Annotated in this window: 41 protein-coding genes and 4 pseudogenes (2 of these 45 cut by a window edge); 20 read left to right on the top strand and 25 right to left on the bottom strand. The window is 65.9% G+C overall.

The window, feature by feature from the left end; genetic code table 11:
• Nucleotides 1–2383, bottom strand: the 5' portion of a protein-coding gene (locus ACPDIX_RS05430; RefSeq protein ID WP_423430759.1) for a GH116 family glycosyl hydrolase. Its footprint begins 239 nt before the window's first position; the window shows 2383 of its 2622 coding nt (coding positions 1–2383); its start codon is at nt 2381–2383; the stop codon falls past the left edge of the window.
• Nucleotides 2384–2772: 389 nt separating this feature from the next.
• On the opposite strand from ACPDIX_RS05430, the gene ACPDIX_RS05425 reads away from it, so the two are divergent.
• From ACPDIX_RS05425 to ACPDIX_RS05395, 7 genes and pseudogenes are all read left to right on the top strand, one after another.
• Nucleotides 2773–2931, top strand: coding sequence for a hypothetical protein (locus tag ACPDIX_RS05425; RefSeq protein ID WP_423430758.1), 159 nt, complete (start codon nt 2773–2775; stop codon nt 2929–2931).
• A 129-nt stretch (nt 2932–3060) separates the two neighbouring features.
• Complete coding sequence (locus tag ACPDIX_RS05420; RefSeq protein ID WP_423430757.1) at nt 3061–3366, top strand: hypothetical protein; 306 nt, start codon at nt 3061–3063, stop codon at nt 3364–3366.
• 119 nt (nt 3367–3485) lie between these two features.
• Nucleotides 3486–3761, top strand: a pseudogene (locus ACPDIX_RS05415) (hypothetical protein); the annotation flags it as partial.
• A 28-nt stretch (nt 3762–3789) separates the two neighbouring features.
• Nucleotides 3790–4062 (top strand): annotated as a pseudogene (locus ACPDIX_RS05410) (alpha-L-arabinofuranosidase); the annotation flags it as partial.
• Entirely contained in the window at nt 4060–4986 is a 927-nt protein-coding gene (locus ACPDIX_RS05405; RefSeq protein ID WP_423430764.1) for an alpha-L-arabinofuranosidase C-terminal domain-containing protein, read from the top strand. The pseudogene ACPDIX_RS05410 and the gene ACPDIX_RS05405, both read left to right, overlap by 3 nt.
• A gap of 33 nt (nt 4987–5019) precedes the next feature.
• Nucleotides 5020–5652 carry a hypothetical protein gene (locus tag ACPDIX_RS05400; RefSeq protein ID WP_423430756.1) on the top strand — a complete coding sequence of 211 codons (633 nt, stop codon included), beginning with the start codon at nt 5020–5022 and terminating at the stop codon, nt 5650–5652.
• 131 nt (nt 5653–5783) lie between these two features.
• On the top strand, nt 5784–8216 hold the full coding sequence (locus ACPDIX_RS05395) for a family 43 glycosylhydrolase (RefSeq protein WP_423430755.1): 2433 nt from the start codon (nt 5784–5786) through the stop codon (nt 8214–8216).
• A gap of 159 nt (nt 8217–8375) precedes the next feature.
• On the opposite strand, the gene ACPDIX_RS05390 is transcribed toward ACPDIX_RS05395, so the two are convergent.
• Complete coding sequence (locus ACPDIX_RS05390) at nt 8376–13013, bottom strand: autotransporter-associated beta strand repeat-containing protein (RefSeq protein ID WP_423430754.1); 4638 nt, start codon at nt 13011–13013, stop codon at nt 8376–8378.
• Between the two features lie 396 nt (nt 13014–13409).
• On the opposite strand from ACPDIX_RS05390, the gene pncA reads away from it, so the two are divergent.
• From pncA to ACPDIX_RS05370, 4 genes are all read left to right on the top strand, one after another.
• Nucleotides 13410–14030 carry a bifunctional nicotinamidase/pyrazinamidase gene (gene pncA / locus ACPDIX_RS05385; RefSeq protein ID WP_423430753.1) on the top strand — a complete coding sequence of 207 codons (621 nt, stop codon included), beginning with the start codon at nt 13410–13412 and terminating at the stop codon, nt 14028–14030.
• Between the two features lie 185 nt (nt 14031–14215).
• Nucleotides 14216–15811 (top strand): glycine--tRNA ligase, encoded by a 1596-nt coding sequence (locus ACPDIX_RS05380; RefSeq protein WP_423430752.1) that lies wholly within the window; start codon nt 14216–14218, stop codon nt 15809–15811.
• Nucleotides 15787–16356: a DUF2127 domain-containing protein gene (locus tag ACPDIX_RS05375; RefSeq protein ID WP_423430751.1), complete on the top strand. Its 570-nt coding sequence runs from the start codon at nt 15787–15789 to the stop codon at nt 16354–16356. The genes ACPDIX_RS05380 and ACPDIX_RS05375 overlap by 25 nt, the downstream gene beginning before the upstream one ends.
• 84 nt (nt 16357–16440) lie before the next feature.
• The gene (locus ACPDIX_RS05370) at nt 16441–17010 is read left to right on the top strand and encodes an O-acetyl-ADP-ribose deacetylase (RefSeq protein WP_423430750.1); all 570 of its coding nucleotides are present in this window, start codon (nt 16441–16443) and stop codon (nt 17008–17010) included.
• Here ACPDIX_RS05370 and ACPDIX_RS05365 read toward each other — a convergent pair.
• The 4 genes from ACPDIX_RS05365 to katG form a co-directional block, all read right to left on the bottom strand.
• Nucleotides 16971–17924 (bottom strand): alpha/beta hydrolase fold domain-containing protein, encoded by a 954-nt coding sequence (locus ACPDIX_RS05365; RefSeq protein ID WP_423430749.1) that lies wholly within the window; start codon nt 17922–17924, stop codon nt 16971–16973. The two genes, ACPDIX_RS05370 and ACPDIX_RS05365, sit on opposite strands and share 40 nt — an antisense overlap.
• 11 nt (nt 17925–17935) lie before the next feature.
• Complete coding sequence (locus ACPDIX_RS05360; protein WP_423430748.1) at nt 17936–19933, bottom strand: hypothetical protein; 1998 nt, start codon at nt 19931–19933, stop codon at nt 17936–17938.
• The gene (gene hisD, locus ACPDIX_RS05355) at nt 19930–21222 is read right to left on the bottom strand and encodes a histidinol dehydrogenase (RefSeq protein WP_423430747.1); all 1293 of its coding nucleotides are present in this window, start codon (nt 21220–21222) and stop codon (nt 19930–19932) included. The genes ACPDIX_RS05360 and hisD overlap by 4 nt, the downstream gene beginning before the upstream one ends.
• A 194-nt stretch (nt 21223–21416) precedes the next feature.
• The gene (gene katG / locus ACPDIX_RS05350; RefSeq protein WP_423430746.1) at nt 21417–23639 is read right to left on the bottom strand and encodes a catalase/peroxidase HPI; all 2223 of its coding nucleotides are present in this window, start codon (nt 23637–23639) and stop codon (nt 21417–21419) included.
• Nucleotides 23640–23903: 264 nt separating this feature from the next.
• Here katG and ACPDIX_RS05345 point away from each other — a divergent pair, with 264 nt between their 5' ends.
• Nucleotides 23904–24866, top strand: coding sequence for a LysM peptidoglycan-binding domain-containing protein (locus ACPDIX_RS05345; protein ID WP_423430745.1), 963 nt, complete (start codon nt 23904–23906; stop codon nt 24864–24866).
• 60 nt (nt 24867–24926) lie between these two features.
• On the opposite strand, the gene ACPDIX_RS05340 is transcribed toward ACPDIX_RS05345, so the two are convergent.
• From ACPDIX_RS05340 to ACPDIX_RS05325, 4 genes and pseudogenes are all read right to left on the bottom strand, one after another.
• Nucleotides 24927–25130 (bottom strand): lipopolysaccharide assembly protein LapA domain-containing protein, encoded by a 204-nt coding sequence (locus tag ACPDIX_RS05340; protein WP_423430744.1) that lies wholly within the window; start codon nt 25128–25130, stop codon nt 24927–24929.
• A 190-nt stretch (nt 25131–25320) separates the two neighbouring features.
• Nucleotides 25321–27138 carry a Gfo/Idh/MocA family oxidoreductase gene (locus ACPDIX_RS05335; RefSeq protein WP_423430743.1) on the bottom strand — a complete coding sequence of 606 codons (1818 nt, stop codon included), beginning with the start codon at nt 27136–27138 and terminating at the stop codon, nt 25321–25323.
• Nucleotides 27135–29443, bottom strand: a pseudogene (locus ACPDIX_RS05330) (glycosyltransferase family 4 protein). The gene ACPDIX_RS05335 and the pseudogene ACPDIX_RS05330 overlap by 4 nt, the downstream one beginning before the upstream one ends.
• Before the next feature lie 22 nt (nt 29444–29465).
• Nucleotides 29466–29597: a hypothetical protein gene (locus ACPDIX_RS05325; protein ID WP_423430742.1), complete on the bottom strand. Its 132-nt coding sequence runs from the start codon at nt 29595–29597 to the stop codon at nt 29466–29468.
• Between the two features lie 200 nt (nt 29598–29797).
• Between ACPDIX_RS05325 and pheA the strand changes: the two genes are divergently transcribed.
• The 3 genes and pseudogenes from pheA to era all read left to right on the top strand — a co-directional run bounded on the left by pheA (nt 29798) and on the right by era (nt 33420).
• Entirely contained in the window at nt 29798–30874 is a 1077-nt protein-coding gene (gene pheA, locus ACPDIX_RS05320; protein WP_423430741.1) for a prephenate dehydratase, read from the top strand.
• A gap of 61 nt (nt 30875–30935) precedes the next feature.
• Nucleotides 30936–32410, top strand: a pseudogene (locus ACPDIX_RS05315) (family 16 glycoside hydrolase).
• A 104-nt stretch (nt 32411–32514) separates the two neighbouring features.
• Nucleotides 32515–33420, top strand: a complete 906-nt coding sequence (era, locus tag ACPDIX_RS05310) for a GTPase Era (protein ID WP_423430740.1) — start codon at nt 32515–32517, stop codon at nt 33418–33420.
• A gap of 66 nt (nt 33421–33486) precedes the next feature.
• Here era and clpX read toward each other — a convergent pair whose 3' ends face one another.
• From clpX to ACPDIX_RS05280, 6 genes are all read right to left on the bottom strand, one after another.
• Entirely contained in the window at nt 33487–34764 is a 1278-nt protein-coding gene (clpX, locus tag ACPDIX_RS05305) for an ATP-dependent Clp protease ATP-binding subunit ClpX (RefSeq protein WP_423430739.1), read from the bottom strand.
• Between the two features lie 35 nt (nt 34765–34799).
• Nucleotides 34800–35429 (bottom strand): ATP-dependent Clp endopeptidase proteolytic subunit ClpP, encoded by a 630-nt coding sequence (gene clpP / locus ACPDIX_RS05300; protein ID WP_423430738.1) that lies wholly within the window; start codon nt 35427–35429, stop codon nt 34800–34802.
• A 418-nt stretch (nt 35430–35847) separates the two neighbouring features.
• Nucleotides 35848–38913 carry a glycosyltransferase family 2 protein gene (locus ACPDIX_RS05295; protein ID WP_423430737.1) on the bottom strand — a complete coding sequence of 1022 codons (3066 nt, stop codon included), beginning with the start codon at nt 38911–38913 and terminating at the stop codon, nt 35848–35850.
• A gap of 202 nt (nt 38914–39115) precedes the next feature.
• Nucleotides 39116–39601 (bottom strand): hypothetical protein, encoded by a 486-nt coding sequence (locus ACPDIX_RS05290; RefSeq protein ID WP_423430736.1) that lies wholly within the window; start codon nt 39599–39601, stop codon nt 39116–39118.
• Nucleotides 39602–40361: 760 nt separating this feature from the next.
• The gene (locus ACPDIX_RS05285) at nt 40362–41480 is read right to left on the bottom strand and encodes a hypothetical protein (RefSeq protein ID WP_423430735.1); all 1119 of its coding nucleotides are present in this window, start codon (nt 41478–41480) and stop codon (nt 40362–40364) included.
• A gap of 545 nt (nt 41481–42025) precedes the next feature.
• Nucleotides 42026–42703 (bottom strand): HAD family hydrolase, encoded by a 678-nt coding sequence (locus ACPDIX_RS05280; RefSeq protein WP_423430734.1) that lies wholly within the window; start codon nt 42701–42703, stop codon nt 42026–42028.
• A 138-nt stretch (nt 42704–42841) separates the two neighbouring features.
• Here ACPDIX_RS05280 and ACPDIX_RS05275 point away from each other — a divergent pair, with 138 nt between their 5' ends.
• Nucleotides 42842–43570 (top strand): DUF554 family protein, encoded by a 729-nt coding sequence (locus ACPDIX_RS05275; protein WP_423430733.1) that lies wholly within the window; start codon nt 42842–42844, stop codon nt 43568–43570.
• 73 nt (nt 43571–43643) lie between these two features.
• Here the strand turns inward: ACPDIX_RS05275 and ACPDIX_RS05270 are convergent, their stop codons facing one another.
• The 3 genes from ACPDIX_RS05270 to ACPDIX_RS05260 are packed head-to-tail and all read right to left on the bottom strand — an operon-like array spanning nt 43644 to nt 47696.
• Nucleotides 43644–45680: a response regulator gene (locus ACPDIX_RS05270; protein ID WP_423430732.1), complete on the bottom strand. Its 2037-nt coding sequence runs from the start codon at nt 45678–45680 to the stop codon at nt 43644–43646.
• Between the two features lie 16 nt (nt 45681–45696).
• Nucleotides 45697–46152 (bottom strand): response regulator, encoded by a 456-nt coding sequence (locus tag ACPDIX_RS05265; protein WP_423430731.1) that lies wholly within the window; start codon nt 46150–46152, stop codon nt 45697–45699.
• Complete coding sequence (locus ACPDIX_RS05260; RefSeq protein ID WP_423430730.1) at nt 46149–47696, bottom strand: sensor histidine kinase; 1548 nt, start codon at nt 47694–47696, stop codon at nt 46149–46151. The genes ACPDIX_RS05265 and ACPDIX_RS05260 overlap by 4 nt, the downstream gene beginning before the upstream one ends.
• Nucleotides 47697–48373: 677 nt before the next feature.
• Between ACPDIX_RS05260 and ACPDIX_RS05255 the strand changes: the two genes are divergently transcribed.
• Nucleotides 48374–49195 (top strand): dienelactone hydrolase family protein, encoded by an 822-nt coding sequence (locus tag ACPDIX_RS05255; RefSeq protein ID WP_423430729.1) that lies wholly within the window; start codon nt 48374–48376, stop codon nt 49193–49195.
• A 116-nt stretch (nt 49196–49311) separates the two neighbouring features.
• Here the strand turns inward: ACPDIX_RS05255 and ACPDIX_RS05250 are convergent, their stop codons facing one another.
• Nucleotides 49312–49845 (bottom strand): nitroreductase family protein, encoded by a 534-nt coding sequence (locus ACPDIX_RS05250; RefSeq protein WP_423430728.1) that lies wholly within the window; start codon nt 49843–49845, stop codon nt 49312–49314.
• 125 nt (nt 49846–49970) lie between these two features.
• Between ACPDIX_RS05250 and ACPDIX_RS05245 the strand changes: the two genes are divergently transcribed.
• Entirely contained in the window at nt 49971–50969 is a 999-nt protein-coding gene (locus ACPDIX_RS05245; protein WP_423430727.1) for a helix-turn-helix domain-containing protein, read from the top strand.
• A 578-nt stretch (nt 50970–51547) separates the two neighbouring features.
• On the opposite strand, the gene ACPDIX_RS05240 is transcribed toward ACPDIX_RS05245, so the two are convergent.
• From ACPDIX_RS05240 to nadA, 5 genes are all read right to left on the bottom strand, one after another.
• On the bottom strand, nt 51548–52420 hold the full coding sequence (locus tag ACPDIX_RS05240; RefSeq protein WP_423430726.1) for an FKBP-type peptidyl-prolyl cis-trans isomerase: 873 nt from the start codon (nt 52418–52420) through the stop codon (nt 51548–51550).
• Between the two features lie 121 nt (nt 52421–52541).
• Nucleotides 52542–53102 (bottom strand): hypothetical protein, encoded by a 561-nt coding sequence (locus tag ACPDIX_RS05235; RefSeq protein WP_423430725.1) that lies wholly within the window; start codon nt 53100–53102, stop codon nt 52542–52544.
• A 188-nt stretch (nt 53103–53290) separates the two neighbouring features.
• Nucleotides 53291–53734, bottom strand: a complete 444-nt coding sequence (locus tag ACPDIX_RS05230) for a YraN family protein (RefSeq protein WP_423430724.1) — start codon at nt 53732–53734, stop codon at nt 53291–53293.
• A complete protein-coding gene (locus ACPDIX_RS05225; RefSeq protein ID WP_423430723.1) occupies nt 53731–54402 on the bottom strand; it encodes a ribonuclease HII in 672 nt (223 codons plus the stop codon). Before ACPDIX_RS05225 ends, ACPDIX_RS05230 begins: the two co-directional genes overlap by 4 nt.
• A 99-nt stretch (nt 54403–54501) precedes the next feature.
• Nucleotides 54502–55524 carry a quinolinate synthase NadA gene (gene nadA, locus ACPDIX_RS05220; protein ID WP_423430722.1) on the bottom strand — a complete coding sequence of 341 codons (1023 nt, stop codon included), beginning with the start codon at nt 55522–55524 and terminating at the stop codon, nt 54502–54504.
• A 320-nt stretch (nt 55525–55844) separates the two neighbouring features.
• Here nadA and ACPDIX_RS05215 point away from each other — a divergent pair, with 320 nt between their 5' ends.
• Together ACPDIX_RS05215 and ACPDIX_RS05210 are read left to right on the top strand one after the other, a co-directional pair.
• Nucleotides 55845–56180, top strand: coding sequence for a DMT family transporter (locus ACPDIX_RS05215; protein ID WP_423430721.1), 336 nt, complete (start codon nt 55845–55847; stop codon nt 56178–56180).
• A gap of 123 nt (nt 56181–56303) precedes the next feature.
• On the top strand, nt 56304–57671 hold the 5' portion of the coding sequence (locus ACPDIX_RS05210; RefSeq protein WP_423430720.1) for an immunoglobulin domain-containing protein. 2517 nt of this gene lie beyond the right edge of the window; the window shows 1368 of its 3885 coding nt (coding positions 1–1368); the start codon lies at nt 56304–56306; the stop codon falls past the right edge of the window.

The raw sequence follows: 57671 nt of genomic DNA, 5'->3' as shown, positions 1-57671 counted from the left end.
GGTCCACCGCGTCGTACCGGGCACCGCTGCAGGCGGCCAGCAGCCCGTAACTGGAGAGTGCGCGGGCGTACCAGTGACCGCACTCGTATTCGTTGAACGGATTGCGGATGCGGCCGTCGTACCGGGAACGCGCCAGGCGCACGATTTCCAGACCTTCTTTCACGTGCCCGAGCAGGATCAGGTGGGACGCCACCTGGTACTCGATGCCGGTCCAGACCTCGTTGGAATAGACAAAGGGGAGGGCCGGCATGCCCCCGTGCGGCCAGGTGCAGAGGAGCAGTCCCCCTTCGGCGCCGCAGGCATAGGCCGGTCGTTGCGGGTTGGCGTGATCGCTCAAGTCCCTTTTCAGGTTGTAACGGTGCACGGCCAGCAGATGGGCGCGGACCTTTTCCTCGTCCAGCACCGGCGGCACTCCGCACATGCGCGCCAGCCAGTCGCCGATCACTCCGTCGGAAAGGCATCCCCGGCCGTACTGGTACTTCGGTCCCTCGCGCCGGATCAACTCGGCCGCCTCGGGCGAATCGGCTCCCGGCAGGGTTGAGTCCGGATCCCACTGGATTTTCTGGACAAAGTACCCGCCGTTCCACAGCTCGGTCTCCATTCTGCGGCGGCCCTCTTCGAGAAGGTGCTCGTAGCGCCGCGTATCCTCGCCCAGGGCCTGTCCCATCACCACTGCGGCCCGGAGGGCGCCCAGGTAGATGCTCGTGCACATCCCGTCGGGACCGTGGAACTCGATGTCGTAGGTGTTGTGGTGGGGTCGTTCCAGCCAGCCGCGATGTTCCGGGTCCCAGGCAGCGATGCAGTAGTCGAGTGACTGTCGGATGCGCGGCCACCAGCGACGGAGCCAGTCGGTGTCCCCGCTGATGCGCCATTCGCGGTGGGCCTTGAGAATGCCGCCGAGCTGGCCATCGGCGGCGGCGTGAAAGTCGTGGACGGTCGGGCGGATGGGCAGGTTGCTGCGGAATTGTTGATGGCCGCGTTCGTCCTGGGAGGGCCCGAACTCGGTCTCGCGCAGGCTGCGTTCGAGATCCGGAAACAGATGCGCCACGGCCTGGGCGTAGTTCCAGACATGGGTGCAACTGCCATGGCAACAGCCGGCGTTGTCGCTGCAACCCTCGAAAGCCCAGAACCGGCCGTCCGCCTGTCGGAGGACCGTGGGTGACTTGAGAATGGTGAGATTGGCCGCAACAGCCTCCATCACCTCCGGCGGGACTGTGGACGCGTGCAGGCAATCGCTGAACCGACGGGATCGTTCGCGCAGGGCCGTGTACTGTTCGCGCCAGTAGGCCGTGACCTCGTGGATGTCCCGGAACCGGCCGGCGTACCAGGGCCGGTAGGGCTCCGCCGGAGGCGCACCCTCGGGATCGCGGCCCAGGCGCAGGTTCGTCCGCCCCACGTACCAGGCCAGTCGGAGGACGATCTCGTGCCGGCCGCGTGGTGGGAGCGTGAAGGGCACGAAGAGGGAGGCGCCGGGTGCGGGTGGCCCTTCCGTCACGGGCGGGCGATCCACGCACCGCCCTTCTGCAATGTCTTTCCAGGCCAGGGTGAGCGGATCCCACCAGCCACCGCGGAACCAGGCGTGGTTCACATGGACGGCCTCGGCATCCACACAGGCGGTGAATGCCCCGGATTCCCAACCCCGTTCTTTGGGGGCGTGCCCTTCGAGGAGAAAGCCGCCGGGGACTGACCGGATCGCGCCGGGGTTGCCACCCACAACCATGAAGTTCTGGGCGTTCCAACTGAAGACGGCCTCGACCGACCGGCCGGTGCGGTTGGTGAAGCAGAACTCGAGGGCGGCCACGGGAAGACTGGACGCGTCTGCGTCGCCCGGTTCGAACGGGCTCCAACCGGTGATCTCGACCTGGACCGGCAGGGCCGGATCCCGGAGCCGGACCGTGGCGAAAGGGAACCGGGCCTCAAACCGTGCGTGTCGGAACCGGGGCAGGCCGTAGGTGGTGCCCGGCGCGCCGTTGCCGGTGCCGGGACGACCAAACTTTTTCCACGCGGGCACCGGTCCTTCCAACACGCGTGCCTCCGGTGAGTCGCCGCGGATGCACAGGGCACCGAACAGGACGGGCTCGTGAAAGATTTCCGGCCGATGCCGCAGGGAGACGTGGGACAGTGCGCCCGTGCCTTCCAGGCAGATCATGCCCGCGCCAATGCCGCCCATGGGGAAGGCGACCCGGTTGAGGCGTTCACCTTCGTAGACCAGCCGGAACCCGTCGCGGCCGCGTCGGGCAGCGGAAACGTAGGGTCGGGCTTCGGTCGGGAACGGGGTGTCGTCTCTCCATGCGGCCGGGGCGCCCAGGCCCGCCGCGGCGAGTTTGAGGAAGTCACGGCGCGGCAGGCCGGCCCGGGGAGGGTCAGGGCTGGACGGGTTCATGGGACCTGGTTCGGTTCAAGGGACTCGGGCGTGCGCGAATCACCGGCCTTTCGCTTAAGCCTGTCGGAAGGTGCGCGCAAGTCTGGAGTCCGGTTGTTGCCTCAGGACATCCGACTCTCTGGTCCCGCGGCCGGCCGGTAAAGAACGGGTGAAAGATGTCTCCACCCCGGGTTGCGGCCGGCTGGGCTGGCGGAGAGGTTGAACCGTGCAACGTCGGTAAGGAGGAGGGAAACCACTTCGGACGCGGAATGAGAATCACAGGACTCTTCTTCACGGGCCCGACTCATCTGCCCGCTCTGCCCGGGTCCGCGTGTGTCCTGCGGGCTGGCGGGCAAACGGGCGGGGGGCTGCGTGGATGGCGGCGGTTTGTGCCTGTGATGGTTGCATGGATGGCGTTGCTGGGACTGGTGAAGGCGGGCTGGGTGAAAGGGCAGACACCGCGTGCCACGGTGGAGGTCCGGGTGGACCAGCCCGGGATGGCCGTGCCGGCCACCTTGTACGGGATCTTTTTTGAGGAGATCAACTGTGCCGGCGACGGCGGGCTGTAAGCGGAGCTGGTTCGGGACCCGTTCGTTCGAAGAACCCGGCGGCACGAATCATCGGATGCCGGTGGTGATCGGTTCGGCGCAGGGGAGCTGGACCCTGGACCAGGGTTCCCTTTCCAGCACGAACAACCGGTGGAGGCTGCGGATGGAACATCGCGGGGGGCGGGTGAGGTGGGCGTGGCCAACGAGGGCTGGTTCGGCATGGCCTTTCACGAGGGGGAGACCTATGTGCTGCGGGTGCGGTTGCGTGCTGCCGCCGGATTTGCGGGGCCGCTGGTCGTGCGACTGGAGCCTGCAACGGGCGGTTCGCCGGTGGCTTCCGGTCTGCTGTACGGGCTGGCGGACGGTTGGCGGGATTACCAGCTGGAACTGACCGCCACCCGCAGCGTGAGCCCGGACCGGCTCTTTCTGGCATTGCCGGCCCCCGGCACGGTCTGAATGGACTTTGTGTCGTTGTTTCCGGAGCAGACCTGGAACGGCCGGACCAACGGTCTGCGGCGCGCTCTCATGGCCCGGCTGGTGGATCTGGCGCCGGCCTTCGTACGGTTTCCCGGCGGGTGCTGGGTGGGAGGGGAGTGGCTGACAATGCCCGGAGGTGGAAGGAAACCATCGGACCGCTGCCGGATCGGGCGACGCGGTGGAATCTGTGGGGGTGCTGGTTGCCCAACGGCCCGGGGCTGCTGGAATACCTGCTGCTCTGTCGCGATCTCGTGGCGGAACCGTTGTTGGTCGTCAACTGCGGCATGTCCCATCGGGAGGTGGTGCCGCTGTCGGGACTGGACGTCTGGATGCAGGACGCGCTGGATGCGGTGGAATTCGCCAACGGACCGGTGACCTCACGATGGAGCGCAGTTCCGCGCTGCGCTCGGTCATCCGGAGCCGTTCGGGTTGAAGTATCTCCAGATCGGCAACGAGAATGGCGGGCCGGCCTACGAAGAGCGGTATGCCCGATTTTACGACGCCCTCAGGTCACGGTATCCGGACCTCACGTTGGTTGCCTGCGACTGGGGTGGCTGGCCCACCTCACGACCGGTGGAGATCAGCGACGAGCATTTTTACAACAACCCGCGGTTTTTTCCGGCGAACGCGCGCCGCTGTGATTCCTACCCGCGAAGCGGTCCCCGGATCTTCGTGGGCGAATACGCCGTCACCAGCGGGGCGGGAAATGGCAATCTGATGGGGGCGTTGGCGGGGGCGGCTTTCCTGACCGGGGTGGAGAGGAACGCCGACCTGGTCGTGATGGCATCGTACGCGCCCCTGTTTGCGCGTCTGGAGAACAAGGCATGGAATCCCGATCTGATCTATTTCAACGCAGCGACGAACGTCCTCACGCCGTCCTATCACGTACAACGGCTGTTTGCGCGCAACCGGCCCGATCGGCAACTGCCGCTGACGTTGACCTGGGAAGGGTTGACACCTCCCGGCACGATATCGAACCGCGGTGCGCCATCGGACTGGGATCTTGGAACACGCAGGTCGAATACCGGGACGTGGTGGTGCGGCAGGGGGGAGGCCGTTCTGTACGCGAGTGCCTTCGACCGGGGCGCCCCGGAATGGAAGGTCTGTCGTGGCGACTGGAGCACCCTCAACGGGGGCTACCGGCAGGACGCACGGATCGTCGATTGCCGTTCCCTCACCGGGGAGACTTGGTGGACGAACTGCACCCTCAGTCTGCGCGCCCGCAAACGGGGCGGCCAGGAGGGCTTTCTCATTCTTTTCCACTGGAAGGATCCCGACAACTGGACCTGGTGGAACCGCGGCGGCTGCAACAACACGCAGCACGCCGTCGAGGTGTGTCGCAACGGAGTCAAGAGCACGCTGGCTCCATCGGTTCCCGGCTCCATCGAGATCGGCCGTTGGTGCGACATCCGCGTGGAACTGGAGGGAACCTGGATCCGATGTTACCTGGACGATCAACTCGTGCACGACGTGCGTTATCTGGAGCCCGGGCCGATCTACGGCGTGGCGGGTTGGGACGAAACCCGGCGGCAGGTGATCGTCAAGCTCGTGAATGTCACCGGCGAAACGGTTCCCGTGGACGTTTCACTGGAGGGTTGAGCCGGCTGGCTCCGGGGGGCCGGCTTCGAGCAATTGAGCCATCCCGATCCGCGAGCCGAGAACAGCCTCGACGCGCCGGCGCGCGTGGCGCCGCTGTCGGGAGCGCTCGATGCGCGGTCGCAGCGATTCCAACAGACGCTGCCAACCTGGTCCCTCACCGTCCGGCGAATCCCCGTCGGATCGGAGGGGGCCCCACGTCTCGACACGGCCCCGGTTCCCTACGGGCAGCTGGTGAGGGTGGATGGGGCCGGGTTGCGCCTGCGCTTGAACGCCTACCCGACGGCGCCGGTTCGGCTGGCCTGGGAATGGGAGGGCTTCGACGGTCGGGCAGGCGGAAGTGGGGAACTGCGGTTCGAGGCCGGACAACTGGAGCAGACGCTCGCGCCGCCGGACGCCGGGCTGTGGCGGCTGCGCCTTCTGCAGCTCGAAGGGGAGCCGGTGATTCTGCCCGGGGCACCGGTGGTGGGCCGGATGATTGAGGGGGACGAGCCTGCCGGACTTTGCTGGTGGCACGGCCACGGGCAACTGTGGCCGTGGTGGACGCAGATGGCTGTGCTGGAAGCTGCCCCCGGGTTGGCAGGATCGTGGACAAATGTCTCGGAGCAGCCCCCGGTGACGGTGACCTGCGCGGCCGGAAAGGCCTTTTACCGCTTGGCCGCGCCTTGAACATCCCAGGTGCCGCGGCGCCTCCGCCACAGGGTCAAAAGGCCCCCATTGGGCGATCCGGCACGAAGCCGGGTGCGCATCGGCCCTTCACCGTTGCGGAGAACACCCGCAGCCGGCAGCATGGCGACGCCATGGAGTTGCAAGTTTGTCTCCCGCCCGGAAGGTCGACGGCTCTCTTGTGGACGTTTGCTCTCGGGCTCGTGTGGAGTTCCGGCCGTTTGCCGGCCCAGGAGCCGCTCACGGGCAACCTCGGCGCGCACGATCCCTCGACCATGATCCTTTGCGAAGGCCGGTACTACGTCTTTACCACCGGGAGGGGAATCCCCATCAAGGTTTCCTCCGACAAGCGACGGTGGTCGTCCGGGGGAACCGTGTTTCCCGTGAACGCCGCCCCGGCCTGGACAACCAACGCCGTGCCGTTGTTCGACGGCACGTTCTGGGCACCGGACATCGTGTACGTGAACGGACGGTATTTGCTCTACTATTCGGTTTCCTCCTGGGGGAGCCAGATCTCTGCCATCGGTCTGGCCAGCACGCCCACGCTGGATCCGACAAGCCCGGACTACGGCTGGACGGATCACGGGCCGGTCATCCAGTCCCGTCTCGGTGACCCTTACAACTGCATTGATCCGGGCGTGCTGCTGGACGATGACGGCCGGTTGTGGCTGGTTTTCGGCTCCTACTGGCAGGGGATTCACATCGTGGAGCTGAATCCCCAAACGGGTCTGCGTCTGCAACCGCAATCCCCGCCGGTGCGGCTGGCGTGGAACGAGCAGATCGAGGCGGCGCATTTGTACAAGCGCGGTGCCTACTACTACCTGTTCGTGAACTGGGGGACATGCTGTTCCGGGGTCGACAGCACCTACCACATTCGCGTGGGCCGCAGCCTGTCGCCCACCGGGCCTTTCCGGGATCGCAATGGAGTGAATTTGATCCAACGCGGGGGCGGGGTGTTTTTGGAAAGCACGGGCCGCTTCGTGGGGCCCGGTCACGCCGGGGTCTATCGCGAAGGGGACCGGTACTGGGTCACGTTTCATTACTACGACGGGCTGGACCGCGGGGCGCCCAAGCTCGGGATGGTGGGACTCGATTGGAGCGACGACGGTTGGCCGGAGGCCACGCTCGACTGGAGCGCGTTTTACAGTTTCGAAACGGACGCACGCGATCAGGGCAGGCTTTACGACGCGACCCTGGTCAACGGCGGCCGTTTGGAGCCGGTACCCAACCGGGGTCGGGCCCTTCGTCTCGACGGCAATCAATCCCATGCAACCCTGCCTGCCGCCGTGGCCAACGCGCGCACGGTGGCCTTCTGGGCACGATGGGACGGCGGCGGTACCTGGCAACGATTCTTCGACTTCGGAGACGGCACGGGCCGGTATTTCCTGCTGACCCCCCGGGCGGACAACGGCCGGATGAGATGCGCGGTGACCACGGACGGCATCCCGGGCGAGATCCGTTTGGATGCCCCCTTTGCGTTTCCGACCGGGAGTTGGGCGCACGTGGCGGTCACGTTCGAGCCGCAGCGGGCCGTGTTGTATTTCAACGCCGTGCCCGTGGCGATCCGCAGCAACGTGACCGTGGTCCCCTGGCAGGTGCAGGCACGGAGCAACTACCTTGGACTGAGCCAGTGGCCCGACCCGCCCTATGCAGGTTGGCTGGACTCGTTCCGCATCTACGGTCGCGCCCTCGCCTCATCGGAAATCCGGCGGTTGGCTCGTGTGCACCCGGCCCTGGCGCACTGGTACGACTTCGGTCTGGACCTTCGCGATCAAATCGGCACGGCCCATCCACGGGGGCTCTCCGGGGTGAGGCATACGTCCGAGGGACTCGAGTTCGGCGATGGCGGCGGATCGTACGTGGAACTGCCCGGCGGCTTGATCAGCGTGTCGCATCCGGTGACGATCGAATGTTTTGCCCGGTTCGGAACCAACCCGCCCGGCGCCCGGTTGTTCGAATTCGGCGATTTGCAGGGCAGCGCGGCTGTGCGGTTCGTGCAGTTCGTGCCACGCACCGCCTCCGGGACGGCGCGGCTGTCGTTCAACTATTCCGGGGCGGGGGCGAACCTGGACGTGGGCCCCGCCTTTGACGGGCAGTGGGTGCACCTGGCCTGTGTGCTGGACCCGGGCAACGGCCGGGTCGTCGTGTACACGAACGGGCAAACGGCGCGCGTGTACCAGGGTGTGGTGCCCTCACTGCTGGGCGTGGGTTCGGGATCGGCCTTCCTGGGACGGTCCCTGGCGGGTGACAGTCCGCCGTTGTACGCGGTGGTCCGTGACTTTCGCATCTACGGCGGCCGGCTGACCGATGCCGATGTGCAAGCCAACGGCCGTGCGGGTGCGGGCGTGGCGGCACTGGCGGTCACGCTCGCGGCCGAGGTGCAGACCGACAGCCTGCGATTTCGTTGGCCGAGTTACGCGCTGGATTATCAGTTGGAGGCGGCCACGAGCCTGGGAGGGGCGGCTCTCTGGGTGCGGCTGCCGTATGCGCCCCTGTTGCGGGACGACGTCTGGGAAATGACGCTTTCGCGTCCCGTGCAACCGCAATTTTACCGGCTGCGCCGGTGACTCCCGGACCGGTGCGGCGTGGCGCCGGACGAAGGCTCGGGATCGGTCTCCCGAAGAATGTCGCGGGGAAAGGGCGGCGCTGATGGTGCACGAACCCTTTCCCCGCCGGGTTGAGGACGCGGGCAGACGCCGGTCCGGGGCGGGACCGGCAGGGCCGGCTCAAGGCCGCGTCAGCCGGTAGAAGACGCTGCCTGCCTGACGATCCACGGGGATGACCACGCGGTTGGTCAGGTCCGAGCCGGGCACGGTCGTCCAGTTTGTGTTCAGGCCGATGCTGAGGCTGTTGGTCTGGACCTGGAGGATCCAGCCGAGTTGGTCCTCAGGCCAGGAGAGGGTGAGCTGCTCCCCGGCGAGGGTCCAATCGAGCGTGACCTCGGCGGCCACGACCGAGGCCACCCGGATGGTGCCATCCACGGTGAGACCCGAGAGATCCCATTGCACGGTTTGTCCCGGTGTATCGGCCGTGACGGTGGGGAACGTGCCGGTGTAGGACGGCGCCTGGAAGAGCTGGAACGTGTCACCCACTTCCAGCGGTGCGCCCACGTTGACCAGGTGCAACGTGCCGGCGTAAGCGAGCGGCTGTTGCACGATCAGGCGGTCGGCATTCGGGTTTGCGTTCCGGTCCAGTTCCATGACCACGGTGCCCTGAAGCTCGGGCGAGCGTGCCAGGGTGAGCGTGCCGAGGCTATCGCCCGGCGCCAGTGTGGCGCCGGGTTCGATGGTCACGGCGCCGGCGAGGGTGCCCGTGCCGCCCAGGGTGGCGCCGGACCGGACCGTGACGGCTGCGGATGCGGAATTGCCGTTGATCCGGAGTGTGCCGTTGCTGACGACGGTGGTGCCGCTGTAATTGTTGTCGGCCAGGAGCGTCAGGGTGCCGCTGCCGAGCTTGACCAGGCCGCCCCCGCCATCCAACAGCGCCTGCGACAGCATGAGCTGGTTGGTGCCGGTATCGATCACGGCTCCGCCGGGCATCACGTACGCGGAGTCCAGTTGGTACATGAGATCCGGCCCGGCACCGGGCAGGGCCTGTAACATCCCGCCGTTGAAGTTGAAGGTGCTGAACCCTTCGCCGCCGGCCACACGCCGGACGCGCAGGACACCGCCGTCGAGGTTGACGATGCCCGAGGCCGTGGCGGTGTGGGCGATGACCAGCCGGTCGCCCAACGTGGTCAACACCCCGGTGCCGCTCAGGTTCAGCGTGCCGTTGCCTTCCTCACCGACGAAGAGCAACCGGCCTGCGTCCGTGTGCGAGAACTCACCTCCGGAGAGGTTCAGTGTGCCGTTGACAGCCGGATACCGTCCGATGCTGACCCAGTGGCGCGGGGCCAGGACTGTTCCGCCGGACTGCTCCCAGATTCCCTGCCCGTTGGCGCCGATTTGGAGCACGTCGCCGGTGGGACGCAGCTCGAGACTTCCGCCGTCCTGTCGCCAAATGCCGGTGCTGCCGGCCCCCTTGCCCACGAACAGGTTGTTGGCCGATACGACGGCGTTGTCGTGCAACTCGAAGATTCCCTGGCCGGTGCCCACGTCGGTCACGTTCAGGTCCCACAGGACCCAGAGATAGCTGTCGTCCTGCAGGCTGGCGGTGCCGTGGCCCCCCTCGTGGCCGAAGGAGAGCCAGGCATCCACAAACATGCGTGCCTGATGGGTGAGGGCAAGGTGGCCGGTGGCGTTGAAATGCCAGCCGATGAAGACCCGGCCGTCGGAGAAGAGCGTGGCCTGGTCGGCCAGCAGGATGTGAGCCTCGGAACCGGTGCTCTCGCCCAGGTTCATGTCGCCCCGGTTGGTGAGGGTGGAGTTGCCTCGGACGGTGAGTTGCTGTTGGGCCAGGTTGTTAAGGAGCCCGGCGTCGAAGCCCATGGCGAAGTTGCCCGACCGGAGGTGCGAGTCGTGAAGCGTCAACGATGACAGGTTGCCGATGCTGCCGTTGCCGCGGCCCACGGCCACCCATCCGTCCACCTGCACGCTCGTGTTGGTGAGGATCAGCGTCGCGCCCTGGTCGGTCTCATTCCCCACCCAGAGATCAGGTCTCACGCGGACGAACTGGTTTCCGGCCGAGCCGTCGAAGACCACGGTTCCCGCGCCGATGGTGTAACCCGGAGCGCCACCGCCGGAGAGGTCCAGGGTGCCCGGATAGGTGTAGGTGAGCCGGGCGGGACCGATCTTGCGCGCGTGGGTGCCTGCCTGGGCGGTGGCCGGACCTCCGAGTACCAGGTCGCCCCGCACGTCCAGCGTGTTGGTGGCACCCTGGAGGGTGTAACCGCGGTCGGTCTGTCCCGGCGCGCCCTCGTAACGGAGTGTGCCGGAGGCCAGTACCAGATTCGTGGCAGCGGCCGGAGCCGCGCCGATGGCGCTGGGTTGACCGGCCGGGGCCACGTTGGTGATGACCAGGGTGCCGCCTTCGATGCGGGTGGGACCGGTGTAATCGTTGGCCGCAAGATGCATCGTGAAGGTCCCGGCTCCGCGTTTGGTGAACCCGGTGGAGCCGCTGATGCGGCCGGAACCGCTCAGGTGATAATTCCGCGTGCTGTTTTCGGCCACGACAGCCGCCGGGTGGACCACGGTGTCCAGTGTGATGGTGGTGGTGCCGGCGGCGTTATCATCGAACAGCACCGGATTGCCCTCCCGATACACGGTTGGTTCACCGGTGCTGATCTCGACCCAGTTGGTGGTTTGGCCGATGTCCCAGACGGGTCCGGCCAGGCCTTCCCAGCGGGGCTGACCGATCGCGGTGACCACGAGGTCCACGGTCCCGCCGGCGGTGTTGTCCACCAGTGCGGCCTGCACGCCCACGGGGAGCTGCCCCAGCGTGAAAGAGCCGCTGCCGGTCCGGGTGGCGTACTGGATGAGCGGATAGCTGCCCACGCGGAGGTTCCGGCCCCCCACGTGGATGACGACCGGGCCGCGCAGTTGGAGTTCCCCCTGTACCCAGACCAGGGGAGAAGTGCTGGTGGAGGCATCGTCGAGGTCGAGTTCCAGTGCCGCGTTTTCTTCGCCACCCACCGCCAGTCCGACCATGGTGAGGGTGGGCACGCCCGCCGTGCGACGGACGGCCAGCACGGCCCCGCCCGAGGCGTCGAACGTGCCGCTGCCGCTGTGCTCGGTGGTGACGCGCAATCGGCCGGCTTCCACGACCGTGGGGCCGGAGTAGGTGTTGGCGCCGGCGAGGGTGAGCGTGCCGGTGCCGCGTTTGATGAGGCCACCGGAACTGACCGGGCCCAGGACCGGCGTGTCCAGCACGGCCGGATCGGCGGTCCCGCCTCCCGACAGGGTGGCCACCGCGTAGGTGTAACCATAACCCGGGCAGGTCACCACGATGTTGGTGAGCCGGCCGCTGAGGGGGTCCACCTGGGCCACCGCCATGGCGCCGTAGCCGTCGCCCTGGATTTGCACGAACGGCGCACCGATGTATCCGCTGCCGGGGCTGAGGATGGGGATGCTCCGGATGCCCTGACCACTCGGGGCCTGCAAGGCCGGCAGGAAAGTGATCTCGTGATCGGCCGTGTCCACCACGGCGCCGCCGGCGAACACACGCACATTGTCCACGCCCGCCGGCAGGAACTCCGGATGATCCGCGCCGGCCCGGAGCACGCCGCCGTCCCATCCGAGGAAGGCCGTGCCGGACCATTTCTCGAAGCCGGGCACAGTCAGGATGCCGCCTTTGAGGACCAACAGGGACTCACCGTTGGCGAATGCCATCGGCCGGAGGGTTTCCACCTGCGCATCGTCCGTGATGGAGACCTCGCCGTGGCCGTTCTCACCGATCATGTAACGGGTGTTGAGCCCGTCGTGGAGGAAGCGGCCACCGGAAAACCAGGCCACACCATGGCTGCCTGCGAAACGGGCCGTGTCGCACCAACCGGACTGGATGTTGGTCCCGCCGCTCTGATAGAACAGGCCGACCCCGTACCGGCCCACCTGAAAGTTGAAGGGGCACACCAACATGCCGTCCTGCAGCGCGTAAAAACCGTAGACACCGGCGGAGGCCGCGTTCTCCCCGCCGATGCACCATTCATTGGCGTTGGCGCCGGTGCCGATGACCGCGCCGCCGCTCTGCCAGAGCGCGCCCGAGACGGTGTCGAACTTGCCGACCCAGAACCGGGAGACGTTCAGGGTCACCTGGTTGGAGATGAAACAGCGGCCGACGGCGCCGCCGTAGTCGCCCACGTTGAAGTCAAAACCGGAGGCGTTGACCACGGCCTGATCCCGCAGCACCAGCAAACCGCGGCTGGCAGCCCCGTTGCCGATGCCCCACCAACCGCCGTTGATGTTCACCGTGGCCGTGCCGCCCACGATCATCTCGCCCGGCGAACTGAGCCCCTGATAGTTGTCGCCCACGATGAGGCCGTCACCGCTCTTGTTGAGCGTGCCGTTCTCGATGATCAAACGGCTGAGGGGTGTCTCCACCGTGGACTGGTACATGCGCGCGATGACCAGCCAGTTGTTCACCGTCAACACACCGTCGTTGGTGATGATGATCGTGCCCGGGCCACCGCCGTTGCCGGCCCAGGCTTCGTTCACCGCCGGAACGGCCGAGCGGACGATCGCCGTGCCGCCATTGTTGACGTTGCCGATGGCCCACCCGCCCGCGGCATCCGGCACACCGGTGTCCCAGTTGGCCGGGTCGTCCCAATACCCCTCGGCGCCCACCCACACCGCAGCCGGGGCTTGGCCGGGCAGCAGAAGGGACATTGCCACCACAAAAGAAGTGATCCAACACCGCCATCCACGGTCCGAACCGCCGAAGGTTCGGATCGTCGGGGCATGATCGGAACAGGAGTCGCCGCGAGGTTTCATGGTCAGGACTACTGGTGACATTGGCTTTTACCCACAGGGTTTGGTTGGACGCGCCTGCATGGCGTCCGCACAATCGTGCCCGATCCTGAGCGAAACGCAGGCGCGTGTCTTGTGGCCCGAATTGGGGACAAGGTCGTCTGGGGACCAGCCGCCGTTTTGCAGCCGGAAGAAGGACGACCTGGACGCGGCGCCGCGAGCCGGACCCTGTCAATCGTTTTTCGACCGGGTGCCGACAAAGACCCGGGATCCGCGCGCTTCCTCGGGGGGGAACGATACCCGGGCGGATGATCACGGGAAGCTCACCGGCCGGTTCGGGTCCTCCATCGGATTCCCCCGGCAAGGCAGGGGTGCAGCTGCGGTTGCAGCGGAGGGTGATCCGGCGCATGTTGCGGGCGTATGCGGTGCCTGTTGCTGGTGGATTTGCAAAACGATTTCCTTCCGGGTGGCGCCCTGCCGGTGCCCGAGGGCGACGCGGTGATTCCCGTGGTGAACCGGCTGCAACCGCATTTCGACCTGGTTGTGGCCACCCAGGACTGGCACCCGCCCGACCACGGCAGTTTCGCAGCCAATCATCCCGGGCGGAAAGTGGGCGAGGTGGTGGACCTGGACGGGCTGCCCCAGATCCTCTGGCCGGTGCATTGTGTCCAGTTCACGCGCGGGGCGGAGTTCGCCCCGGGGCTGGACACCGGCCGGATCGCTCATGTGGTGCGCAAGGGGACCGACCCGCGCATCGACAGCTACAGCGGCTTTTTCGACAACGGCAAACGGCGTTCGACCGGTCTGGCGGATTTCCTGAGGCAACAGGGTGTGAGCGAGCTGTACGTGGCGGGTCTGGCCACGGACTACTGCGTGAGGGCCACGGCACTGGATGCCGTCCAGCTGGGGTTCCCCACCTGGCTGATCGTGGACGGTTGTCGCGGAGTGAACCTGCAGCCCGGCGACGTGGACCGGGCCCTGGACGAAATGGCCCGCGCCGGCGTGCGTTTGGTGCGGAGCCACGAGGTGGTCGGCCGGTAGCCACGGTCTGGCCGGGCGGCTTGCGCGCGGGTTGCCGGGCCACTGTGCGCGATGCGCCGGCCCAACCCGGGCTGTGTGGGCCCGGTCCGGCCGGGTGAAACCGTCGCCGCGGCGACCGCCCGCCGGGGCGGCGGCGGGGTCGCTTCCTTGACAGTGCGGGGAGGTTCCCGAAGACTGCGGCCGCTATGGCGCAGACGGGCACGCAGCAGTTGATGGAGAAAATCGTGGCGCTGTGCAAACGGCGCGGGTTCATCTTTCCTTCCTCCGAGATTTACGGAGGGATCAATGGCTTTTGGGATTACGGTCCGCTGGGCGCCGAGCTGAAACGCAATTTGAAGGAGCAATGGTGGCTGTGGATGACGCGCTTTCGCGACGATGTTGTGGGGCTGGACGCCACCATCATCATGCATCCGCGCATCTGGGAGGCCAGCGGCCATGTCAGCACCTTCAGTGATCCCATGGTGGATTGCAAAACCTGCAAGGGCCGGTTCCGTGCCGATCAACTGCACGAGACCCCCTGCCCGCGCAAACCGAGCAAGATGGTCAGCGAATGCGAGGGGGAAAAGACCGAGCCGCGGCCGTTCAACCTGATGTTCAAAACCATCGTGGGCCCGATCGAATCGGAGGAAAACGTCGCCTATCTCCGGCCCGAGACCGCGCAGGCGATCTTTGCGCAGTTCAAGAACGTGCTGGAGACGTCGCGACAGAAGGTGCCGTTCGGGATTGCCCAGATCGGCAAGGCCTTTCGCAACGAGGTCACGCCCCGCAACTACACCTTCCGCTCCCGCGAGTTCGAGCAGATGGAGCTGGAGTTTTTCATACGGCCGGACGAGGCCGTGGAAGCCATCCACGGCGAAGTGGCGCGTCCGACCGGTCCCGGGCATCCGGGCAAGCCCCAGCCCAACTGGGGCTGGCAGATGTGGCACCAGTACTGGGTGGAGGAACGCATCCGCTTCTACGAAAGCATCGGCCTGCCGCGCCAAACGCTGGAGGAGTACTGGCAGAAGCCGGAGGAACTGGCCCATTACGCCCGTGCCTGCGTGGACATCCAGTTCAAGTTCCCTTTCGGCACACAGGAACTGGAAGGGATCGCCGCCCGCAGCGATTTCGATCTCAGCCAGCACCAGCGCTATTCCGGCCGGCCCATGACGGTCTTCGACGAGGAACTGCGCGCCGCATGGGGCCGGCTGGAACCGTCCAAACAACAGGACCTGCAGGAGCGGTACTACCGGCACCGGCTCGGTTACCTCACACGGATGGGTGAACCGGCCGACCAGGCCGAGGCGGCGGCCCGACAGGACGCCGAGCTGCTGGCCAAAGGTTACTACATCCCCCACGTCATCGAGCCCTCGGCCGGTGTGGATCGTCTGGCGCTGGCCCTCCTGTGCCATGCCTATGACGAGGATCAGGCGCCCAATGAGAAGGGGCAGCCTGAAACCCGCGTGGTCCTGCGGTTCCATCCCAGGATTGCCCCGATCAAGGTGGCGGTGTTCCCCCTGCTCAAGAACCGGCCGGCCCTGGTGGAAAAGGCCGGGACAATCCGCGACCTGCTCCGGCCGCACATGAACGTGTTTTACGACGATGCCGGCGCCATCGGCCGGCGCTACCGGCGTCAGGACGAGATCGGCACGCCCTTCTGCGTGACGGTGGACTTCGAGACGCTGGGCGAAAAGGGGCCGGAGCTGAAGGACACCGTCACGGTGCGCGATCGTGACACCATGCAGCAGACGCGCGTGCCCATTGCCGGTCTGCTGGAATGGCTGCTGCAGCGGCTGCGATGAGCCGGCCGGCTTGCGGCGTCTTCGGCATTGCCGCGTTTCGCATGAGCCAGCCCCGACCCCGCAAAAGTCCAGCCAGCAAGACGGCCTCCGGCCGGGCGCCCACCCTTTACGCCATCATTTTCTTCAAGCTGGGCAAGGCCCTGCTGTTGCTCCTGCTGGCGCTCGGGGTGTGGAAACTCTCGGACAGGAACCTGCCCGGACTGTTCCGGCAGGTCTTGTTGTTTTTGCACCTGGATCCGGAGAAACAGTTCTTCGTGGACCTCGGTCTGCGACTGGGCCAGATCTCGCAGCACCGTCTCCAGTGGGTGGCGGCCGGAACGGCCTTCTACAGCCTCTTCTCCCTGGCGGAAGGGATCGGTCTGTGGCTGCGCGCCGGATGGGCCGGCTGGATGGCCATCGGCGAGTCGTGCTTCTTCATCCCCATCGAAGTGTACGAGTTGCTCCACCGTTTTTCCCCCACCGTTGCCGTTGTGCTGATCCTCAACGTCGGCATCGTCTGGTATCTGCTGGCCAATCGCGAACGGTTGTTCCGGCACCATCACTGAGAGCCCGCGTCCGGATGACCGGCCGCCGTGGGCCGATGCCGCCCCTTGCGTTTCGCCGGGCCCGTGTCATTCTGCCGAGGGACCATGAAAGTCGCGGACGTGCAATCCAGACTGGAGTTGGTTCAGGGCGACATCACGCGCGAACAGGTGGACGCCATTGTGAACGCCGCCAATGAATCTTTGTTGGGTGGAGGCGGTGTCGACGGCGCCATTCACCGGGCCGCCGGGCCGGAGCTGCTGGAGGAGTGCCGGAAGTTGGGTGGCTGTCCGACCGGCCGGGCGAAGATCACCCGGGGTTACCGGTTGCCGGCTCGTTACGTGATCCACGCCGTGGGTCCCGTCTGGCGGGGTGGCCAGCACGGCGAGGACGAACTGCTGGCGAGCTGTTATCGGCACGCCCTGCGCCTGGCGGTGGAACACGGCTGCCGTACGGTGGCCTTTCCGGCCATCAGCACCGGGGCTTACCGGTTTCCGCTCGAACGGGCCGCCCGTATCGCACTCCGCGAGATCTGCACCTTTCTGGCCAGGGAACCGCGCCTCGAAAAAGTGCGTGTGGTCTTGTTCACGCCGGAAGCCCTGGAGGCGTACCGAAAGGCACTGGCCGGGCTGGGCGATCAGGAACTGGATGCCAGCGGCACGCGGGCCGGCGGTTGATTCGCGGTCGCTGGTGGCCGGGGCCGGCACAGGTGACGATCGAACCAGACTGCGACCCGGCGGATGTCCCGGGGCAGGTACCACCAACCGTGACCTCCGCCGCGCCGCACCCACACCTCCACCGGGGCCCCGTGACGTGCGGCCGCCTGCTGGAAGCGCAGGGACTGATCCAGCGGCACCAGGGTGTCACTGTCCCCGTGCACGATGAGGATGGGTGGCAGCCCTGCGTGCACGTGGTAAATGGGCGAGACCTTGCGTCCGATGACCCGCCACTCGGCCAGGTTCGTGGCCCCGGGCCCGAAGGCCCGCGCGAAGCTGCGCGGTGGACCGCCGTCGCCGGGGTTCTCGGTGGAATCGCCCAGGTTCAGGAGATCGGTGACAGGGAAAAAGACCGCCACGGCGCGGACCGGAGACGTCGTGGGGGAATCCCCGGAGATTGCGTGTCCCTCCGTGGGGTCTGCCCCGCAGGCCAGCATCAACGCCAGGTGTCCACCGGAGCTGGCCCCCATCAGGCCCAGCCGATCCGAATTCACACCATGGTCCTGTGCATGCGCCCGCACGAAATTCAGGGCCCGGCGCACGTCGTCCACGATTTCCATCACCGTGACCTCGGGCTGCGACCGGTGATACACGGCAAACACGGTGTAACCCCGGCGCAACAAAGGCGCCACGATCCAGGGCCGGAACGAGCCCGGCTGCGATTTCCAGCCGCCGCTCATCATCAACAACACGCCAGCGCCGTTGGGACGCGCCGGGCGCGCCACGTCCAGCATCAGGGGCCGGCCTTGTCGCTCCGCGTAGACCAGGCCGCGGGTCACCTCGACGGGCGGATGAAAGTAGAGCCACAACAACCCCGGGAGGCTGAGGGACAGGGCAGCACCGAACGTCAGCCACCGGCCCAGGCGGTTTCTCATCCGCGCATGTTTCATCGCACCCGATCCTTTTCCAGGCTGCCTTGCGTGCCGACCGTTCGGAAACGGAGTGCGGTCCCGTTGCCGCCCGGCCGCAGTTGGATGAGCGCGTTCCAGCGGAAGGTCTCCGGGTCCGATCGTCGCCCTTCCCCGGACCACCGGGCCAACCAGGTCTCCCCGGTCGCTGGGATCACGCAGGTGTTCCAAGACATCCCGGCCCCTGGCCCTCTGGATGGCCGGTGGCTGACCATCGTTTCGAGCTCGGGCAGGGGATCCGGGGCTTCGGGAGCGGCGATGGAATCGTCCCCCGTCGAGCCCCCGACGGATGACACCGCCTCAGCCTTGGAACGAGGACCTGGGACCAAGGGACGCACTTCGATGCCCGCTTCCCGTCGCACCAGTTCCACGGCCGTGTCGTTGGGGCCGTCCACCAGAAGGAACCGGCATCCGACTGCCCAGCCTGCCTCTTTCAACCGCTCCACGGCGGCCTCGGCACTGGCGCATTGCTCCATGAGGTTGCCCAAAAGGATGGGGAACCACCCTGCTGAACCGGGGTCGGCAGGTCCGTCCAACCACAAAAGGGCCAGTTGGCGTTCGTTGAGGAGGAGTCGTCCGCTCCACAGGCCCGGCCAAACCGGAGTTGTCCATGCCAGTCCCGACCCGGGTCGGTGCACCAACCACCTGAGTTGTTCGGCCGCGAGGAAGCCGTCGCCATCGGACCCGCTCAGTCCGAGACACCACACCAGCCGGTTCTCGCGTCTCACATGCGCGGTCCAGTACTGGAAAGGAAGTGTTGCGGCCAGTTGATGGGCGGCGAGGATCTCGGCCTCATCCAGTCCGGCCGACCGGGCGAGCGCCTGGTAAATGTCACCGGCTTCGGCGGGTGGCCCGGTTGCGGCCCGGGCCACCGCACCGAGGGGGACCAGCCATTCTCCCTCGACCAAGGAACGATGGACGCCCCAGCCGTAAACCAGCCGTCGCACCGTCCAACCGGTCTGCCCGAAGTGTGGGTTGCCCCATTCGCGGGCACGCTCCGTTGCCGGGCCCTGCACGGTCAAAACGGGAGCGTCCGGGTGCGTCCCTTCCGCCTTGTGCAGGGCGGCGTGGTTTTTCCCCCGGTTGGCGGAGACCTCAGACGGGCGGGTTTCCCGGGCGGAGCTCGGTGGCATGTCCCACCACTGGTTCCAGTACCCGGCCAGTGCCCGGATCGGGACCTGCTCCACTCGATGGGCCGGCGGGGGCTGGAAATGCCATGCATCGGCTGCCGTGGCTCGTTCGATCCGCCAGTCGTCGCAGATCAGAACGACCAGGGGGAATTCCTCGGAGGACCGAATCTCCACCTTGTGCGGTAATCCATCCGCCTCTTGCAACCAAAGCCGCACCTCGCCGGGTGGAAGGACACCCGAGCGGACCACCTGCGGCCGGGGCCGGACGCGGATGGCGTATTCGTTGGACGGGCGCTCCGTCGTTCCCGGGAGTTCTTGAACGTCCAGCGTGAGCACGGCCATCCAGACCTTGCCCGGGGCCACCGGCGATCGGATGGGGTCGAGCGTCTCGGTTGTTCCACCCGGAGCCTGTACCTCCGCCGGTCGGCCCAAGAACCCGCGGCCATGTTCGAGATTGTGGACTTCGAGGCGGTCACCATTTCGGATCCACAAAAGTTTCAGGCCGCCGGGGCCGCGTCCCTCCAATCGGACCCGATCGGGCGGCTGAAACATCAGGTGCAGGTCGGCCCCCTGCCAGGGGCGCCAGCGGCCGTGGGCTTCGACGATGCGCAGGCGACCGGAGAGCGTGACCGCGTTGGTGCCCGGTCCGGACTCCAACAAGCCCACCCATTGAACCATCGCACCGGCCAGGCGCCGCCGCGGTTCGGGGAACCACCACCGGTAAAGCACCAGCGCCAGCAGTCCCGCTGCCAGGAAGGCCAATCCCACCCAACCCCAGAGGATGCCGGACCGTGGCCGGACCAGAGGCGCAGGTCGGGTGGTCTCCGATCCGCCGGATGAACTCATTCGAATCGCAGTTCGGCGCTGCGCGCGTGCGCGGAGAGGCCCTCCCGCCGGGCCATCTCCCGCACCACCGGCAGGGCCTTGCGCAGTGCCGTCCGATCATAGGTCACCACACTGGTCCGGCGCTGGAACTGGTCCACCGTCAACCCGGCGAACGAGATGCCCGCGCCCCCGGTGGGCAGCGTATGGCTCGGCCCGGCGACGTAATCGCCGAGGACCGTGGGCGACCAGGGACCGAGGAACAACGCGCCCGCGGTCCGGATGCCCTCCGCCACGCGGGCGGGTTGGCGCGTGTGGACTTCGCAGTGCTCAGGAGCCAGCCGGTTGACAATCCTGACGGCCGTTTCCAGATCTCGCACCTGGATCAGCCAGGTGTTCCGCTCCAGAACCGTCTGGATCAGGGAGCGGCGTTCCAGAGACTGCACCTGCTTGCGCAATTGGCGTTCCACCCCGCGCAGGACCCGACCCGAGGTGGTCACCAGCCAGACCCGTTCCTCGCCCGAGCCGTGCTCGGCCTGCGCCAGCATGTCGGCCGCCACCAGGCGCGGGTCCGCCGTGTCGTCGGCCAGCACGAGGACCTCGCTCGGGCCCGGCAGCAAATCGATCGAGACCTGACCGACCAACAGGCGCTTGGCCATCACCACGTAGGCGTTGCCCGGGCCGAAGATCTTTTGCACCGGGCGGATCGTGGCCGTGCCATAGGCCAGCGCGGCGATGGCCTGGGCGCCACCCACGCGGTAAATCTCCGTTGCGCCGGCGGCACTGGCCGCGTACAACAGCGCCGGATCCACGGCTCCCTCGCGGTTGCACGGCGTGCAGACGACGATCTCGGGGCAGCCCGCCACCTTTGCCAGGGGAATTGTCATCAGCGCCGTGGAGATCAGGGGGGCTTTCCCGCCGGGGATGTAAATGCCGACGCGTTGGAAGGGATCGAACTTCTCGCCCACCACGGCGCCGTGGGAGTTGCGCATCTGCCAGTTGCGGCGGCGGGAGCGCCGGGCAAAGGCGGTCACGTTCCGGAGCACCTCGCGCACGGCGGTCCGCAGGGTCTCATCGGCTTTCAAGGCTGCGGTCATCCGCTCCGCCCTGGTGACCTCGAGCTGGTCGGCGCGGAGTCGGGCACCGTCGAACCGCTCCGTGTACTCCAGCAGGGCGGCGTCTCCGCGGTCCCGCACTGCGTCCACGATTTCCCTTGTGCGCCTTTCGATTTCTGGGTCGAACAGGCTCGAGGCGGCACAAGCCTCTGCCAGGCGCAGTTCGAAATCTCGATCCCGGTCCCGGATGATCTGCATGGCGGCCGCAGCGTACGCCAAACCGGGGTGCGGAGTCAAAAGGCCCGCCGGGATGCGGGCGGTGGGGCCCTTGCCGCGGCGGGCTCAAAAGGAGAAGCGCCCCGGGGCGGGCACCCCGGGGCGCCGGGAATGTTCGGCTCCCCGACGGGCTGCGTCCGGAAGGGGACGCAGCCCCGGGGCGGGCCGGCTCGGACTCAGTTGGGCAGGGTGCCGTTGCGTTTGAGGTCGAACCGGTCGAGGTGCATGACCTTGCTCCAGGCCCGGGCGAAGTCCCGGACGAATTTTTCCTCGCCGTCGGCGGCTCCGTAGACTTCAGCCACGGCGCGCAGGCGTGAGTCGGCGCCGAAGACCAGGTCCACGCGCGTGGCGGTCCATTTCAACTCGCCGGTCTTGCGGTCGCGGCCCTCGAAGCGGATGCCGCGTTCGTCCAGGCGTTTCCATTCGGTGCTCATGTCGAGCAGGTTGACGAAGAAGTCGTTCGTCAGCACGCCGGGGCGTCGCGTGAACACGCCGTCGGGGTTGTTCTTGAAGTTGGCACCCAGGACGCGCAGGCCCCCGATCAGCACCGTCATCTCCGGCGCGGTGAGGGTCAGCAGTTGGGCCTTGTCCACCAGGAAGTACTCGGCCGGGATGCTGTACTCCTTCTTCTGGTAGTTGCGGAAACCGTCCGCGTAGGGTTCGAGGACGGCGAACGATTCGACGTCGGTCTGTTCCTGGGAGGCGTCGGTCCGGCCGGGATGGAACGGCACCGTGATGTTGTAGCCGGCCTTGCGGGCGGCTTCTTCCACGGCTGTGCAGCCGCCCAGAACGATCAGGTCGGCCAGGGAGACCTTCTTGCCGTTCTGTGCGGACCCGTTGAATTCCTTTTGGATCTGTTCGAGCACGCCCAGGACCCTGGTCAGTTGTTCCGGTTCGTTGGCCTCCCAGAACTTCTGGGGCGCCAGCCGGATCCGCGCACCGTTGGCCCCGCCACGTTTGTCGGAGCCGCGGAAGGTCGACGCCGCCGACCAGGCGGTGTAAACCAGCTCGCGGATGCTGAGGCCGGAGTTGAGCAGTCGCTGTTTCAGCCGGGCAATGTCGGCCTCGTCAATCAAAGGGTGGTCCACCGGCGGGATGGGATCCTGCCAGAGGAACTCTTCCTGGGGCACCTCCGGACCGAGGTAGCGCGAGCGTGGGCCCATGTCGCGGTGGGTGAGTTTGAACCACGCACGGGCAAAGGCCCGGGCGAACTCGTCGGGATTGGCCAGATAGCGCCGGGCGATCTTTTCGTAGACCGGATCGTAGCGCAGGGCCAGATCCGTGGTGAGCATGGTGGGTTTGTGTTTTTTGTTGGGGTCGTGGGCGTCCGGGATGATCTCCGGTGCGTCCTTGGCGACCCACTGCCACGCGCCGGCGGGGCTTTTGGTCAGCTCCCACTCGTATTTGAAGAGGTTCTCGAGGTAGTAGAGGCTCCACTTGGTGGGCGTCTGGGTCCAGGTGACCTCCAGACCGCTGGTGATGGTGTCGGGTCCCTTGCCGGAACGGAAGGTGCTCTTCCAACCGAGTCCCTGCTGTTCGATGGGGGCGGCCTCCGGTTCGGGGCCCACGTGGCTGGCGGGACCGGCACCGTGGCACTTGCCGAAAGTATGACCGCCGGCGATCAGCGCGACGGTTTCCTCGTCGTTCATGGCCATGCGGCGGAACGTCTCACGAATGTCCCGCGCGGCCGCGACCGGATCGGGATTGCCGTTGGGGCCTTCCGGGTTCACGTAGATGAGGCCCATCTGGACGGCGGCCAGCGGGTTCTCCAGTTGCCGGTCTCCGCCGTAGCGCTTGTCCTCGAGCCACTTGGTTTCCTTTCCCCAGTAGACGTCCAGGTCCGGTTCCCATGTGTCCTCGCGCCCGCCGGCAAACCCGAGGGTTTTGAAGCCCATCGTTTCGAGCGCCACGTTGCCGGCCAGGATCATGAGGTCGGCCCACGAGATCTTGCGCCCGTACTTTTGCTTGATCGGCCAGAGGAGCCGGCGCGCCTTGTCCAGGCTGACGTTGTCCGGCCAACTGTTGATGGGGGCGAAACGTTGCTGGCCGCGCCCGCCGCCGCCGCGCCCGTCACCGATGCGGTAGGTGCCGGCGCTGTGCCAGGCCATGCGAATGAACAACGGCCCGTAATGACCGAAATCCGCCGGCCACCAGTCCTGCGAATCGGTCATGAGCGCGGCCAGGTCCTTTTTGAGCGCCCAATAGTCGAGGCTTTGGAACTCCTTGCGGTAATCGAAGTCCTTGCCCATGGGATTGGACTTCTCGGAATGCTGATGGAGGATTTCCAGCGGCAGGGCGTGGGGCCACCAGTCACGGATGGAGGGGCCCATGCCGGCGGGGACGGTCGGCGCGTCCAGGATGGCGCCCTGATGGAAAGGACATTTGCTTTCTGCGTTCATCTTCGGTTTGCCTCTCTTCGAATTTCCTGTTTCTGTTGGACTGCGGTGGCGGGCAGACGAACCGGCTGCCCGCTCACCGCCGACCAGTGAACCAGATGAAGGCAGGGAAGGGAAATCGTTCCGCCCTCTGTGTGCGATAGGCGGAACCTATCGGAGGGAGTTTTGCCGGAGCGGGGGATCGCTCGAAGGACGAGCCGCGGCAGGATCGCACGGTCCCCGGGGCGGACGAAATCCAAAGAAACCGAGCGGGAACGCACGAGCGAGATGATCGGAACGGTGCGCGCAAGCAAGGGAGCCAAGCCACCCGGTGGCAGGCGGAGGCGACAGGTGGGGTTGCGCCTGCTGATGTGGAGCCTGAGCCTTTGGAGTGCGCTGTGGGGGTGGGCCGGCCAGCCCGGAGTGTACGTGGTGCAAAAAGGGGATACGCTCACCGCGATCGCCCGGGAACACGGCGTGTCGGTCTCGGCCCTGGCGAAACTGAACGATCTGGAGTTGGACGACATCATTCGACCCGGGCAGAAACTGAAGCTGCCCGAGGGCGCGGGGAAAGCGGAACGCCCGGCGCCGGCGAAGACGGTGACCGTGCGGAAAAACGACAATCTGACCCTGATCGCCCGCGAGCACGGGGTGGACGTGCTGGATCTGGCGCGGGCCAACGGGTTGACACTGGATTCCATCATCCACCCGGGGCAACGGCTGGTGATCCCGGAGGGACCGGTGGCGGCGGAGCGGTCGCCCCTGCCCGCCACGGTGCGGCGGGCGATCGAACAGGCGCCGGTTCGAAAGGGTCGCTGGCGGTACATCATCATCCATCACAGCGCCACCACGGCGGGAACGCCCCGGGCCATGGACGCCTATCACAGGCGGGTCCGACACATGGAGAACGGGCTGGCCTATCATTTCGTGATCGGAAACGGCCACGGGATGAAGGACGGGGAGATTTACGTGGGCCAACGTTGGAACTGCCAATTGCCGGGCGGCCATCTCAGCAGCGCCAGACTCAACGAGGTCAGCGTGGGGATCTGTCTCGTCGGAGACTTCAACCGGTCGAAACCCACACGGCGGCAGTTGGAGAGCCTGGAGGCGCTGCTGCAGGCATTGCTGGAACGATGCGGTCTTCAGCCCGACGCCGTCACCACCCACAAGAGGATCGTGCCGGGACACACCGAGTGTCCGGGCAGGCTCTTTTCCCTCAAATCGGTCCTGCGCGGCCTCGAGTCGGACTGACCGCCGGACCACCCGCAGGCTGGCATCCGCTGTCGGCCCTCGGCAAGGCGAGAATGCGGCTCAGTCCGACTTCCGTCGTCGGGCTGCGGTGCCCAGAAGGAAGCCACCCAACAGCCCGGCTGCGCCCGCCAGAAGGATGACCAGGGCCAGGGACATGCGGACCGACCCAAACAGGAACCGGATCTCCACTACGGCGGAATTCTGCAGGGTAAAAAGGAATCCCAGTAGGATCACGACCGCAGTAACAAGCGATTTGGCTTTCATGGCACGGCGCCCGGCGTTCGGCTGGTTTCGACGTATGCCAGAGCAGGTTGGCGGGAACCGCCTGCTTGGGTAAAGCCGGATTACCGCTTGCCCCGGACCCGGCCGGTGCGTGCCGGCACCCGATGGAAGGCATGCACCGGTCCGCCGGTTTTCGCTCCGGGCGGTTTGGGCATGGTGACGGGATTGCGGGTCAGGGCCGGGTGCGCACGGGTTGAAGGGCTTGCAGCAGGGTGTCGCGCTCGAGTTCCACCACGGCGCACTTCTCATCGGCGGCGCCGTAGTAAACCCACAGGGAAGGTCCGCGTTCGACGATGCCGGTGGGGAACACGACGCTGGGCACGAAGCCCTGGGTTTCGAAGGAGGTTTCCGGGACCAGGATCCTGCCGGCCATGGCGATGACGCGCGTCGGATCGTCGGGTGCCAGCAGCAGGGCTCCGGCGGAGTAGGTCCCCACGCCGGTGCCGTCGGGAGGCCGGTCGTTGCCGTGGTAGAGGGTCAGCCAGCCGACCGGTGTACGGATGGGTGGGGTGCCGCCTCCGACGCGGCCCGCGTCGCATGTGCCGGTGGCGCCCCAGAGCGGTTGATGGCCGCCCCAATGGAGAAGATCGAGCGAGGTCGCCACCCACATCTCCGGTCCGGAGAAATGCTGATTGGGATTGGGCCGGTGGATGGCCACGTAACGCTGCTGCAGCCGTTCGGGGAAGAGAACGACGTCCTTGTTCTCGGGTGGGAAAATGATGCCGTGTCGTTCGAACCGGGTGAAGTCGCGTGTGGAAGCCAGGGCAGTGCAGGCGCCGTGCCGCGACACGGCTACGTACGTGACGTGGAACCGGCCTTCCAGGGGAGTGATCCTCGGGTCTTCGATCCCGTACTCCTCCCAGGGCTGTGCGGGCCACCAGCGGTGCCGCGGTTCCGGATGCAGGCGCTGGCCGTCCGGGCTGACGTAGACGGCAATGTGGGAGAGGAAGGTCAGGCGCTTGTAACCGGTGCGGCGTACCACGACCACGCGCGGGTCCACGAAGAGGACCTCCTCCTCGCGGAACCGGTCCACCACGACTTCACCGCGATCGACGTCCCAACTGGGGGAGGCTGATCCACCCGCGCGTGCTTTCCGCCGGTGCTTCCCCCACGCGGACCAGGAGCGTGACCTCCCGGGGTCCGGTGGCAATGGCTTCGGGGTTGAAGGTGCCGACGAAGCGGAGATCGGGCCGGGAGGGCGGTACCTGGGAGGGCTGCAACAGACAGAAATTGGTTTTTCGTGGCAAAGGGATCGGCACGGGAGGCGTCTTGGCAGGTTGACACGCGGAGAGCCCCGCTGTGGATTTTCGGCCGGGGCCGTTTCCCCCGCCAGCCGGGTGGCTGCCTCGGCCATGGCGACCGTTTGCCATCCGTTTTCCTCGGTGATTTTGCGGGCGTGGGAAGGATCCCGGATCCAGCGAATCTGGTCGAGCAACAGGGCGCGGAGGAGCTCCCCGTAGCACCGCATCTTCTCCTGACCGGGCCCCCACCGGAGTTCGATCCGCTGCGAGAGATCGAGTGTTTTGTGGCGGCCCATGGCTTCGCGGTCGCGACCGCCGTAGACGGCCAGGATGTCCAAGTGGGCACCGGGGAAAAGCTCCATCAGCCGGCGGGTTCGGGCCTCGTGCACGACGGCGCGTACGGTGGCGCGCACGGGGATCCATTCCTCGAGGGTGACATCGCCCAGCTCGAACAACAGCCGCAGTTCCTGCCGGTCCATGCGGGCCCGGGGATGGTGCAGAAACGGCGGCGTGGCAACGTAGACGAGGTCCACGTCCGGCCGTTGCACGAGTGATTTCGGGGTATCCGTTTGCTCGATGCCGAACCGGCGTGCCATGGCGAGGGCCGCCTCGCGATGGGTGCCGGCCAGGGCGACCAGGCGGACGCCGGGTACCTGTAGGAAGTGTTGAAGGGCAAAGAGCCCGAAGGCACCGGCGCCCGGCACGCCGATGCCGAGGGTCTCGGACCGGTTGGGGTTGGTGGGCGTCATACGCTTGCTGCCTGCACGGGAGCCGGCGTTTCGACCGGTTGATCAAAGGTTCCGAGCGTGCTGCTGACGAGCCGCATTTCTTGAAAGGCCAGGAGGAACGAGAGCGTGGACTCGGCTCCCTGATTGCGGTTGACGGGGTCGATCTGAAGCCCGTCGAAGCAGCCGCCGGTACCGGGGTCATAGAGGGGCTGCCCCACGTCGTTGCGGCCGGGGAACCAGTCGAAGGCGCGGTGCGCCTCGTTGAGCCGGAACTCGTCGCGGCTGGCAAAGAACGCCTCCAGACAGGCGGAAACGGCGGTGTAGGCCTCGAGGGGTTGCTGGTCATACTGGGCGCGCTCGCCATATCGGCGGTGGAAACCGTTGTTGCCGATGGGCCGGAAATGTCCGGCTTCGGCGGTCTGTATCTGCATGACCCAACGGAGGCTGCGCAGTCCGATCTCCAAGACCTCCTGATTGCCGGTCCATCGGCCGCCCGGGATGAGGGCATGGGGGAGGCGCGCGTTGGCGTAGGCGAGCCGGTCTTCGAACCAGAGCCAGTCATCGCTGGCGTGTGGGTGCCAGACCTTCAGGAGTCGTTCGGTGAGTTCCTCCCGGATCTGATTGACGAGGCGGTCGCCGCTGAGACGCCGGAAGTATTCATGGATGCCGACAAGCGCGAACGCCGCGGGCCGGAGGTGGGGCCCGGTGTCGCGGATGGCCGGCAGTGCGGCTTCGAAGAGCCGGACGGCCCATTGTTGGAGATCCGGGCGCTGGGAGCGGCCGCCACAGGCACCCAGGGCCCAGAGGGCCCGCCCCAGGCAGTCTTCGGACCCGGGGTTGTCCAGCCATTGGCGATCGAAGCTATGAAGTTGTGGAATCGTCCGGTGGCCGGTATGAACGCATCGTTGAGGAACGCGGCGTACCGGGAAGCCAGCAGACGGACCTCGGGCGTGTCGTCGCCGGTTTGTTCCAGCAGGACCGTCAGCAGCAGGGCCCGCGCGTTGTCGTCGGTGCAGTAGCCCTCCTTGCGGTTGGGGACGGAAAAAACGGCGTGCTGGAGGATGCCCGTGTTGTCGGTGAGGGTGCGGAGGTGGTCGAGCCGCAGCAGCGGCAGTTCACGTGGTTGTTGCTCCTGCGTGTCGAGGGCCAGGCGGCTGCGGGCCTGGCGCAGCGGAACCTCGCGGGCCTTGCGAAAGGATTCGAGGAACGCGTGGGTCAGTTGGCTCCAGACCATCTGCCGGCCGAGCAGGTAGGCCTGTTTGCGCATGTTGTCGCGTTTGACGGGGTCGGTCAGCAGATTGATCAGAGCGCGGGCGATGGCCGCGGAATCTCTGAAGGGCACCAGCACACCGCGACCGTCCGCCAGCAGTTCCTCGGCGTGCCAGTAGGGGGTGGAATGACCGCCTTGCCGCAACCGAAGGCTTGGGCAAGGGTGCCGGAGGTGATCTGGGCCTTGTTGAGGTAGGGGGTGATGGAGATGTCGGCGGCGCCAAGGAACTCCTTGAGTTCCTCCAGCTCGACGAAGCGGTCGTAAAAGATCACGTGTTTCTTGAGGCCGAGTTCGGCCACCATGCGTTCCAGCCGGAGCCGGTAGGTCTCGCCCTGTTCGCGGATCAGATTGGGATGGGTGGCGCCGAGGATGATGTAGACCAGGTTGGGCTCGACCTTGATGACCTCCGGCAGGGCCTGCAGGACGTATTCGATGCCCTTGCCCGGTGAGAGCAGGCCGAAGGTCAGCAGGACCTTCTTTCCTTCCACGCCGAACTGGTCCTTGTAAAAGCTCGGGTCCACAAACGGCATGTCGGGGATCCCGTGCGGGATGAGGTCAATGCGGTCCGGTTCGACGTGGTAGATTTCCCGGAGCATGCGCCGACCGCGCTCGGTCATGACGATGAACCGGGCCGCCAGACGGACCCTCTCGTCCATCACGCGCCGCCGGTCGGGATGGGGTTGCTCGAGAATGGTGTGAAGATGGACCACGGCGGGCACGCGCAGGGGCCGGAGCAGGGCGAGGATGTGACTGCCGGCGGGCCCGCCGTAGATGCCGAACCCGTGTTGGGCACACACCACTTCGGCGTCGCTGAAATTGAGGAAATCGGCGGCGCGACGGTAGGAATTTGATGTCGCGCTCGGCGATTTCGAACCGGACCTCGGGCGGGTACTCGCAACCCTCGGGCCGGTCGTTGACGGCCACCATGATGCATTCCGCACCCATCTCCGGTGCGGTGAGGGTCTAGTAGACGTCGTGGGAAAAGGTGGCGATCCCGCACTGGCGGGACACGTAATCGCAGACCACGGCGAACCGGTTTCGAGAGCGGTGTTTCATGGTCGGATGGAATGGCTTGGGATCAGGTCAGCAGTTCCAACAGTTCACGCAGCTCCACCAGGGCGAAGCTGGTGCAATAATCGCTCATGGCACAGGGGATGACCAGCTTGCCGGCATGGAACAGGGCGCCGCAGGTGTAGAGGACGTTGGGCACGTAACCGTGCCGCCGGCCCCGGTGAGTTTGGGCTTGCCCACCCCTTTTCCCGGACCGTGGATGGCCCTTGCCTGCTCGAGACGGGGCCGTGCCGATCCGGGGCTGGGGACTTCCGGGGCATCGAACTTCGGGACAAAAGGGCGCGCAACCGGGCCGGTCTCATGCCGCTTTTTGCTGCCCAAGGGACGGAGGCTTGGCATATGCTGATCCGGGGTATGCACATTCAGGAACATCGCAAGGCCATTGACCGGATCGATCAGCAGATCGTGAAGCTGCTGAACGAGCGTACGCGGCATGTGCTGGCGATCGGCGAGTTGAAACGCCGATCGGGCCAGGAGGTGTACGCGCCGCATCGGGAACAGGCGGTGCTGCAGCGGGTCTGCCGGCTGAACAAGGGCCCCATCACCAACGAGCAGCTTCGAGCGATCTACCGTGAGATCATGTCCAGTGCGCTGGCATTGGAGAAGACCCTGATCGTGGCGTATCTGGGGCCCGAGGCCACTTTCACCCATCAGGCGGCCATCCGCCGGTTTGGTTCGAGCCTGAAGTACCTGCCGCTCAAGACGATCCCCGATGTCTTCCAGGAGGTCAGCAAGGGACGCGCCGACTACGGGGTGGTGCCGGTCGAGAATTCCACCGAGGGCGTCGTGACCCACACGCTGGACATGTTCGTGGACAGCGACCTGAAGATCGTCTCCCAGATCGTGCTGCCCATCCAGCATTGCCTGCTCAGCCGGCATCCCAAGGACAAAATCCGGCGGCTGTACGCGCACCCCCAGTCGCTGGGGCAGTGCCGGGCGTGGTTGCAGGCGAACCTGCCGCGCGTGGAGATCATCGAAACCTCATCGAACGCCCGGGCTGCGGAGCTGGCCAAACAGACGCGCTACGCGGCGGCCATCGCGGGGGAATTGGCGGCCGAGAAATACGGCCTGCCGATTCTGGAGCGGGACATCCAGGACAATGCCGCCAACGCCACACGGTTCCTGGTGTTGGGCCGGCAAAGCACCCCGCCCACGGGTAACGACCGGACCAGCCTGATGATCAGCGTCATGCACCGGGTGGGGGCACTTCACAGTGCCCTGGCAGCGTTCCGGCGGTACCGGATCAACATGACCAAGATCGAATCCCGGCCCAGTCGTAGAAAGGCCTGGGAATACTTCTTCTTCATTGACGTGGAGGGTCACGCGGAGGAACCGCGCCTGGCCCGGGCGCTGAAGCTGCTGGCCGAACACTGCAACTTCGTGAAGGTCCTGGGGTCGTACCCCAACACCGAGTAACGCCCGCACAAGGTCCCGTGGAGACTTGTGCGCGGGATTGGCGCCGCCCACACTGCGGCCCATGAACGTGCGCGCGTTCCTTGTCGCCGGGGTGCTGCTGGCCACCCCGGCACGTTCGCACCCGGCTCCCTCGGAAGAGTGGGTCGACCTGTTCGACGGGCACAGTCTTCGCGGGTGGCGGGCTTCGGAGCACCCGGCGACTTTTCGGGTGGAAGACGGGGTGATCGTGGCCGAAGGGCCCCGGGCGCATCTGTTTTACGTCGGCCGCGACGGTGTGGGGACGGAATACCGGAACTTCGAGCTGGAGGCGGAGGTGCGCGCTGCTCCGGGTGCCAATTCCGGGATCTACTTTCATCGGCGTGGCAGGAGACCGGTTGGCCCGCCCGTGGGTTCGAAGTGCAGATCAACAACTCCGCCCGCCCGCACAACGGTTACTGGGAACTCAAAAAGACCGGCAGCCTCTACGGTTTGCGCAACGTGTACAGGCAACTGGTGCCGGACAATACCTGGTTCCGACTGCGCATCGTGGTCGAAGTGCCCCGGGTCCGCGTCTATGTCAACGACCATTGGGTGGTGGACTACGTCGAGCCGGAACCGCCGATGGCACCCGAGAGCCGCCCGGGCCGACGGCTCGGCCGCGGCACGTTCGCCCTGCAGGGGCATGACCCGGAAAGCCGCGTGGAATTTCGTCGAATCCGTGTGCGACACCTCCCTGATGATGTCGTGCCCGGGGTGCAGCGGCCACAACCCGACGCCACCTGGCGCCAAATGATCGAACTGGGCATGGCCAATTTTCCCCTGGTGGATTTTCATGCGCACTTGAAGGGCGGTCTGACGCTGGAAGAGGTCCTGACCCACATGCGCCGCACGGGGATGAACTACGGCCTGGCGGTGAACGGCGGGCTGGGGTTCGCGGTGACCAACGACGCGGCGGCGGAGGCATGGCTGGACAGCATTCGAAACGCGCCGGTGTTCGCCGGACTGCAGGCCGAGGGCCGGGAATGGACCCGGCTGTTTTCGGCCTCGACCGTGGCGCGGTTCGATTACGTCTTCACCGATGCCATGACGCTGACGGACCGGCAGGGTCGGCGGATGCGGCTCTGGATTCCGGAAGAAGTCAAGATCGAGGATCCGGAGGCGTTCATGGATCATCTGGTGGACACGATCGTGCGGATCCTGGAGACGGAGCCGATCGATTTCTATGCCAATCCGACGTATCTGCCCGACGTGCTGGCGCCACGATATGATGAGCTTTGGACACCGGAGCGGCGTCGGCGGGTCATCGAGGCGGCCGCGCGCAACGGCGTGGCCATCGAAATCAACAGCCGTCTCGAGTTGCCGAAACCGGAGTTCATTCGCGAGGCCAGGGCCGCGGGGGTCAAGTTTACCCTTGGTACCAACAATCCCGACCGGGAACTGCTCCCTCACAACTACGCCCTGCGCATGATCCGCGAATGCGGCCTGGGCTGGCAGGACATGTGGATGCCGCGGCCGGATGGTGAAAAGCCGGTCCAGAGGCGGGGAATGCCCCGCTGAGGCACCGGTGGCGATTCGCAGGTCCGCAGCGGCAATCGCACCTTTGCGGCAATGGCCACGCTGCCGACCTTGGCCGGGGACGGTTTCCTGCCTAGTTTGGAAGCATGAGCGAAGCCAACCCGGGGCAAGCAACGCCGACAGAGGTGCAGCCTGCCGAGACCCGCTGCGGTCTGGCCGTGCTGGTGGGCCGCACCAACGTGGGCAAGTCCACTCTCTTGAACGCGTTGGTCGGCCGGAAGCTTTCCATCGTCACGCCCAAACCGCAGACCACGCGCGATCCGATCCAGGGCGTGGTCAACCGGCCCGAGGGCCAGATCGTTTTCGTGGACACGCCGGGTTTCTTCAAGACCCACGCCAACCGGCTGGTGGACCGTTTGCACGAGCGCGCCCGGCGCGCCCTCCAGGGGATTGACGTCGTGGTCCACGTGGTGGACCCGTCCCGGGCCATCGGACCCGAGGACGAGATGGTGCTGGAGGCGCTCCAGGGCGTGAGGCAGCCCCGATTGCTCTGCCTGAACAAGAGCGATCTGCCGGAACGGCCCCACGTGGAGGCCTGGCTGGCGCGGCGCGAATCGTACGCGGGTTGCTACGAGGTGTCCGCCTACACCGGCCAGGGCTTGGAAGAGCTCGTACGGGGCATTCTTCACCATCTCCCCGTGGGACCGCGCCTCTATCCGGAAGACCAGATCACCAACGCCGATCAACGGTTTCTCATTGGCGAGATCATCCGGGAGAAGGTGTACCTGTTGATGGACGAGGAGGTGCCGTACCGAACCGCGGTGGAGGTCCACGGCGTGGAGGAGACCCGCGATCGCCAGGGCCGGCCGATGTATCACATCAAGGCATCCATTCTGGCTGCCAACCCGCGGTACCAACGCATGTTGATCGGTGTGGGAGGGCGGCGGATCCGCGAGATCGGCCGGGCGGCGCGCGTGGACCTGGAAGCCCAGCTCGGGCGAAAGGTCTTCCTGGACATGGACGTGCTGGTGGACCGCAGCCTGGAGCGGTGAGGGGCCCCGCCGCGTTCGGGCAGGCCGGTCGGTCCGGCCGGTGCGGAACTGCCGGAAAGAACCGGCTCAGGCAGCCGCCTGTTCGTCGGACTTGCGGCGGATCAGGGGCGGACATTCGCCGCGGACCACCGCACGCGTGATCTTGACGTGTGTCACGTCCTGCTGGCGGGGCACGTCGTACATCACGTCGAGCATCAGTTTTTCCAGCAAACTTCGGAGTGCACGCGCCCCGGTGCCTTTCCGGATCGCCTCGGCGGCCAGCTCCCGCAGTGCGTCGGAGGTGAACTCCAGTTCCACCCCCTCCAGGGCCAGCAACTTCGCGTACTGGCGGATGAGGGCGTTGCGGGGTGTGGTCAGGACTTCCACCAGTTGATCTTCAGTGAGCTCCTGCAGCGTGGCAACGACGGGCAGACGACCGATGAATTCGGGAATGAAACCGAAGCGCAGGAGATCTTCCGGCTCCACATGGGGCAGGAGGCTGCCCGGCGTGTCGGCGGCGCCGCGGGCGTCGGCATGGAATCCCATGACATGGTGCCCCAGCCGGCGCCGGATGATCTGTTCCAACCCCACGAAGGCGCCGCCGCAGATGAACAGGATGTCGGTCGTGTCCACCCGGATGTATTCCTGCTGGGGATGTTTGCGGCCGCCCTGGGGCGGGACATTGCAGATGGTGCCCTCCAGAATCTTGAGCAGCGCCTGCTGGACCCCCTCGCCCGAGACATCCCGCGTGATGGAAACGTTCTCCGTTTTCCGCGCGATCTTGTCGATTTCGTCGATGTAGATGATCCCGCGCTGGGCACGGGCGACGTCGTAATCCGCATTTTGCAGCAGGCGCAGCACGATGTTCTCGACGTCTTCGCCCACGTAACCGGCCTCGGTCACCGTGGTGGCATCGGCTATGGCGAAGGGGACGTCGAGGATCCGGGCCAGCGTGCGTGCCAGCAGCGTCTTCCCCGATCCGGTGGGCCCGATCAGGAGGATGTTGCTTTTCTCGAGTTCGACCTCGGCATGGGGATCGGACTGGGTCGACTCCGCCGGAGTAGCTGTGGTACGCCGGCTGAGGATGCGCTTGTAGTGATTGTGAACGGCGACGGCGAGGGCCTTCTTGGCCTGGTCCTGCCCGATGCAGTAGCGGTCCAGTTCGCGTTTGATGACGTGGGGCTTGGGGACGGTGAGGGGCCGTTCCTGCCGCGCCTGCACGGCCTGTTCGGCGTCCAGCACGTTTTTGCAGAGCAGGACGCAGTTGTCACAGATGTAAACGCCGGGGCCGGCAATGAGTTTGCGGACCTCGCGGGCGCTTTTGCCGCAGAAACTGCATTGGGCGGACTGGTGGGTGCGGGCCAAGGAAACCTCCGGATCGAGGGACGGCTCAAACGGCTTCAGGAGGTCCGTTGCTCGACCGCGCCGGGGATTTCCTTGCGGGACTGGACGACCGCATCCACCAGACCGTAGGCCCTGGCCTCCTCGGCGGACATGTAAAAGTCCCGGTCGGTGTCCTTGGCGACCTCTTCAACCTTCTTGCCGCAGTGGAAAGCGAGGATTTCGTTCAGGCGGTCCTTGAGACGCAGGATTTCCTTCGCCTGAATACTGATGTCGGTGGCGGCACCTTGGACACCGCCCCAGGGCTGGTGGATCATGATCCGGGCGTTCGGCAGTGCGAAGCGTTTGCCCTTGGTGCCGGCGGCCAGCAGCACGGCGCCCATGCTGGCGGCCTGACCGATGCAGTAGGTGTTCACGTCGCAGGTCAAGTACTGCAGCGTGTCGTAGATGGCCAGTCCGGCCGTGACACTGCCGCCGGGTGAGTTGATGTAAAGGTGCACATCCTTCTTCGGATCGCTCATCTGAAGGAACAACAGCTGAGCGATGACCAGGTTGGCCACCATGTCGTCAATCGGCGTGCCCAGGAAGACTATTCTGTCAACCAGCAGCCGCGAATAGATGTCATAGCCACGTTCCCCCCGGCCGGTCTGCTCGACGACCATGGGGACAAGAAAACTGTTCAAATGCATAGGCGTTGCTCCCACGTTCGAGCCGAACCTACGGGCGGAGGGGGGCAGCGTCAAGGCCGGTCGGCCGTTTCCTCGCGGACCGCGCACATCCGCCCTCCGGAGCGTGCGCTCATTCCCACTCCTCAAAACCCGATCTCGTGCCGGCCGCTCCGCGGCGCCCGGAGAGCCGATCCGGAACATCCCGGGCCGCTCTCCCGGCGGCGCGGCTCCCCCGGCACGACCGGCAGGTTCGGCCTGGAATTCGGCGCTCGAGGCATGAGGCTTGCCTGTACGAACTCCTCAGACCCGGCCGACTGTTCCGGTGCCTTTTGCCCTTCCCTCCTGCCGTGTTTCCCGGCTCGAGCTGGCACGCAACCCGGTTGGGAGCCCTCCCCCTGGTTGGCTGGCTGGATCCGCAGCAGGGGCGACCGGTGTGGTGTCACGGACCTTCCCGCCAGCGCACCCGTAACAGACGCCAGGGCAGGTCGCGGGTTTCGGCCACGAACTCGCGGGGCACCATGGCCAGGAACAAGGGTTGCAACCCCTCCTGGTAACGCTTTTGACGCGGCCCCGCAAATCGCACCCGCCATCCTTCTGCTGTAGGTTCGACCTTCTCCAGCTTTAGAAACTCCAAACCGATTTTGGCCCGGAGCTGCGAAGGATCGGGCTCGATTCGAGCCCACTCGAAGGGAGCCAACTCGAGCTCGATAAAGAGGGGCGAGTGGACAAAAAGGATTACCGTGGGCAATACTGTTCCGTCAGGATTCCAGCCGGCTCCGTTATGACTCAATCCGGTTTGCGCCGGCTCGTCCGGGGATTCATAAACGCCAGCGAGGGGCAGTTTCACCTTTTCCGCCTTCTGGCGCTGCATGGCCGTGACGCACTCGCTCCACGTGAGAACCTGCGGATCGCCGTATGCATGAGTCGACTTCATGAAGTCGATGCCCAGCCAGACCAGGATGGTGGCCGCCGACAGGTGCAGGGCGGTTTGTGTCTTCCGCCAGCGTTGCAGCAGGTAGATCCAACCCCACCAGGCTGCGAGGATGGCTGCGGCAAAGGCCGGCATGTAATCGAGCATGTACCGGGTGGCAATCACGCAGTTGCGCAGGTAAAAAAGCGACAGTGCCGCTGTCCCGAAGAAGGAATAAACGCCCAATACAATCGGGACCCGCCGCCAAACCTCCCGGTTCGCCCCCGGAGGAGCCTCCTCGAAAGTGATCCGGTGGCCGGGCCCGGTCCCCGCCTCGTTGGCCCGTACAGGAACGTGGGAGGAGAGAGCTGCGGGACCGGGCCGTTCTGTCTCCGGAACAGCCGGCCCTTCCGCTGCGGAACCCGGTTGGCCACGATCGTCGCTCAACGTGTGCGGCGGATCCGGGCTTCTTGCGCCCGGCGGAGATGCCGGGTCTCGTCGCGTCAACCCGACCGCCGCAAACAGCCCGGCGGCCCATCCCGCCAGAATCAGGGCCAGATAGAAAAAATCGTACGTGGTGCTGGCAACCTCACGCCAACGCGGCGTGTCGGATTGACCGGCAAAAAGGTTCGGCTCATACCAGAACCAGCCATTGAATCGCTTTTTGCAAAAGAGCAGTCCGCACAATTCCGCCGCGGCTTCTGCCGGAGAAACCGAGGCAAACGGATGATCGAAACGGGTGACGTAAACGGACCCCATCATGACCTGCAGGTTGAGCTTGTGCCCAAACTCGAATCCACCGCCAAACCGCAGCAGGTTCGTCATGTAGAGCAGCGCGCCGCAGAGCAGGTAGATTCCCACTCCCGGCCCGAGCAGACATACCGAACGAGCGGGCGTCAGAGCCGCGGCCGTCGAGCCCGTGTCGGGACCTTCGCCACCGGTCCGTCGGCACAGCCAGAGGCCCGCCATGGCGGCCAGCAGCGCCGCTGCACCGTGGAAGACAAGCGTGGGGCGCACCAACATGCCCAGCCCGGCCAGTGAACCAAGCAGGGCAAAGCGTCCCGCTCCCGGCCGAACAACCACCCGGATCAACGCCGCGATCATGCCGATGCCCGCCAGGTACTCGTAAGCCACAGCCTCCTCCCAAACGAGAAACCGGGTGGTCAGAAGATTCAGCCACGGCGGAAAAAGCAGCAGAACCGCGGCCGACGTCCCCATCAGGATCCAGATGGCTCCGTGCCCCTTCACCCCGGGCGCGTGTGGTCCTTGCACACCGTGGCGCCCATCCGTACCCGTCCGTGGGCGCTCCGGCTCACCGGCACCGGCGCGCATCGGAATGGTCGAACCTTCCACTTGACTGGTGGGGACCGACCGCAGGTGCCGACCCAATTCCTCCAGCGTGGTGAAGACCCACCACGCGGTGAGTGCCAGCGCAACCGCCAACGCCAGCATGTCGGGAAACGTCTCGAATCCCGCCACGCGCGCGCCGAGCTCGAACGGCAACCTCCAAAGGGGCACGCCCAGACCCCATACCTGGTGCACGCCGCCTTCCGACCAGCAGAGGTCATGGGACAGATCGGCCGGATCGCGGCTCAACGCCAGGTCACCCCGTAAAAACGCTGCGGCTTGTTGGCGATAGTACGGGCTGGCGGAGTACCAACGACCCCACCCCGACACCAGGCCCACCGCCCATACCAAACCCAGTCCATACAAGCCGGCAGCCGACAGCCAGATGAACCGGAAAACGCGGGAAGCGCTGTCCGGAGGCTTCTCTGCATTTGACTCGGCAGAAACCGTGCGGGCAACTGCGCAGGATCCGTCCCCAGGCAGCCGCATCCGCGAGTACTTCAACAAGCAACGCACGGCCCCCCAGCCGTCGTGCCAGCGAATCTTCTTGCCTTCGGCCCGCGTGCGGCCCTGGTAGCGGATGGGGACTTCGACCACGCGGGCTCCCAGCCGGGCGAGTTTTGCGGTAACCTCGGGACAGAATCCGAAGCCCGACTCCCGCAACTCCAGTCGCACCAGCAGCTCCCGGCGAAAGGCCTTGTAGCCCGTGGCCTCGTCCGTGATCGGCAGTCCGGTGATCTTGCGGGCCAACCAGCTCAAAAGCCGATTCCCCCACCGATGCCAAAAGGGTGTCTTCGTGTACGCGCCCGTGCCCCAGCGTGTGCCGTAGACCGCATCGGCCCGGCCCTCCAACAGGGGCCGCAACAAGTTGGGATAATCGTCAGGGTCGTACTCCAAATCAGCGTCTTGGATGACGACGAACGGGGAGCGGAGATGAGGTAGGGCGGTCTGGATCGCCGCGCCTTTTCCGCGGTTTGCGTCGTGCCGCAGCACTCGCACGCGCGGGTCTCGTGCCGCCCAGGCTTCCAGTTTTGCCGAAGAAGCGTCGGTCGAACCGTCATCCACCACCACGACCTCGGCGGTCTCAGGCCGAGCCAGTACCCGCGCAAGAAGAGTGTCAAGTGTCGCGGCTTCGTTGTAACAGGGCACGATGACGCCGAGGCAAGGCACGGAACAGAGGTCGGCGCCAGGCGCCCGTGGTTGGGCCGGCTCATTCTGCGGGCTGCCGCCTGCAGGAGCGGATCTCATACGAGGCACTTCTGTGCGTCTTGTCCCGGAAAGGTCTTCTCAACCACCCGCGCTGTCGCTGCAAGTGGCTCAAAGGGCGAAGCCCGAGTTTGTGATATACGGGGCGGCGTTCCGACCGAGGCGCCTTTGACCGACCTCTGGCGCGTGGTGTGCGGTTGCGTTCTGCCCGTCCTGCCCGCCCGGGTTGCGCGACCACGCTGGTTCATCCTGCACGCACAGGGTTTGAGTCGGCGGGCGTTTCCCGGGACGGCGCAATCCGGCGCAGACGCCACAAGCCCAGACCACTGCCGATGACGATGCCGATCAACAGGGCCTCCAAACCACGTTCCAGGAAATGGGGCGGTACCGGGATCAGATCGCCCACCCAACCGAGGCACCGGCACGGTGTCGAAGGGGAGGCGAATCTGAGCGTCCCGCGGTAGACCAAAAACACGCACGCCAACCAGAGCAGGATTCCATGTTTCAGTGTCGGGCTCCGCCCCCAAGTGAGATAGGCTGCGACAGCCAGTTCGGTGAGCGCGGCCATCAATAAAACCGCCCGGGTGGGCAGGAGAAACACGGGATCAGGCGCGGCCAGGAACCTTGCTTCGCCCGCCACGCTCAACAGCTTGGCGACAGCCGTCAGAAGCAAAAGCAAACGGACAACGGCCACGTACCACCGCGTAACGTTGGTATCCATCCCGTGCATATGGCGGCCCTGTTTGGTGAGCCCGACCAGTGGCTGATCCTGTCAGAGCAAGTGCATGCCATAATTCGTGCGCGGTGCCTGGCAGCCACCAAAAACGCAGAGACCAAAGCAGCCAAGCAGACGAGACGCCATGCATCTCACTGGGAACTGACTGACCAACTGTGGTGTCGGTGCGACGTTGTTATCCACGGGTGCGCGGGTCATTCGTCAGCGTGAGCCCGACGCCCCGTCGACCGGCTGAACTGTGGTGCCGGGATGTGGCCGGCCGCCTGCGCCAGGCAGGCTGGCCGGCGCGTTAAATCGGGTTTTCACGGGCAGGAGCTGATGGCACAGATGTAACCCCACGTAGAAGAGTCCACAGTGGTTGCGCGCGAGTAGTCGCAGAAGATACAACCGAAGTCGATCGTGAACGTGCAAATGCCAAGGTTAAGGTTCAGTTTAAAGGTTATCGGAGTCCCGGTCGTTGTTCGCAGCCTCACCCCGGGGCTAAGTACCCGCTGGCAATCGTTGGTCGGGTTGGGACCGCTGTGAGGGTACACGCAGTCTTGGTCATCACGGACGTAGCGTGTACACGTGCGCGTGTCTTCCCAAGTGGTGGGCGAGGATGCGCACACTTTGCCGTTACACGCAGCCCAAGCCACGTACGAGACCAGGCTGGAACCGTAGAGGAGCAATATGCCCGCGCCGACCCAGCGCCGACGCGCCGACTTCTTGTTCTGGAGGTCTGTTTTCATGGCTAACACCGTGCTTGTGTGCTGTTTTACCTGTCATTTGTCCGAAGGCCCCACCGGCGGTAGGCAAGAGCCGCTGGCAGGGCCAAAAGGAGCGCCACCAACAAGATCCGGCCCAGGATGACTCTTCGAAACTGTTGGGGACGCGACTGACCCGTGGCGGTGGCCATCACCTGCGCAAGCCCCTGGACGAAGGGATGGTCACGCGCGAGCCACTGATTCGTAATGGGGTAGACGATGCCTCGGAGGGTTGTGGCCTCGAACCGGTAATCCACGATGTTGAGCGGCCCCGGAACAGCAGGTGGGACAAGCCGGGCTTCCAGGCTCGGATCGTTTGTTCGACGCAGATGGACACTAATGGCAAGTCGGTTGATGGCAACCACGTCGTCGCGATGTGCGATGGGCCTGCTCTCCAGGAAGATAGAATGCTCCCAATGCTGGGTGACGACACCTTCGGCGAGCTGTTCTTCATAACGCAGGAACAGACCCATTGCCAGAACACCCTTTGCGTATGCCGGGCCCGGCGAGTGCCGGCGCCCGCGCGCATCCACGAGGTAACCCGGACGATACCAGCGGATGTTCTCCACGCGGTTGCTGGCCGGCGCGGGTGTGATCTCGAACCAGGCGTTGGTGATCAGGTTTTCCAATACCACGGTGGAGAGACTTGGATGCGATTCCAACAGTCGGGGCAGTTGCGCAAGTGGCTGGCATTGGTGGGCCAGGACCAGCCACAGGTCGCCGGGTAGCCGGTCGTAGGCTGCATGTGCCGGATACGGCCCCGCGGAGGCCAACGCCTGCGTGGTGACGGGTTCCCCTGCCGCCGTGTAGGAGCGGACGACGATGTAGTTGTCCTGTCCGTCGCAGAAGATCTCCGTCACATGATGGGTGCCCACTTTCTGGGGGAACGGCAATGGTGGGGCAGGCGCAAGATCCGGTCGGGCCGGCTGGGTCTGGAGGATCAGGCGGTACCGGGTCCCCTGAAAGATCGCGCTGAAGTTGGCCAGGGCGTTCGGCTCCAAGAGCGGCTCGCCGAATGCATTGGTCTGGAAAGGCGTAACGAGGACGTGGGAAACGGCCGTGCCCTCGGCCACCAGGTAGGTCGGGTCCGTATCCGCAGCTCCGCCGGCCGGCCACGTGCAGGCGATCATCAGCAACCCAACCCCAAGAGCTCGTAAGGACCGGCGCGATGTTCCAAGCAGCTTCGGAGAGTCAAGGTGAGGCAGATCCTCACGGCGGATGGCAACGGAGAGAGGGGCGCGGACAACTCCTCGTGCGGCGCCGCACACGGCCATGAACCCGGGAGCACACATTTTCATGGCTTTGCGATGCGGATTCTCTCTCTCTCTCTGCTGTCAAGAGATTTTTTACGGATGTGGGCGCGTCTTATGGACGCCAGAGGGCTGTGCCGGGGGAGCGTTCGGAGGAGGACAAGACCGGCACGTCGGCAAGCAGGTCGTGGCACTCAGGGTTGGGGCTCAGGACGGCTGGGGTTCCGGGAAAAAGGACCTCTGGGTGGCCGGTGGGGTGGGGTGAGCGTTAACGAGGGACGCGGCTGCGGCACGGCAGGGAGGCTTGGCGGCGACAGGAGGGAGGCTGCTGCCAGCGTGGGGGCCGGGCACGTTGGGGCGCAGCGGGTGCGGGGTTCGTTGGAGATGGCGCGATTTCCGGGGCGTGCGCAGGGCACGCCGGCCGGTCAGGCGCACAAACGCTCGGGGTCGACCTGGCCAAGGTTGTCGGCCAACCAGCAGGGTTGATGGGCGCGGAGTTGTTCGCGGGTGAACCCGCCGGTGGTCACGGCGAGGACGCGGGCCCGGATGGCACGGGCGCAGTGGATGTCGTGAGGGGTGTCGCCCACGACGAGGACCTCGTCGTCTCCGAGGGTGCGGCCCAGCAGCCGCTCGCCCCGGCGGCGGGCCAGCGCGGCGATGGCGGGACGATCTTCCGCTTCGTCGGCGAATGCACCGGTTTGGAACCGGTCCCAGAGCCCGAAGTGACGGAGCTTGATTTCGGCGCCCAGCCGGATGTTGCCGGTCAACAGTGCGAGCAGGGGCGGCGGTCGGAGCCGGGCCAGCGCATCGAGGAACGGCAGCACGCCCGGAATGATTTCGCCGCCCAGGCGGCGCAGGCGTTCGTCCAGCAGGAAGACGTAGCGGTCGAAAAAGCGCCGGAAATGTTCGGGCGTGGGCGAGATTCCGTGGGCGTGGAAGACTTCGCGGGCGAGGCTGGTGTCGGTCCGGCCGGCGAACTGGAGGCGGTCCACGCCGTTGCGGATGCCGAACTCGTCGGCAAAAGCCTGGACAAAGGCGCCCACGCCCGCACCGGGGGTGCGGATCAAAGTACCGTCAATGTCGAACAGGACCAGTCGGATCATCCGTTCGGAGAGGATAAGGTGGTCGAAGTGAGCTGACCAGCTCGTGGGGGAGTGTTGTGGGGGAGGTGGTTGCGGCTGCGGGGCGGTTCCGGGAGATTTGCCTTCTCGCCGGGCGTGTACCGTGGTTGAGTCGGGACCGTGACAGGGACATGGCTGAATGTGTTGGCGATTGTGGTGGGAGGCGTGGCGGGGCTGGTGCTGCGCCGGGGGATCCCGCCGGCCACGCAGGGTTGGCTGAAGATCGTGCTGGCGGTGCTGACGGTGTACTTCGGGTTGCGGCTGACCTGGGTGAGCCTGAGTGGTTCGTTTCTGTCGCATTTGGTGGAGCTGCTTCTGGTGGTGGTGTCACTGGGCTTGGGCCGCGCAAGCGGCAAGCTTTTGCGGTTGCAGGAGGGATCGAACGCGGCGGGCCGGTACGCCCGGGCGAAGATGGAATCGGCCTTGCAGGCGGGTGGACGGGGTCGGTGGACGGACGGATTTGCGGTTTGCACGGCCTTGTACTGTGTGGCGCCGCTGGCGTTTCTGGGACCGGTGGCGGAGACGTTGGGCGGGGATGTGGCACCGTTGGGGTTGAAGGCCGCGATGGACGGGCTGGCCACGATGGGTTTTGTCAGGATTTGGGGTGCGGGCGTGATGTTGTCGGCGTTGCCGGTGTTGGCGTTTCAGGGGACACTGACGCTTTTGCTGCTGATGGCGGAGCCCTGGTTGGCGTCCGTGCATGCCGCCGAGGCTGTATCGGCCACGTGCGGGTTGCTGGTGTTTTGCGTGGCGCTTTTGATTCTGGAGGTGCGTCGGGTGGAGGTGGCGGCCTATTTACCGTCGCTGGTTTGGGCCGGGGCGTTGGCGTGGTGGCTCGGCTGGGGGTGAGTTGACAGTGATCGCGGTGGGCGCTGGGCCCGTGAGGGGACGCGTCCGTGGCGCGGAACGACGGCGGCCGATCTCAGGCCGGGTTGACCCGCGGAGGGGAGGCCGCCACGAAACTGTCGGGTCCGAACCCGGCGAGGACGGGGTCGAGGTCCGGTGGGGGAGCCGTACCGACCGGGCTGTCGAGGCAGGCTCGGACCACACGGGCGAGGACAGCCGGGCGGTAGGGTTTGGGGAGGAACCAGCCGTCTTCGAGCCGGAGCTGGCGTCCGGCGAGGGAGCCGGTGTAGCCGCTGGTGTAGATGACGCGCAGATCGGGTTTACGGCGGCGGAGTTGTTCGGCCAGTTCACGGCCGTTGATGCCCTGGGGCATGACGACGTCGGTCAGGAGCAGGTCCACGCGTCCTTCCAAGCGGTCCCAGAGTGCCAGGGCTTCGGGGCCGTTGGCGGCGGCGTGGACGGTGTAGTGACAGGTGGCCAACAGTTCACAGACCAGGTCGCGCAGGTCGGGTTCGTCTTCCACGACGAGGATGGTTTCCTGGCGCTGGGCGCGTGGACGGGCTTCGAACGTGGTGTCGTCGCTTCCGGTGGGCGATCCGACGGAGGCCGGCAGATGGATGCGGAAGGTGGTGCCGGCGCCGGGTTTGCTGGTGACCTCGATCCAACCCTGGTGTTGTTTGACGATGCCGTACACGGTGGCCAGGCCCAGACCTGTACCCTTGCCGGTCTCCTTGGTGGAAAAGAAAGGTTCAAAGATGCGGGCCAGGGTGGCGGCGTCCATGCCGCAGCCGGTGTCTGTGACTTCGAGGCAGACGTAGAGGCCGCCGCGCGGTGCGCCCCGTCGGGGAGCTTCGGAATCGGGCAGGGAGAAGGTGGAGGTGGCCAGGCGCAATCGACCGCCGTGGGGCATGGCGTCCCGGGCGTTGACGGCCAGGTTCATGATCACCTGTTCGAGCATGCCCAGGTCGGCTTCAACCGGTGGGAGTGCCGGGGCTGCATCCAGCTCGAGGTGGATGTCTTCGCCCAGGAGCCGGGGCAACAACTGGGCAAGGTTGTGGAGGACCTGATTGAGGTCGAGTCGTTTGACCTGAACGACCTGTTTGCGGCTGAAGAGGAGGAGCTGGCGGACGAACCGGGCGGCGCGCTCGGCGGCGGCGCAGATCTGGCGGATGGAACGGGCCTGGGGGGTGTCATCGGGAAGCGATTCCCGGAGGAGGTCGGCGTGGCCCTGGATGACGGTGAGGACGTTGTTGATGTCGTGGGCCACGCCGGCGGCCAATTGGCCGATGCATTCCATCTTCTGGGACTGGCGCAGGCGTTCCTCCAGTTCGAGGCGTTCGGTGATGTCGTCGAGGGTGACCACCAACCCGTCAATCCGGCCCGAGGGATCGCGGAGCGGGGCGGCATTGAGGGAGAGGGCCAGCCGGCGCTGGCCGCCGTGCCAGAAGAACCGCAGGTCGTGGAGCGTGGCGCCGGCTTGGAGGACGGTCTGCCAAGGGACCGGGCCCGGGCAACCGGCACCGTTTTCCAGCGGCTGGAGCGGCCAGTCCGAGAGGCGCGGGGCAGGGGCGTGCGGCGCGGGTGAAAGCGGTCCGAGGATTTGTTCGGCCCGTTGATTGGCGAACGTGATGTGGCCCTGCTGATCTGCGACCACGATGCCGACCGGGCTGGTTTCCATGATGCGGCTGATGAGGTCGCGGTCGCGGCGGAGGCGTTCCTCGGCCCTGCGACGTTCCAGGGCGTAGCGGAGGACGCGGTCGAGTCCTTCGGCGGTCAGTTCGGCCTTGAGGAGGTATTCGGCCGCCCCCGCCTCCATGGCGGCCAGGTCCACGGCCTGGTCGCCCTGGCCGGTCAGGAGGATGACGGGTGGGCGTGAGGGGAGGTTGCGGGTTTCCTGGAGCAGTTCGAGGCCGGTGCGAGCGCCGAGACGGTAATCCAGCAGGCAGAGGTCGTACCGGCCGGAGGCCAGGGCTGTGAGGGCGTCTTCGTACCGGCTGATCCAGGTCAGGTGGTAAGGGGCGGTCAGGCCAGGTCGGGACAGCAGATCGCGGGTGAGGATGTAATCATCCTCATCGTCATCGACCAGCAGGACCTGTACCGGCGGCCGTTCCATGGGCGGGGGGTGGGCATCATCCGTCCTCGGGCGGCAGTTCGACCACCTCGAACCAGTACCGGCCCAGGACGCGGACCAGCTCAACCAGCGAGGAGAAGGTGACCGGCTTGGTCACGTAGGAGTTCACGCCCAGGTCGTAGCTGCGGAGGATGTCTTCCTCGGCCTTGGAGGTGGTGAGGACGACAATGGGGATGCGGCGGAGGTGCGGGTCGCTCTTGATTTCTTTGAGCGCCTCGCGGCCGTCTTTCCGGGGCATGTTGAGGTCGAGCAGGATCAATCCCGGCAGGGGCGCGCCGTTGAGGTGGGCGTAGCGATTGCGCCGGTGGAGGTAATCCATGAGTTCCTCGCCGTCTTCGACGGTGTGGAATTCGTTGGCCAGGCGGCTTTCGCGGAAGGCCTCGCGGGTCAGCTCGCGATCGTCCGGATCGTCATCGGCCATGAGGATGGTGATGGGTCGTTCCTTTCCTTTCATGCATGCGGGTTGTTGGATGCAGGTTGGTGGACGGGCAGGGTGACGATGAAGGTGGCGCCTTCACCGGGGCGGCTGCGCGCGGTGATGTGGCCTCCATGGCGCAGGACGATCTTGCGCGCGATGGCCAGCCCGATGCCGCTGCCCTCGTATTCGCCCCGGCCATGGAGTCGCTGAAACATGTTGAAGATGCGGTCGAGGTATTTCTCGTCGAAACCGATTCCGTTGTCTTCGACGCTGATCCGGTAAAAGGCCTCCGGCGGGCTCTCCGGTCCGCGGTCCGATCGTCTTTCGTGGACCGGCTCGGCGTGGACGCGCACGCGGGGTGGCACGTCAGGTTTGCGGAATTTGAGGGCGTTGCCGAGCAGGTTGAGAAAAAGTTGGCGCATCTGCAGGGGATCTGCCTCCAGCACGGGCAGGGGTTCCACGGAGACGACGGCACCGGCTTGTTCGATGCGGGCCTCGAGGTCGCCCAGGACCTCGCGCAGGACCTGGCCGAGGTCCACCGGCTCGAACGGACGGGCGCGCGTGGTGACGCGGGAAAAGGCCAGCAGGTCATTGATGAGGGTTTGCATCCGCTGGGCGGCCCGGCGCATGCGTTCCAAATAGTCGCGCGCCTCGGGCGGGATGGCCTCCGCGTAGCGTTCGCAGAGGCGCTCGCCGAAGACGACGATTTTCCGAAGGGGTTCCTGCAGATCGTGTGAAGCGACGTAGGCGAAGTCCTGCAGCTCGCGATTGCTGCGTTCCAACTGGGCGGCGAACGCGCGCAGTTTCTCATCGGCCAGTTTGCGATCGGTGATGTCCAGTCCGATACCCGCAAGGCCGATGATGCGACCCGAGGTGTCGCGGAGCGGGACCTTGGAGGTGAGCAGCCAACCGCTGGAACCATCCGGGCGGGTGATCCTTTCTTCGCGGTTCAACACGGGGACGCCCGTGGTCAGCACCTGCATGTCATCGGCGTAAAAGGCCTCCGCTTGTTCCCTGGGGAAGAATTCGAAGTCCGTCCGGCCGAGGGCCTCGGCCTCGCTGCGGACGCCGAGGTTGCGCTGGTCCACCGGGTTGACGAGGGTCTTCCGTGTGGCCGTGTCTTTGAGGTAGATGGCAACCGGCAGATGATCCACCAGGGTGCGTAACACGGCCCGTTCATTGGCGAGGCGTTCTTCCCACCGGCGCCGCTCGGTCACATCCAGCACCGCGCCCAGCAACAGGATCCTGCCCTGATGGGTGACCCGCCGGAGCTCGATTTCCACCCGACGCTCGCGCGCGGTGTCGCAGGGCGGCCTGGCTTCGCACCGGGCGGTCCCCGTCCGCGCTTCGAGGGCCTGCTTTACCGCCGCCTCCAGCGCAGATCGGTCCTCCGGGTGCACCCGCTCGAACAGGTCGCGGCCCGTTGCCGGAGTGGAACCCGCGTCGCCCAGCAGTTGGTCGCAGGCCGGGTTGACATACCGCAGCGACCCGCCCTCCCAGATGAACAGTCCCACCGGGGCTTCCTGGACCAGAAGAGACAACCAGGATTCTGCGCATTCCTTCCCGGAGGATCCGACCATCGCATCTCCGGATGAGGCCGAAACGGAGGTACCCGGCGGCGATACGGCCGCAGACCCGACCGCTGGCGGGTCATTTCGTTGCGCCGGGGCCGGCCCGGCCACGTTGTTCAGCGCTGCCGTCTGCATGGGTCTTCCTTCACCTTTCCCTCGGCCGGAAGCCGAGGTTGGAGACAGGTCAAGGCACAGCACGTATTGTGCCAATAAAGATTTGGTAATGAATCGGCAGGCCGGCGATTCGCGCACACAAGGCGTTGGGGGACAACCTGGTTTGTGCGTCACGGGAGGACGGCATCGTGTCTGAAATTTTTACAGGGCCGGTTTGTCGGCGGGTGTTTCGGTGTCTGAGCCCCGGGGGATCGTATGGGAAAGAACTGCTGGGCCGGGGTGTGGAGGAGGGGGACGTCCGGAATCGGATTCGGTGGGCGCCTCGGGCGGGAGGAGTGGCGGAGGCCGGGGGCGTGTGCGTGAACAAAGGGGCGTGCTGCTGTGAACTCGCGCCAGCGGCCCGGTGGGACGGTTGCCGGAAGGTTTTCCAAGCAAGGGCGAAAAGATGAGTTAGATTTGCTGCTGTTGAGACGAAAACAGCCGGGGCCCCGGTAGGTTGTCAGGCGCGACGGAACAGTACCCGGGGTCGGCTGTGATTTACGGAATCCATGTAAGAGGGAGGACTTATGCTCATGAGAGAACTTGATCGAGGACGGAGGTTGGGGTGCTTTCTGGCGGTGGGGCTGGGGATCGGTTGTGCAGCGGCCGCTGCACAGGAATGGGCGCGGGTACGGTTGGAACAGTCGCCGCGACATCTTGAATGGGTGACGGTGACGAACGGGGCGCGGCAGGTTCAATGTTTCCTTGCCTATCCCGAAAGGTCGGAGCGGGCGCCGGCGGTGGTGGTGATCCACGAGATTTTTGGTCTGACGGACTGGGTGCGGTCCGTGACGGATCAGCTGGCGGAAGCCGGCTACGTTGCGATCGCGCCGGATTTGTTGTCCGGGATGGCGCCCGGCGGGGGTGGCACGGCGGAGCTGGGCGGGTCGGACGCTGTGCGCAAGGCCATAGCAGGGTTGCCGCCGGATCAGATTGCCACGGACGTGCAGGCGGTGATGGAGTTCGTCAGGAAGTTGCCGGCCTGCAACGGGAAGGTTGCGGTGGCGGGGTTTTGCTGGGGCGGCGCGCAGACGTTTCGGCTGGCCACCCTGACGGATGAGCCGGCGGCGTTTTTTGTGTTTTACGGGACCGCTCCGGAGAGGGAGGAGGACCTGGAGCGGATCCGGAGGCCCGTGTACGGGTTTTATGCGGAGCGGGACGCCCGCGTGAATGCCGGTCTGCCAGCCCTGCGGGCTGCGCTGGAAAGGTTGGGGAAAAAGTTTGAGCCGGTCATTTATGAGGGTGCCGGACACGGATTCATGCGGGCGGGGGAGGCCCCGGACGCCTCGCCGGAGAACCGGCGCGCCCGCAACGAGGCCTGGGCCCGATGGAAAAAGCTGTTGGAAACGCTCTGAGGTCTTTTGGAGTGACCGGCCCGTTCTCCGTTGACCTGTGGTGAGGGCAGCTCCGGCCGCTCGAGCCGCGAGGTTGGGCCCGAGTGATGGGGGAGTCGCGGTTTTCGGCGAGCCTGTCAGGGGCGGTACTCGTGCACCACCTCTTCGTAGGGACGCCGGGGTGTGCGGGGCGGTTGTTCGGCCGGCCAGCCGACGGGGAACACCGCGATGGGGCGCAGGCCGGGTCGAAGGTGCAGTCGCCGGATCAATTCGGCTTCGTCAAAGGCGCCGACCCAGCAGGTGGCCAGCCCGAGCGCAGCCACGGCCAGTTCTGCATAAGCGGCGGCAATGGTGGCGTCCTGGACGGCGTACAGCGTCTCGCCCTTGGGCCCGTATTTGGCGGACGACCGGGCGGGGTCGGCGCAAAACACCAGCACCACGGGGGCTTGTGCAATGAACGACTGGTTGTAGCACAGCCCCGCCAGCGCGCGGATGGTTTCCGGATGCCGCACGATCACGACCTCGTAGGCCTGCAGGTTGCCGGCCGAGGGGGCGCGCTGAGCCGCGCGCAGGATTTTTTCGATCCACGCGGGTTCGACCGGGCGGCTCTCGAATGCACGGACCGACCTTCGGGCCTCGATCAATGCAAAGAAATCCTTCATTTTTCGCATCGGATGTTAAGCATGGTTGGAATCTCGATCAATGCGCGAGTGGGAGGTGGGCGTGAGCCGGCACGGGGGTGGGCGGGGTCGGGGCTCCTCTTGTGGACAAGTCGGGTTTGACGTACGTTGGCGCCATGCAAACAACGTTGGCTCAGTCCTCGCCGGAGCCGAAACCAGCCCAGGGGCCGCGTCCGGCGTCGGTTACGGGGATGGGCAGAGACAGCGGTGGGGAGAAGGTGACGCTGATGGACCCGGCCGAGAGCCGGAGCCTGATCGAGGCGCTGTTGCGCTCGGAGGTGTATCAGGAGTACGAGCGGGCTTTTTCGGAGGCCACGGGTCTGGTGGTGTCGCTCCGACCGGTGGAGAGCTGGCGGCTTTCGCATCACGGCAAGCGATACGAAAGTCCGTTCTGCAGTTTGATGTCCGAGCGAAGCCGGTCCTGCGCGGCCTGTCTGCAGGTGCAGGAGCGGCTGGTGGAGATGGCGGTGGAGGGGGCACGGACGATCAACTGTTTCGCGGGACTGAGCGACACGGCGGTTCCCATCCGCTTGGGGAACCAAATCGTCGGATTTTTGCAGACGGGACAGGTTTTTCGGAAGCGTCCCACCCGACAGCAGTTTGCCAGGGTATGTCGGACGTTGGAGGAGTGGGGGCTGGACTGCGACCGGGCGCGCCTGGAGGAGGCCTTTTTCAAGACGCGGGTGGTTTCGCCCCGGCAGCATGAATCGGCGGTGAAACTGCTGACGATCTTTGCGCAGCACCTGGCCCTGATCAGCAATCAGGTGTTGTTGCAGCAGAAGAACGCCGAGCCCCCGGTGATCACGCGTGCCAAGGAATACATCCAGGAGCACATGGCCGAGGATCTCTCGCTCTCGCGCGTGGCCAAGGCGGTGAACACCAGCACGTTTTACTTTTGCAAGATGTTCAAGAAGTACACCGGCATCAATTTCACGGATTATCTGTCGCGCGTGCGCATCGAGAAGGCCAAGAACCTGCTGCTGAATCCGAATCTGCGGGTGAGCGAAATCGCCTTCGAGGTCGGCTTCCAGTCGCTGACGCACTTCAATCGCGTCTTCAAGAAGATCCTGGGACAATCGCCCACGCAGTACCGGGCCCAGTTGGCGGGGCGGTGAGTGTGTTGCCGCGTGATGGCCCTTGCCGGAGAGGGACGGCCCGGCGGGGTCCCGGGCGCGGGCGTACATGGGGAGTGAGTCGGTAAAAGCAAGCGGTTCTGGCGCCGGTTTAAGGTTTCGGTCGCGCCCCTGTGGGCTCCGGAGGCATTTGCAACCCCGTTGTTTCTCCAACCCCATCGCCGGCAGCGACGCCCTCTTGCTACGCCAACCCCCGAACGCTGCGGCGATCGCTCCGGGCCGCACTTCAACCCCTGCGACCGGGTCCCGGCCGGCGCCAGAACCACGTTACGCCCGCAGTGTGGCAGGGGTTGGCGGATGGGGCTTGCCGTCGATTGGCCAACATGCGCCGTTTTTTGGCTTGGGCGTGGGGGAGTCCGGGTGCGAGCGGTGGGCCGGCTCTATGGCCCTGCTCTTTGCCTGGGAGCGGGATCCAGCGGGGGCGTGGTGGCCGGGCTTTACCGGGGGCGCGGAGAAACTGTCCCGCCGGCAAAAACGCGGGCCCCGACCCGGGGTGGGTGAGGGCGGGGCCCGAAAGGTGGCAGCCGTTGGGCGGTTTGTCCGCCCGGCGTGGGTGACGTTTACTGATTGGTTTGTGCCTTGGCGGCGGCTTTCCGTTGTTCTTCTTCCAGGCGTTTGAGGTCTTCGGCCTTGATGACCTCGATCTTGGCGCCCTTGGCGAGTTCCTCGGCGGATGGGACTTTGATGATGTCGCTGGTGACGGGGGCACTGGCGGAAGATGAAGAGGTGGCCGGGGTGGTGATCGAGATCAGCTCGACCTCGAAGATGAGGGTGGAACCGGGCGGGATGTTGGGTCGGCCCACGTCGCCATATGCCAGGTCGGGCGGGATGAACAGCTCCCATTTGGCTCCCGGTTTCATGAGCTGCAGCGCCTCGGTCCAACCCTTGATGACGCCGCTGACATTGAATCGGGCGGGCTCGCCGCGCGTGTAGCTGCTGTCGAATTCGGTTCCGTCAATGAGGGTGCCGCGGTAATGGACGAGAACGGTGTCGGCGGGTTTGGGGCTTTGACCGGCGCCCTCGCGGATGATGCGGTATTGGAGGCCGCTGGGCAGGGTGACCACACCGGGTTTTTTCTTGTTTTCCTCGAGGAAGGCGGCGCCGGCCTTGCGGTTTTTCTCGGCTTCCTGGCGCCGTTTTTCCTGCATTTTTTCCTGCATGAATTTGCTGAACTCGCGCAGCGTGGCGCGCATTTCCTCCTCGGTCATCCGGGTGGGTGCGCCGGTGAGGCTGTCGCGCAGCCCCTGCATGACGATGTCGAGCGAGACCTGGTCGGGTTCGAGGGCGTTGCGTTTCCAGTTGTTGCCCAGGCTCATGCCGAGGGCGTAGCTGATCTTTTCCTTCTCGTCGGTGAAGGCATTGGTGTTCTGGCCGTGCGCCAGGCTTGCGGCCAGGCATACGCCTGCGATCCAGAAACAGATCTGCGTTTTCATGGTTTGCATCGCCGGGATTGTGTGGGTCAGGACCGGCCGGTGCGCAACTGAATTGTGCGGGGCGGCATCCGCGGGCGCGGCGCGGGCCGGTTTGACGGCCGGCCGGATGGGCTAGGCCGGTTCAGGGGTACCAGGCGGGCGGCGGCGGTGGCGGCGGGGAATCCAGGATGCGCCGGATCACGTCGGTGTTTTGCTCGGCGCGATGGGTGTAACTGTCGAGGGAATGGGGCAGTCGGCCCGGGAGCGAAGTCGGGGGCTCGTTGAGGTAATCCAGGCCGACCCTGCGTGCCAGGGCGTGGAGCCTGGCGTTGAGCTCGGGCTGGAGCCGGTGAAGCGGCGCGGTCTGGCCGGCGCACAACACGATGAGCGCGCCTTCCCGGCCCTGGCGCTGTTGGAGCGTTTGCTCCAGCCAGCGGAGGAGGCCGGGATGGAGGGCTTGGAGATTGGCCATGGCCAGCACGACGATGTCGGTTTCCTGGAGACGCTGCGCGGCCCGGGAATGTTCGGGGCCTTCCAGTTCGTCGAGTGCCCACCAAGTGGTGTCGAACTCCACGCGGGCCCAGAAGCGCCGGACCAGGTTGTCGCATGCGCGGGCTGCGCATTGGCGGGCTTCCGGCTGATCGTAGAGGATGGTGATCTGCCACGTTTCGGTGGGCTGGGCCGGTGTGCCGTCGGGTTTCATGGTTCCGGATCGGGCTTTCAAGGTTTCCAAACCGCGGGGTTTGGGGGCTGGCCGCCAGTGTACCATCGCTCATTTCGGCGAATGTGCAAGGGGGCGCTTGCGGGCGGGACAGGTGGCGCGGCGGTGTGGCGTGCGCGGGGGAGGGTGTTGGAGGAGCCGGTTCCAGCGGTGCGAGCCCGGGGCGGCGATCAGTCGTAACGCCACGGGGCGGCCATGGGGAACGCGTTTGGCAGGTGCCGGATTTCGCGGACGCGATCCTGGTCGAGCAGCACCTCCACGATGTCGAAGCGGACCTTGATGCGGGGCCTGCCGATGCGGCGGAGGTACCAGAGGGCGGCGCGCGTGAGTCGGCGTTGGCGGCGGAGATCCACTGCGGCGGCCGGACGGCCCCATTCTTCCGAGGAACGGGTCTTGACCTCGACGAACACCAGACAATCGCCGTCGCGGCAGACCAGGTCCAGCTCGCCGCGTGGGGTGCGGTAGTTGGTGGTGAGACATTGGAGCCCGGCCTTTTCGAGGTGGCGCCGTGCGGCCCGTTCGCCGAGTGCGCCCCTTTGCAGGTGGACGGCCGGGGGACGGCGGCCGGTGAGGCGACTGCGCCAGTGCGCCCACCAGAACAGGATGGTTTTCATGGCCAGAACCGGAGTTGGACAGCCTGCACCGGGGCGAAGGATCTGCGGTGTACGGGGCTGGGGCCGAGCCGTGCCAGGGCTTCGAGGTGTTTGGGGGTGGGATAACCCTTGTGCATGGCGAAGCCGTAGCCGGGATACCGGCGGTCGAGCTCCATCATGAGCCGGTCGCGGGTGACCTTGGCCAGCACGCTGGCTGCGGCGATGGAGTAGCTGCGAGTGTCGCCACCAACGACGGCGGTGGCCGGCACCGGCAGGTTCGGCACGGGCCGACCGTCCACGAGCGCGTGGTCGGGCGCGGGATCCAGCGCCTGGAGCGCCCGGCGCATGGCGAGATGAGTGGCCTGCAGGATGTTCCAGCGGTCAATTTCGTCCGCCTCTGCCGCAGCCACGGCGAACCGGATTTCCGGATGGGTCACGAGCTGTTGGTAGAGCCGTTCCCGCACGGCCGGCGCCAGTTGTTTGGAGTCGTTCAGCCCGGCCAGCTCGGGCGCGACCCGGCCCTCGGCGATCCAGCTTTCCGGCAGTACGACAGCGGCTGCGATGACCGGCCCCGCCAGGGGACCGCGTCCGGCCTCGTCCACGCCGGCGATGCGTCGTTTGCCGGCGTTCCACAGCTGACGTTCCAGTTGCAGGCGCTGGGCAGGTTCGGCTGTTTGTGGCCGGGCCATGGCCGTCTGACCGGTTTGTAGTTCTGGGGGAGCCGCCGTGCAAGTTTGCAGGGTGCGCCGCGGCAGGTTTTGGTGGTGCGTCTGCTGCTTGGCGGCCCTTCAGGTCCGGGCGGTGATCTCGAGCATGCGCTCGATCGGTTTGCGGGCCCGTTCGAGCAGGTCCCGCGGCAGTTCGATCCGCGGGTGCAGCCGCCTCATGCAATCTCGGAGCTTCTCAAGCGTGTTGAGCTTCATGTACTTGCACTCGCTGCAGCGACAGGCGTCGCCCGGCATGCGGTTGACGTCGAAGGTGGGCGCGCAATAGAAGGTCTTGTCCGGGCATTCCTTGCGAAGCCGGTGCAGGATCCCGGATTCGGTGACGATGATGAATTCCTTGTCCGGGCTGGTCTTGCACCACTGGATCATCTTTTCGGTGGAGCAGATCACGTCGGCCAGGTTGCGCACTTCTCGGAGGGATTCGGGATGAACGACCACGCGGGCGTGGGGATGTTGCGCCTTCAACCGCAAGAGGCTTTCGCGGCGGAACTCGACGTGTGCGTAGCAATGGCCCTGCCAGAGGGTCATGGGCCGCCCGGTGATTTCCATGATCCATTGGCCGAGGTTTTCGTCCGGGACGAAGAGGAGGTCGCGATCGGCCGGGGCGGCGCGGACGATTTTCTCGGCGTTACCGCTGGTGCAGATGACGTCACTGAGGGCTTTGACGGCCGCGCTGCAGTTGATGTAGGCGATCGTGTAGAAATTGGGGTTGGTCTTTTGGAGGGCCGCCAGTTGGTCGGCCGGACAACTCTCCTCCAGGGAGCAACCGGCTTCCATGTCCGGCAGGATCACCAGCTTGTCCGGGTTGAGGATCTTGGCCGTCTCGGCCATGAACCGGACGCCGCAAAAGACGATGACGTCCGCCTGTGTCCGGGCGGCCTGCTGCGAGAGGCCCAGGGAATCGCCGACAAAGTCGGCCAGGTCCTGGATTTCCGGGACCTGATAGTTGTGCGCCAGGATGACCGCGTTGAGGCGGCGCTTCAGGTCCAGGATTTCGGCGACCAGCTCCGCTCGGTCCGCGGGCCTGGCGACTCCGGTGGACGCTGCCGAAAGCTGTTGCGGCTCTGCCAGACTGGTTGCTGCCATCGGGGCAAACTAGCCCGGCGGTTCCGGGGCGTCAATGAGACGGGCCGGCGGGCTGCAAGCCGGGACAGTCCGACCCGGGCGGGGAGAGCGGCGCGACCGAGGGGTCTGGCGGCGAGCGGATCTGAAACCTGGTTGGAGGCCGTGTGCTGCCGGAGGGCCTGTTGGCCGGCAGCCGGGGCTGGTGCCGCTGGAGGTTTGGTGGCAGAGTGTCGGGCCTTTTGTTTGCGGGCCGGTCCGGCCGGCGGGTCCTGATCGGCTGCGTTTCTTTGCAGGGGTTGGCCGGAACGGCTTGCCTGACTTGTTTTGAGGGCTGAGAGACCATGAATCCGTGGGTGGCGTTGTGGATGGCGATCCTGTCGGAGGTGGCGGGCACGCTGGCGTTGAAAGCGTCGGAAGGGTTTACGCGCTGGGGCCCCTCGGCGTTGGTGATCGTGGGTTACGGACTGGCATTTTACTTCTTGTCGGTGTCGTTGCGATCCATTCCGGTCGGGGTGGTGTATGCCATCTGGTCGGGGGCGGGTTTGGCTTTGGTCGTGGTGGCCAGCTGGTGGTTGTTCGGTCAACGGCTGGATCTGCCGGCCTTCGTGGGCCTGGTGTTGATTTTGTCGGGGATTGTGGTGCTGCAGTGTTTCTCCCGGGCGGGTGACGGTGCGTGAGGGGCGGCGTGCAATCGCAGCGGGCAAAGGGTGGGCACGGGCGTGGTCGGGCGCACGCGCGGGTGCTGGCGAAACGGCTGTGTTGTCCTTGTGTGGATCGGGCGGTGCGTTTAGGTTCGGCGCATGATCCAGGGCAGGTGGGTCGGTGGTCTGTTGGCACTGCTGGGTGGGGTGTGGCTGGCGGGCGCGGTGTCGCCCATCGAGGACAGTTCCTTTGGCCACCGTCTTCCGGGGTCTGCAGCATGCGCGGTCTGGTGGTGCGAGGGTACGTACAAGGTGGGGCGACAGCGTGCCCTGCCCTTGGGGGAGACGAGCCGGGTGACGATCGAAGCGGCCCGCAACGAGTATGAGCCTTTTCAGCTGGTGTTGTATCCGGCCGGGCCCCTCAGCAACGTCGTGGTGCGCGTTGAGGACTGGGTGCGGAAAGGCGGCGGTGGATTGCTGGCTTCGACGAACGTGGAGGTGAGGCTGGTGGAGTATGTCCCGGTGACCCTGCCGTCGGACGCAGGCGGGTCGGCCGGGTGGTATCCGGACCCTTTGGTCCCCGTTCCGGCCGGGCTGCGCCTGGAACCCGGACAGCACCAGCCGTTCTGGGTCACGGTGTATGTACCCAGGACACAACCGTCGGGAGAGTACGAGGGCCGGTTGCTCATCGAGGCGGAGGGGTGGACGGCGCCCTTGGTGGTTGCAGTCAACCTGCGGGTGTTCGATTTCACCTTATCGGACGTCACCCACACCCGCACGCTCTACGACGTTGCCGTGCCCGGGAGGTGGCACGGTCCGCTGACGGATGCCGAACGGGAAGCGGTCTGGGACCTCTACATGAAGAATTTCCGGCGGCACCGCGTCTCCCCCCAGTGGCCCCAACGTTATGCGCCCTTGGCGTGGCAGTGGGGCGTGGGAGGTTTTCTTTATGATTTTTCGGCCTTCGACCGGGCGCTTTCGCGCTACCTGGACGAGTTCGGTTTCAACACGTTCGTGTACCTGGACGAGCCGTGGAGCTTGTTCGGACATGATCGGTTCACTTCCCCATACAACTCGCTTTTCACGCTGCTGGTTTCGGGGATCGCCTCGCATCTGAGGGCCAAAGGCTGGATGGAGAAGGCGTGCGCGTATTGGATTGATGAACCGGCGAACGATTTGTTGCCGTTCGTGCGGGATGGGATGCATGTGCACCTGTACGCTGCGCCGGATCTGCGCCGGTTGCTGACGCGGGAACCGTTGCCGGAATTGTACGGTTTGGTGGATCTGTGGGTGCCGCTGGCCGTGATCAGTGTGTTCAACCTCACCGCACCGCGGTGGTTCGAACGGATGGCGGCGGGCGAGGAGGTTCCGTGGTACGTGGCCACGTACCCGAAATGGCCGGTGCCGAATTACTTCATTGATCATCCGGCGTATTCCCATCGCATTCGCTTCTGGCTGGCCGAGCGATACGGCATCCGGGGCGATTTGTACTGGGACGTCAACTGGTACCTCGACCGGGAGTTTCAG

The sequence above is a fragment of the Limisphaera sp. 4302-co genome, assembly GCF_049537155.1.
Classification (GTDB): Bacteria; Verrucomicrobiota; Verrucomicrobiia; order Limisphaerales; family Limisphaeraceae; genus Limisphaera.
The sequence above is the reverse complement of the archived record's forward strand: the minus strand, read 5'-3'. Positions and strand labels throughout refer to the sequence as shown.

What these genes read in the sequence shown, in the direction of transcription:
- ACPDIX_RS05245 (WP_423430727.1), top strand. Translation starts at nt 49,971, where the DNA reads ATGCAAACAACGTTGGCTCAGTCCTCGCCGGAGCCGAAACCAGCCCAG.
- clpP (WP_423430738.1), bottom strand. Translation starts at nt 35,429, where the DNA reads ATGCATTTGAACAGTTTTCTTGTCCCCATGGTCGTCGAGCAGACCGGC.
- ACPDIX_RS05240 (WP_423430726.1), bottom strand. Translation starts at nt 52,420, where the DNA reads ATGAAAACGCAGATCTGTTTCTGGATCGCAGGCGTATGCCTGGCCGCA.
- ACPDIX_RS05340 (WP_423430744.1), bottom strand. Translation starts at nt 25,130, where the DNA reads ATGAAAGCCAAATCGCTTGTTACTGCGGTCGTGATCCTACTGGGATTC.
- pheA (WP_423430741.1), top strand. Translation starts at nt 29,798, where the DNA reads ATGCTGATCCGGGGTATGCACATTCAGGAACATCGCAAGGCCATTGAC.
- ACPDIX_RS05365 (WP_423430749.1), bottom strand. Translation starts at nt 17,924, where the DNA reads ATGAGAAACCGCCTGGGCCGGTGGCTGACGTTCGGTGCTGCCCTGTCC.
- ACPDIX_RS05280 (WP_423430734.1), bottom strand. Translation starts at nt 42,703, where the DNA reads ATGATCCGACTGGTCCTGTTCGACATTGACGGTACTTTGATCCGCACC.
- ACPDIX_RS05250 (WP_423430728.1), bottom strand. Translation starts at nt 49,845, where the DNA reads ATGCGAAAAATGAAGGATTTCTTTGCATTGATCGAGGCCCGAAGGTCG.
- ACPDIX_RS05270 (WP_423430732.1), bottom strand. Translation starts at nt 45,680, where the DNA reads ATGGAACGGCCGCCGGTACAGGTCCTGCTGGTCGATGACGATGAGGAT.
- ACPDIX_RS05215 (WP_423430721.1), top strand. Translation starts at nt 55,845, where the DNA reads ATGAATCCGTGGGTGGCGTTGTGGATGGCGATCCTGTCGGAGGTGGCG.
- ACPDIX_RS05235 (WP_423430725.1), bottom strand. Translation starts at nt 53,102, where the DNA reads ATGAAACCCGACGGCACACCGGCCCAGCCCACCGAAACGTGGCAGATC.
- ACPDIX_RS05255 (WP_423430729.1), top strand. Translation starts at nt 48,374, where the DNA reads ATGAGAGAACTTGATCGAGGACGGAGGTTGGGGTGCTTTCTGGCGGTG.
- ACPDIX_RS05285 (WP_423430735.1), bottom strand. Translation starts at nt 41,480, where the DNA reads ATGATCGCCTGCACGTGGCCGGCCGGCGGAGCTGCGGATACGGACCCG.
- nadA (WP_423430722.1), bottom strand. Translation starts at nt 55,524, where the DNA reads ATGGCAGCAACCAGTCTGGCAGAGCCGCAACAGCTTTCGGCAGCGTCC.
- ACPDIX_RS05375 (WP_423430751.1), top strand. Translation starts at nt 15,787, where the DNA reads ATGGCTGCTGCAGCGGCTGCGATGAGCCGGCCGGCTTGCGGCGTCTTC.
- ACPDIX_RS05335 (WP_423430743.1), bottom strand. Translation starts at nt 27,138, where the DNA reads ATGACGCCCACCAACCCCAACCGGTCCGAGACCCTCGGCATCGGCGTG.
- era (WP_423430740.1), top strand. Translation starts at nt 32,515, where the DNA reads ATGAGCGAAGCCAACCCGGGGCAAGCAACGCCGACAGAGGTGCAGCCT.
- ACPDIX_RS05345 (WP_423430745.1), top strand. Translation starts at nt 23,904, where the DNA reads ATGATCGGAACGGTGCGCGCAAGCAAGGGAGCCAAGCCACCCGGTGGC.
- ACPDIX_RS05425 (WP_423430758.1), top strand. Translation starts at nt 2,773, where the DNA reads ATGGCGTTGCTGGGACTGGTGAAGGCGGGCTGGGTGAAAGGGCAGACA.
- ACPDIX_RS05290 (WP_423430736.1), bottom strand. Translation starts at nt 39,601, where the DNA reads ATGCACGGGATGGATACCAACGTTACGCGGTGGTACGTGGCCGTTGTC.
- ACPDIX_RS05230 (WP_423430724.1), bottom strand. Translation starts at nt 53,734, where the DNA reads ATGAAAACCATCCTGTTCTGGTGGGCGCACTGGCGCAGTCGCCTCACC.
- katG (WP_423430746.1), bottom strand. Translation starts at nt 23,639, where the DNA reads ATGAACGCAGAAAGCAAATGTCCTTTCCATCAGGGCGCCATCCTGGAC.
- ACPDIX_RS05265 (WP_423430731.1), bottom strand. Translation starts at nt 46,152, where the DNA reads ATGAAAGGAAAGGAACGACCCATCACCATCCTCATGGCCGATGACGAT.
- hisD (WP_423430747.1), bottom strand. Translation starts at nt 21,222, where the DNA reads ATGCAGATCATCCGGGACCGGGATCGAGATTTCGAACTGCGCCTGGCA.
- ACPDIX_RS05395 (WP_423430755.1), top strand. Translation starts at nt 5,784, where the DNA reads ATGGAGTTGCAAGTTTGTCTCCCGCCCGGAAGGTCGACGGCTCTCTTG.
- ACPDIX_RS05360 (WP_423430748.1), bottom strand. Translation starts at nt 19,933, where the DNA reads ATGAGTTCATCCGGCGGATCGGAGACCACCCGACCTGCGCCTCTGGTC.
- ACPDIX_RS05225 (WP_423430723.1), bottom strand. Translation starts at nt 54,402, where the DNA reads ATGGCCCGGCCACAAACAGCCGAACCTGCCCAGCGCCTGCAACTGGAA.
- ACPDIX_RS05295 (WP_423430737.1), bottom strand. Translation starts at nt 38,913, where the DNA reads ATGAGATCCGCTCCTGCAGGCGGCAGCCCGCAGAATGAGCCGGCCCAA.
- ACPDIX_RS05390 (WP_423430754.1), bottom strand. Translation starts at nt 13,013, where the DNA reads ATGAAACCTCGCGGCGACTCCTGTTCCGATCATGCCCCGACGATCCGA.
- ACPDIX_RS05380 (WP_423430752.1), top strand. Translation starts at nt 14,216, where the DNA reads ATGGCGCAGACGGGCACGCAGCAGTTGATGGAGAAAATCGTGGCGCTG.
- ACPDIX_RS05260 (WP_423430730.1), bottom strand. Translation starts at nt 47,696, where the DNA reads ATGGTCGGATCCTCCGGGAAGGAATGCGCAGAATCCTGGTTGTCTCTT.
- ACPDIX_RS05370 (WP_423430750.1), top strand. Translation starts at nt 16,441, where the DNA reads ATGAAAGTCGCGGACGTGCAATCCAGACTGGAGTTGGTTCAGGGCGAC.
- pncA (WP_423430753.1), top strand. Translation starts at nt 13,410, where the DNA reads ATGCGGTGCCTGTTGCTGGTGGATTTGCAAAACGATTTCCTTCCGGGT.